At 69.5% G+C, this 56,789-nt stretch carries 49 protein-coding genes and 3 pseudogenes (1 of these 52 running past the window's edge); 28 read left to right on the top strand and 24 right to left on the bottom strand.

Annotated features, from left to right (window positions below):
• From ACFP3U_RS09165 to ACFP3U_RS09155, 3 genes are all read right to left on the bottom strand, one after another.
• Positions 1–1,918 carry the 5' portion of a LamG-like jellyroll fold domain-containing protein gene (locus tag ACFP3U_RS09165; protein WP_380224801.1) on the bottom strand. 419 nt of this gene lie to the left of the window's left edge, so 1,918 of the gene's 2,337 nt are visible here — the first part of the coding sequence; it begins with the start codon at positions 1,916–1,918; the stop codon falls past the left edge of the window.
• A gap of 118 nt (positions 1,919–2,036) precedes the next feature.
• On the bottom strand, positions 2,037–2,438 hold the full coding sequence (locus ACFP3U_RS09160; protein ID WP_380224800.1) for an SSI family serine proteinase inhibitor: 402 nt from the start codon (positions 2,436–2,438) through the stop codon (positions 2,037–2,039).
• 112 nt (positions 2,439–2,550) lie between these two features.
• A complete protein-coding gene (locus ACFP3U_RS09155; protein ID WP_380224799.1) occupies positions 2,551–3,495 on the bottom strand; it encodes a helix-turn-helix transcriptional regulator in 945 nt (314 codons plus the stop codon).
• A 64-nt stretch (positions 3,496–3,559) separates the two neighbouring features.
• Here ACFP3U_RS09155 and ACFP3U_RS09150 point away from each other — a divergent pair, with 64 nt between their 5' ends.
• Complete coding sequence (locus tag ACFP3U_RS09150; protein ID WP_380224798.1) at positions 3,560–4,117, top strand: NIPSNAP family protein; 558 nt, start codon at positions 3,560–3,562, stop codon at positions 4,115–4,117.
• Positions 4,118–4,174: 57 nt separating this feature from the next.
• Here ACFP3U_RS09150 and ACFP3U_RS09145 read toward each other — a convergent pair whose 3' ends face one another.
• From ACFP3U_RS09145 to ACFP3U_RS09135, 3 genes are all read right to left on the bottom strand, one after another.
• The gene (locus tag ACFP3U_RS09145; protein WP_380224797.1) at positions 4,175–4,408 is read right to left on the bottom strand and encodes a DUF397 domain-containing protein; all 234 of its coding nucleotides are present in this window, start codon (positions 4,406–4,408) and stop codon (positions 4,175–4,177) included.
• 72 nt (positions 4,409–4,480) lie between these two features.
• A complete protein-coding gene (locus ACFP3U_RS09140; protein ID WP_380224796.1) occupies positions 4,481–4,714 on the bottom strand; it encodes a DUF397 domain-containing protein in 234 nt (77 codons plus the stop codon).
• The gene (locus ACFP3U_RS09135; protein WP_380224795.1) at positions 4,711–5,571 is read right to left on the bottom strand and encodes a helix-turn-helix domain-containing protein; all 861 of its coding nucleotides are present in this window, start codon (positions 5,569–5,571) and stop codon (positions 4,711–4,713) included. The genes ACFP3U_RS09140 and ACFP3U_RS09135 overlap by 4 nt, the downstream gene beginning before the upstream one ends.
• A gap of 170 nt (positions 5,572–5,741) precedes the next feature.
• Between ACFP3U_RS09135 and ACFP3U_RS09130 the strand changes: the two genes are divergently transcribed.
• The 4 genes and pseudogenes from ACFP3U_RS09130 (at position 5,742) to ACFP3U_RS37130 (ending at position 8,961) form a co-directional block, all read left to right on the top strand.
• Positions 5,742–6,188 carry an ATP-binding protein gene (locus ACFP3U_RS09130; RefSeq protein WP_380224794.1) on the top strand — a complete coding sequence of 149 codons (447 nt, stop codon included), beginning with the start codon at positions 5,742–5,744 and terminating at the stop codon, positions 6,186–6,188.
• 300 nt (positions 6,189–6,488) lie between these two features.
• Positions 6,489–6,671 (top strand): hypothetical protein, encoded by a 183-nt coding sequence (locus ACFP3U_RS09125; protein WP_380224793.1) that lies wholly within the window; start codon positions 6,489–6,491, stop codon positions 6,669–6,671.
• 93 nt (positions 6,672–6,764) lie between these two features.
• Positions 6,765–7,574: an alpha/beta fold hydrolase gene (locus tag ACFP3U_RS09120; RefSeq protein WP_380224792.1), complete on the top strand. Its 810-nt coding sequence runs from the start codon at positions 6,765–6,767 to the stop codon at positions 7,572–7,574.
• A 324-nt stretch (positions 7,575–7,898) separates the two neighbouring features.
• A pseudogene (locus tag ACFP3U_RS37130) lies at positions 7,899–8,961 on the top strand (IS630 family transposase).
• Between the two features lie 6 nt (positions 8,962–8,967).
• On the opposite strand, the gene ACFP3U_RS09105 reads toward ACFP3U_RS37130, so the two are convergent.
• The 4 genes from ACFP3U_RS09105 to ACFP3U_RS09090 all read right to left on the bottom strand — a co-directional run bounded on the left by ACFP3U_RS09105 (position 8,968) and on the right by ACFP3U_RS09090 (position 12,209).
• Positions 8,968–9,324 carry a hypothetical protein gene (locus tag ACFP3U_RS09105; RefSeq protein WP_380224790.1) on the bottom strand — a complete coding sequence of 119 codons (357 nt, stop codon included), beginning with the start codon at positions 9,322–9,324 and terminating at the stop codon, positions 8,968–8,970.
• Between the two features lie 711 nt (positions 9,325–10,035).
• A complete protein-coding gene (locus ACFP3U_RS09100) occupies positions 10,036–10,428 on the bottom strand; it encodes a DUF5959 family protein (RefSeq protein ID WP_380224789.1) in 393 nt (130 codons plus the stop codon).
• A gap of 12 nt (positions 10,429–10,440) precedes the next feature.
• Positions 10,441–10,881, bottom strand: coding sequence for a DNA/RNA non-specific endonuclease (locus tag ACFP3U_RS09095; protein ID WP_380224788.1), 441 nt, complete (start codon positions 10,879–10,881; stop codon positions 10,441–10,443).
• A 515-nt stretch (positions 10,882–11,396) separates the two neighbouring features.
• Positions 11,397–12,209, bottom strand: a complete 813-nt coding sequence (locus ACFP3U_RS09090; protein WP_465261957.1) for a protein phosphatase 2C domain-containing protein — start codon at positions 12,207–12,209, stop codon at positions 11,397–11,399.
• On the opposite strand from ACFP3U_RS09090, the gene ACFP3U_RS09085 reads away from it, so the two are divergent.
• From ACFP3U_RS09085 to ACFP3U_RS09075, 3 genes and pseudogenes are all read left to right on the top strand, one after another.
• Positions 12,107–13,039, top strand: a complete 933-nt coding sequence (locus ACFP3U_RS09085) for a replication initiator (RefSeq protein WP_380224903.1) — start codon at positions 12,107–12,109, stop codon at positions 13,037–13,039. The genes ACFP3U_RS09090 and ACFP3U_RS09085 overlap by 103 nt on opposite strands.
• Positions 13,021–13,203, top strand: a complete 183-nt coding sequence (locus ACFP3U_RS09080) for a helix-turn-helix domain-containing protein (protein WP_380224786.1) — start codon at positions 13,021–13,023, stop codon at positions 13,201–13,203. The genes ACFP3U_RS09085 and ACFP3U_RS09080 overlap by 19 nt, the downstream gene beginning before the upstream one ends.
• Positions 13,203–14,503: pseudogene (locus ACFP3U_RS09075) on the top strand (tyrosine-type recombinase/integrase). The gene ACFP3U_RS09080 and the pseudogene ACFP3U_RS09075 overlap by 1 nt, the downstream one beginning before the upstream one ends.
• Positions 14,504–14,594: 91 nt before the next feature.
• On the opposite strand, the gene ACFP3U_RS09070 reads toward ACFP3U_RS09075, so the two are convergent.
• From ACFP3U_RS09070 to ACFP3U_RS09060, 3 genes are all read right to left on the bottom strand, one after another.
• The gene (locus ACFP3U_RS09070) at positions 14,595–15,812 is read right to left on the bottom strand and encodes an IS30 family transposase (protein ID WP_380224785.1); all 1,218 of its coding nucleotides are present in this window, start codon (positions 15,810–15,812) and stop codon (positions 14,595–14,597) included.
• Between the two features lie 102 nt (positions 15,813–15,914).
• Entirely contained in the window at positions 15,915–16,232 is a 318-nt protein-coding gene (locus ACFP3U_RS09065) for a hypothetical protein (RefSeq protein WP_380224784.1), read from the bottom strand.
• An 86-nt stretch (positions 16,233–16,318) separates the two neighbouring features.
• Entirely contained in the window at positions 16,319–16,723 is a 405-nt protein-coding gene (locus tag ACFP3U_RS09060) for a scabin-related ADP-ribosyltransferase (RefSeq protein WP_380224783.1), read from the bottom strand.
• 202 nt (positions 16,724–16,925) lie between these two features.
• On the opposite strand from ACFP3U_RS09060, the gene ACFP3U_RS09055 reads away from it, so the two are divergent.
• Both ACFP3U_RS09055 and ACFP3U_RS09050 read left to right on the top strand, forming a co-directional pair.
• Positions 16,926–17,399 (top strand): hypothetical protein, encoded by a 474-nt coding sequence (locus ACFP3U_RS09055; RefSeq protein ID WP_225446715.1) that lies wholly within the window; start codon positions 16,926–16,928, stop codon positions 17,397–17,399.
• Positions 17,396–17,749: a hypothetical protein gene (locus tag ACFP3U_RS09050; protein WP_110673530.1), complete on the top strand. Its 354-nt coding sequence runs from the start codon at positions 17,396–17,398 to the stop codon at positions 17,747–17,749. The genes ACFP3U_RS09055 and ACFP3U_RS09050 overlap by 4 nt, the downstream gene beginning before the upstream one ends.
• Positions 17,750–18,489: 740 nt before the next feature.
• On the opposite strand, the gene ACFP3U_RS09045 is transcribed toward ACFP3U_RS09050, so the two are convergent.
• Positions 18,490–18,864, bottom strand: coding sequence for a winged helix-turn-helix domain-containing protein (locus ACFP3U_RS09045; RefSeq protein ID WP_380224782.1), 375 nt, complete (start codon positions 18,862–18,864; stop codon positions 18,490–18,492).
• 469 nt (positions 18,865–19,333) lie between these two features.
• On the opposite strand from ACFP3U_RS09045, the gene ACFP3U_RS09040 reads away from it, so the two are divergent.
• From ACFP3U_RS09040 to ACFP3U_RS09030, 3 genes are read left to right on the top strand one after another with little or no spacing between them, the layout of a single operon-like run.
• Positions 19,334–20,938, top strand: coding sequence for a replication initiator (locus ACFP3U_RS09040; protein ID WP_380224902.1), 1,605 nt, complete (start codon positions 19,334–19,336; stop codon positions 20,936–20,938).
• Positions 20,935–21,120: a helix-turn-helix domain-containing protein gene (locus ACFP3U_RS09035; protein ID WP_380224781.1), complete on the top strand. Its 186-nt coding sequence runs from the start codon at positions 20,935–20,937 to the stop codon at positions 21,118–21,120. The genes ACFP3U_RS09040 and ACFP3U_RS09035 overlap by 4 nt, the downstream gene beginning before the upstream one ends.
• Positions 21,120–22,439, top strand: coding sequence for a tyrosine-type recombinase/integrase (locus tag ACFP3U_RS09030; RefSeq protein WP_380224780.1), 1,320 nt, complete (start codon positions 21,120–21,122; stop codon positions 22,437–22,439). The genes ACFP3U_RS09035 and ACFP3U_RS09030 overlap by 1 nt, the downstream gene beginning before the upstream one ends.
• Positions 22,440–22,944: 505 nt before the next feature.
• On the opposite strand, the gene ACFP3U_RS09025 is transcribed toward ACFP3U_RS09030, so the two are convergent.
• The 5 genes from ACFP3U_RS09025 to ACFP3U_RS09005 all read right to left on the bottom strand — a co-directional run bounded on the left by ACFP3U_RS09025 (position 22,945) and on the right by ACFP3U_RS09005 (position 26,880).
• The gene (locus ACFP3U_RS09025) at positions 22,945–23,154 is read right to left on the bottom strand and encodes a hypothetical protein (RefSeq protein WP_380224779.1); all 210 of its coding nucleotides are present in this window, start codon (positions 23,152–23,154) and stop codon (positions 22,945–22,947) included.
• A 343-nt stretch (positions 23,155–23,497) separates the two neighbouring features.
• On the bottom strand, positions 23,498–23,749 hold the full coding sequence (locus ACFP3U_RS09020) for a DUF7848 domain-containing protein (RefSeq protein WP_380224777.1): 252 nt from the start codon (positions 23,747–23,749) through the stop codon (positions 23,498–23,500).
• Positions 23,749–24,156: a hypothetical protein gene (locus tag ACFP3U_RS09015; RefSeq protein WP_380224901.1), complete on the bottom strand. Its 408-nt coding sequence runs from the start codon at positions 24,154–24,156 to the stop codon at positions 23,749–23,751. The genes ACFP3U_RS09020 and ACFP3U_RS09015 overlap by 1 nt, the downstream gene beginning before the upstream one ends.
• Positions 24,157–24,288: 132 nt before the next feature.
• Positions 24,289–25,536: a helix-turn-helix domain-containing protein gene (locus ACFP3U_RS09010; protein WP_380224776.1), complete on the bottom strand. Its 1,248-nt coding sequence runs from the start codon at positions 25,534–25,536 to the stop codon at positions 24,289–24,291.
• A 705-nt stretch (positions 25,537–26,241) separates the two neighbouring features.
• The gene (locus ACFP3U_RS09005; RefSeq protein ID WP_380224775.1) at positions 26,242–26,880 is read right to left on the bottom strand and encodes a GntR family transcriptional regulator; all 639 of its coding nucleotides are present in this window, start codon (positions 26,878–26,880) and stop codon (positions 26,242–26,244) included.
• 175 nt (positions 26,881–27,055) lie between these two features.
• Between ACFP3U_RS09005 and ACFP3U_RS09000 the strand changes: the two genes are divergently transcribed.
• The 6 genes from ACFP3U_RS09000 to ACFP3U_RS08975 all read left to right on the top strand — a co-directional run bounded on the left by ACFP3U_RS09000 (position 27,056) and on the right by ACFP3U_RS08975 (position 32,813).
• Positions 27,056–27,388, top strand: a complete 333-nt coding sequence (locus tag ACFP3U_RS09000) for an SCO3933 family regulatory protein (protein WP_380224773.1) — start codon at positions 27,056–27,058, stop codon at positions 27,386–27,388.
• 97 nt (positions 27,389–27,485) lie between these two features.
• Positions 27,486–28,895 (top strand): FtsK/SpoIIIE domain-containing protein, encoded by a 1,410-nt coding sequence (locus ACFP3U_RS08995; protein ID WP_380224772.1) that lies wholly within the window; start codon positions 27,486–27,488, stop codon positions 28,893–28,895.
• A gap of 41 nt (positions 28,896–28,936) precedes the next feature.
• Positions 28,937–29,689: a DUF2637 domain-containing protein gene (locus ACFP3U_RS08990; protein WP_380224771.1), complete on the top strand. Its 753-nt coding sequence runs from the start codon at positions 28,937–28,939 to the stop codon at positions 29,687–29,689.
• Positions 29,690–29,830: 141 nt separating this feature from the next.
• Positions 29,831–31,279, top strand: a complete 1,449-nt coding sequence (locus tag ACFP3U_RS08985; protein ID WP_380224770.1) for a replication initiator — start codon at positions 29,831–29,833, stop codon at positions 31,277–31,279.
• The gene (locus ACFP3U_RS08980) at positions 31,276–31,485 is read left to right on the top strand and encodes a helix-turn-helix domain-containing protein (RefSeq protein ID WP_380224769.1); all 210 of its coding nucleotides are present in this window, start codon (positions 31,276–31,278) and stop codon (positions 31,483–31,485) included. Before ACFP3U_RS08985 ends, ACFP3U_RS08980 begins: the two co-directional genes overlap by 4 nt.
• On the top strand, positions 31,485–32,813 hold the full coding sequence (locus ACFP3U_RS08975) for a tyrosine-type recombinase/integrase (protein WP_380224768.1): 1,329 nt from the start codon (positions 31,485–31,487) through the stop codon (positions 32,811–32,813). Before ACFP3U_RS08980 ends, ACFP3U_RS08975 begins: the two co-directional genes overlap by 1 nt.
• A gap of 636 nt (positions 32,814–33,449) precedes the next feature.
• Here ACFP3U_RS08975 and ACFP3U_RS08970 read toward each other — a convergent pair.
• Positions 33,450–40,868 (bottom strand): RHS repeat-associated core domain-containing protein, encoded by a 7,419-nt coding sequence (locus ACFP3U_RS08970; RefSeq protein WP_380224767.1) that lies wholly within the window; start codon positions 40,866–40,868, stop codon positions 33,450–33,452.
• Positions 40,869–41,315: 447 nt separating this feature from the next.
• Here ACFP3U_RS08970 and ACFP3U_RS08965 point away from each other — a divergent pair, with 447 nt between their 5' ends.
• Positions 41,316–45,617 (top strand): LamG-like jellyroll fold domain-containing protein, encoded by a 4,302-nt coding sequence (locus tag ACFP3U_RS08965; RefSeq protein WP_380224765.1) that lies wholly within the window; start codon positions 41,316–41,318, stop codon positions 45,615–45,617.
• A 106-nt stretch (positions 45,618–45,723) separates the two neighbouring features.
• Entirely contained in the window at positions 45,724–46,068 is a 345-nt protein-coding gene (locus ACFP3U_RS08960; RefSeq protein WP_380224764.1) for a hypothetical protein, read from the top strand.
• Between the two features lie 293 nt (positions 46,069–46,361).
• Here the strand turns inward: ACFP3U_RS08960 and ACFP3U_RS08955 are convergent, their stop codons facing one another.
• Complete coding sequence (locus ACFP3U_RS08955; protein WP_380224763.1) at positions 46,362–46,781, bottom strand: hypothetical protein; 420 nt, start codon at positions 46,779–46,781, stop codon at positions 46,362–46,364.
• Positions 46,782–46,940: 159 nt separating this feature from the next.
• Positions 46,941–48,104, bottom strand: coding sequence for a serine hydrolase domain-containing protein (locus ACFP3U_RS08950; protein ID WP_380224762.1), 1,164 nt, complete (start codon positions 48,102–48,104; stop codon positions 46,941–46,943).
• An 83-nt stretch (positions 48,105–48,187) separates the two neighbouring features.
• Between ACFP3U_RS08950 and ACFP3U_RS08945 the strand changes: the two genes are divergently transcribed.
• On the top strand, positions 48,188–48,352 hold the full coding sequence (locus ACFP3U_RS08945; protein WP_380224761.1) for a hypothetical protein: 165 nt from the start codon (positions 48,188–48,190) through the stop codon (positions 48,350–48,352).
• Between the two features lie 72 nt (positions 48,353–48,424).
• On the opposite strand, the gene ACFP3U_RS08940 is transcribed toward ACFP3U_RS08945, so the two are convergent.
• On the bottom strand, positions 48,425–48,823 hold the full coding sequence (locus tag ACFP3U_RS08940; protein ID WP_380224760.1) for a VOC family protein: 399 nt from the start codon (positions 48,821–48,823) through the stop codon (positions 48,425–48,427).
• 135 nt (positions 48,824–48,958) lie between these two features.
• On the opposite strand from ACFP3U_RS08940, the gene ACFP3U_RS08935 reads away from it, so the two are divergent.
• The 4 genes from ACFP3U_RS08935 to ACFP3U_RS08920 all read left to right on the top strand — a co-directional run bounded on the left by ACFP3U_RS08935 (position 48,959) and on the right by ACFP3U_RS08920 (position 54,574).
• Positions 48,959–50,008: a helix-turn-helix transcriptional regulator gene (locus tag ACFP3U_RS08935; RefSeq protein ID WP_380224758.1), complete on the top strand. Its 1,050-nt coding sequence runs from the start codon at positions 48,959–48,961 to the stop codon at positions 50,006–50,008.
• Positions 50,009–50,207: 199 nt separating this feature from the next.
• The gene (locus tag ACFP3U_RS08930; RefSeq protein ID WP_380224757.1) at positions 50,208–51,194 is read left to right on the top strand and encodes an aldo/keto reductase; all 987 of its coding nucleotides are present in this window, start codon (positions 50,208–50,210) and stop codon (positions 51,192–51,194) included.
• A gap of 318 nt (positions 51,195–51,512) precedes the next feature.
• On the top strand, positions 51,513–53,030 hold the full coding sequence (locus ACFP3U_RS08925) for an FAD-dependent monooxygenase (RefSeq protein WP_380224755.1): 1,518 nt from the start codon (positions 51,513–51,515) through the stop codon (positions 53,028–53,030).
• A 23-nt stretch (positions 53,031–53,053) separates the two neighbouring features.
• Positions 53,054–54,574, top strand: a complete 1,521-nt coding sequence (locus tag ACFP3U_RS08920) for a PE-PGRS family protein (RefSeq protein WP_380224754.1) — start codon at positions 53,054–53,056, stop codon at positions 54,572–54,574.
• A gap of 60 nt (positions 54,575–54,634) precedes the next feature.
• Here ACFP3U_RS08920 and ACFP3U_RS08915 read toward each other — a convergent pair whose 3' ends face one another.
• A complete protein-coding gene (locus ACFP3U_RS08915) occupies positions 54,635–55,495 on the bottom strand; it encodes an SCO6745 family protein (RefSeq protein ID WP_380224753.1) in 861 nt (286 codons plus the stop codon).
• Positions 55,496–55,732: 237 nt separating this feature from the next.
• Between ACFP3U_RS08915 and rpe the strand changes: the two genes are divergently transcribed.
• Together rpe and ACFP3U_RS08905 are read left to right on the top strand one after the other, a co-directional pair.
• A complete protein-coding gene (gene rpe, locus ACFP3U_RS08910; protein WP_380224752.1) occupies positions 55,733–56,416 on the top strand; it encodes a ribulose-phosphate 3-epimerase in 684 nt (227 codons plus the stop codon).
• A gap of 153 nt (positions 56,417–56,569) precedes the next feature.
• A pseudogene (locus ACFP3U_RS08905) lies at positions 56,570–56,789 on the top strand (pirin family protein); the annotation flags it as partial.

Raw genomic sequence — 56,789 nt, 5'->3', positions numbered from 1 at the left:
ACCAGCGGCTCTGCGCGGAGTCCCAGTCGGCGGGCAGCTTGCAGAACGCCTCGACGGTGAACCCGCGCTCGAAGGTCTCCCGGTTCAGCGGCGCGGTGGGCGAGGTCTGGAAGTAGCTGCCGTGCACCGGCGAGGGGGTGCCCTTGAACAGCAGGCTCCCGTGGCCCGGCTGGTCCGGGTGGTGGTCGGCGGACCAGGTGAGCGCGTCGTCGGGGGTGCCCGGGGCGCTCTGCCGGAACAGGTCGTTGCCCTGCCCCGTCAGGTCCTTGACGACCTGCTGCGGGGAGACCGGAGTGCCGTCGCTGCCACTGCCACCACCGCTGCCGTCGAAGCGCCAGTACGCCGCGGTGTCCCGGACCAGCAGCTCGGCCGCCCGGCGCGCCGGGCGCTGCGGGACGGGCGCGAAGCCCGCGAAGCGCCGGTCGAAGTCGATCGCGAGCGAGAAGCGGTCCACGTCCGAGGTCAGCTCGACCTCCTGCGCGGCCAGCGTGTTGCGGTCCTCGGCCGCGATCTCCTGGATCCACGGCGACAAAGTCGACACGTCGACCGTGTTCCGGTCGAGGTCGAAGCGGTACGTCCGGATCATCGCGGCCCCGCCGTAGTAGCGGTCCTGGTAGTTGGTGATGTGGACGTGCACGTCGTTCCCGGCCTTGTTCCGCAGCACGGTCCGGCCGGGCGGCCAGTAGTGCCCGTTGACGGTGAGGAAGATCTGGTCGTTGCCGCTGACCAGCCGGTCCCAGAGCCGCTTGCCGTAGTCGGACAGCTCGGCCCGGCCGCCGTCGTCGGCGAACGCCAGCTCGTGGGTGGTCAGGATCACCGGCACCTTCGGGTTGGCGGCGATCACCGCGTTGGCCCAGGCGAAGCCCGCGTCGGAGAGCCGCCAGTCCAGCGAGAGCACCATCCATGGCCGGCCGCCCGCGGTGAAGATGTGGCAGGTGTTGTACCCGTCCGGGCTGGAGCTGTGGTAGCCGGAGGTGCGGGCGGCGCGCTCCTTGCCGAAGGTCTCCAGGTACGGGGTGCTGCCGCGCCCGTCGTCGGTCGAGGAGCGGACGTCGTGGTTGCCGGCGAGCACGCCGTAGGCCGCGCCGGCGTCGTCCAGCAGGTCGAACACCTTGGTGACGGCGGCGAACTCGCCGGGCAGCCCGTTCTCGGTGAGGTCGCCGAGGTGGGCCAGGAAGACGATGTTGTCGTCCGTCCCGTCCTCCCGGTTGACCCCGCCGTCGAGCACGTAGCGGATCGACGCCTCCACCGGCGCCGGGTGGATCCGGTCCTGGTCGAAGAGGTACTGGGTGTCGGGCATAACGACGACGGTGAACTGTCGGGCGTCCGGGTCCGGCTCCCAGCGTCCCTGGTCCTTCGCCTTATTCTTCTTTGCCTTACCCGCCGCTGTGCCGGGCTTGTCGGACGGCCCGGAACCGGCCGCCCACGCGGGCGCCGAACCGAGCAGGCCGAGCCCCGCCGTCCCGACCCCGGCGCCCAACAGGCCCGCCCCGCGCAGGAACCGGCGCCGCCCGGCCGCGGCCGGACCGGCCCCGTCCAGGTCGGCGGTCCGCGGGCACGCGCAGGCGTGCCCGGAGTCGTGGATCTCGTGCATCTTCGCTCCCGGAAGTGGTGTGGGCAGCGACGGTACGTACCGGTTCTGGTCGGAGTCCGTCGGCCGAGCCACGGGCCGCTGAACAGCGGCGGAACCCGGGTGCCGCCCGGTTGCGCCCGCTGGACCACTGCGGCGGAGCGAGCGGAGGCCGACGCCGACCGCGCCGCGCACCCGGTTGCCCGTGATGTCGGCGCACTCGTCGGCGTGCCGCGAACGCGCGGTGGCGTCGAAGAACACCGGTGAGTCGCAGTGCACCGTCGTGCCGTTGCGGTACTCGTGCGAGGCCGGGACGAAGGCCAGCCCGACCGCTGGGCACGCCGCCACTCCCAATCGCCCCGTTCGTCCCGCTGCCGCAGGAACTCCCTGATCTCCATGCCGACCCCCCGGTTCCGATGTGCAGCTCGTGACCCCGCGGCCTTCGCCGGGGCCGGTCACAGCACTGTCAGAAGTCGAAGAACGCGCCGGTGGTGCGGAGCAGGACGCAGTGGTTGCCGTAGGTCTGCTGGAAGGAGAGCGGACGCCCCCGGTAGGTGCCGGAGGCGGTCACCGTGTACGGGTCGTACTCCTGGGTGCATACCCCCGGGTCGACGTCGAGCCGGGCGAGGTCGCCGTTGACGGAGTCGAGCAGCCGGCAGGCCGCGACCGGGTCGGGGTGGGTGGTGGCGCCACCGGGCGGGCAGTGGAGGGCGGCGACGTGCGGCGTACCGGCGGTGGGGGTCGCGCCGTGGGCCACGGTGAGCCGCACGCCGGTCCCGGCCGCGACGGCGGCAGTGCTGGCAGTACTCGCGAGGCCGCTGGTGAACAGGGCGGTCGCGAGGAGGGCGAGGGCACGGGTCGTCTTCACGCCCGGCGCAACGACCCGCCGCTACCCGCGTCACGGCCGACGGTGCGACCGGAGTGGGAAGTCGGCGGGTCCGACTTCCTAGGGGGCGTCGGGCGTCGGGCGCCCTCGTCCGTCAGGTGGCGGGAGGCGCGCCGTAGCGCGCGGCCAGGGCGCGGACGGTAGCGGCGATGCGGTCGCGGAGCTCCGCCGGGGCCAGCACCTCGATCTCGGCGCCCAGGCGGAGGAACTCCCCGTGCGCGTGGTCGACCGACTCGATCGGCACCCGGGCTTCCGTGATTTCACCCGAAGGTGTGAGGCCGAGGCGCCGTGCACCCTCCGCCGTCACCCGGACGAGTGCCTCGCCGGTGTGCAGCCGGGAGTGGAAGTCGGCGACGTGGGCGCGCCAGTGGGCGGCCAGGTCGAAGCCGGCGGGCGCGTCCGCCCGCTCGTCCAGGAGCCGGAGGCCGAGGATCTGATCGACCCGGTACGTCCGCAGGCCGGACGCCCCGCCCGCGACCAGGTACCAGCGCCCTGCCTTCAGCACCAGCCCGTACGGTTCGACCCGCCGTTCGATCTCCTCCGGCGCCCGCCACCGCCGGTAGTGCAGGACCACCGCCCGCCGCTCCCACACGGCGGTGGCGACGGCCGCGAGGTGGGGGTGCGGCGCGCGGTCGGCATCGCCGTACCAGCCGGGCGCGTCGAGCAGGAAGCGCTGCTGGATCCGCCCGGCGTGCTCGCGGAGCGCCGTGGGGAGGGCCGCGTCCAGCTTGAGCCGGGCGGTCGCGAGCGCCTCCCCGAGGCCGAGCTGGGCGGCGGCCTCGGGCAGCGCGGCGAGGAAGGCCGCCTGCGCCTCGTCCCCGGTGAGCCCGGTCAGCCTGGTCCGGTAGCCGTCGACCAGCCGGTAGCCGCCCGCGTGCCCGGCCTCGCCGTACAGCGGGATCCCGGCGGCGGCGAGTGCCTCGACGTCCCGGTAGACGGTGCGGACGGAGACCTCCAACTCGTCGGCGAGCTGCTGGGCGGTCATCCGGCCCCGGTTCTGGAGCAGGAGGAGCAGGGTGACGAGTCGGCTCGCGCGCATGGCGTCGAGTATCCGGGACTCCACTGACAGTGGATGTCAGTGGAGTGCCCCTAGCCTACGGCGCATGAACGAGAGCATGTCGTCGATCGTCGAACTCCGGCAGTACACCCTGCACCCGGGCGCGCGGGACACCCTGATCGAGCTGTTCGAGCGCGAGTTCGTGACCGGGCAGGAGGCGGCCGGGATCGCGGTGGGCGGCCGCTTCCGCGACCTGGACGACCCGGACCGCTTCGTGTGGCTCCGGGCCTTCCCGGACATGGCGAGCCGCCGGCGCTCCCTGGAGGCGTTCTACGGCGGCCCGGTGTGGCGGCGACACCGCGAGGCGGCGAACGCGACGATGGTCGACAGTGACAACGTGCTGCTGCTCCGGGGCCCGGGCTTCACGGCGCGAGGGGCGGTGCTCGCCACCGTCACCATCTGCCACCCGCCGGACGCGGCGACGTTCGAGCAGTACGCCGCCCGTCACCTGGACCCGTGCCACGCCCTTCACCGCACCGAGCACGCGGCGAACGACTTCCCGGCCCTGCCGGTCCGGGAGGGCGAGGACGTCCGCGTCTGGTTCGGCACCCCGGCCGGGCCGCCCCCGTGGCCGACTCAGCAGCTGCGCCTGACGCACGTATGACACGACGGAGCGGGAAGTCGGCGGATCCGACTTCCCACTCCGTCGTGTGTCGACTCGTCAGGCCGTGAAGTTGGGAGCCTGCGTCTCGATGGCCTTGACGAAGGCGGTCCACTCGGCCTGGTCGAAGGCGAGGTGGGGCCGGTCGGGGTTCTTGTCGTCGCCGAGCCAGACGTCCCCGTTGGAGAAGCGGGCGACGATCACACAGTCGCCGTTGCCGTCGCCGGAGAACGGGGACTTCACCCAGGTCGCGTCGGCGGGGTTGTGGTCGTAGGGGTCGTGCTTGGGGCTCACGTCAGCTCCTCCAACTTGCGTTCAAGGGGCGATGATGGTGTCACCCTTCCCACTCCGTTGTGTGTCGATTCGTCAGACTGTGAAGTTGGGAGCCTGAGCCTCGATGGCCTTGACGAAGGCGGCCCATTCGGCCTGGTCGAAGGCGAGGTGGGGCCGGTCGGGGTGCTTGTCGTCGCCGAGCCAGACGTCCCCGTTGGAGAAGCGGGCGACGATCACACAGTCGCCGTTGCCCTCGGCGGAGAACGGGGACTTCACCCAGGTCGCGTCGGCGGGGCTGTGGTCGTAGGGGTCGTGCTTCTGGTTCACGTCAGCTCTTCCAGCTTGCGTTCGAGGGCGGCGATGGTGTCTTCCGGCGACAACGCGAACTGCTCGACGCGCACGAAGGTCCTCTCGGCTCGCTTGACGTCGCGTCCCGTTCTCCTGGGGAGCATACCGCCGATGGCTTCGACGAAGACGAACCCATCGGAATGGTCGTCAGGGAAGTGCATGAGCGTGATTCCTGAGGCCAGGATGCCGGGCCGACCGGCGCTGAGCGGAACCATGCGCAACGCCACGTTCGGGTAGCGGGCGACCTTGATCGCGTGCCTGATCTGTCCGGCCAGCACCGCCTGGTCGCCTGCGACGAGCAGCGCGACCTCTCCGAAGAGGGCCTTGAAGTCGAGCTTCGGGTGCTCGGTCAGCCTGCGTTGCCGGAGTATCCGGACCTCCGCCCCGGCCTCGACAAGCTCGTCGTTGGGCGCATCGACGCCCGCTGCGATCATCTCGCGGGCGTAGTCCTCGGTCTGAAGGAGGCCGGGAAACGCGGACGGGAAGTAGTTCAGTATGTGTGACGCGTCGGCTTCCAGTGCCAGGTACTCGGCGAACGCCGGCGTGATCGTCTCGGCGTAGTCCAGGTCGCGCCACCACTGCCTGGGCGGGCCGTCGCCGAGGAGGTTCTCCAGATCCTCGCGGTCCTGGCCCGTGACACCGGCGTGGTCGAGAAGCTTGACGAGGTCGGCGCGGCTGATCTGCTGTTGAGCCCGCTCGATTCTGCTCAGTCGACCAGGGCTCCATCCCTTCAGCCCGGCTGTCATGTCGACGAGCGTCCTGTTGTTCTCCAACCGCCAGGCGCGCAGCTCGTCGCCAAGGCGGATCTGCCTGATCGCCGCCAATTGCTTGCTCAAGTAGCGCTCCTCCCTTCGAGTATGGGGGTCCAGTCTCACCAGATCGCAGGCGCGGACTCAAGTCCGAGTCAAGATCAATTAATTTCTTCGAGCAATGCTGTTGCAGTTTCGATTTGGGATGGCTCACACTCAACGTGACCGAACGGACACGCTCCTGAAGGGGCCCCGCCATGTCCACTCTGGGCACGCCCGCCTTCCGTACCTGGGAGGCCTCCCTCACCGATCACTGCACCTCGGTGCGGACCGCCCGTCGCCAGCTCCGTGACCTCCTGACCTCCTGGGGGTGGTCAGGCGAACGGGTCGACGACCTCGTCCTCATCGCCTCCGAGCTGGTCACCAACGCCGTCGTCCACGCCTGCCGGGGGAGTGGCGAAGTCCGCCTCTACCTCCAGGAGTTCGACGGCGACTGCCGGTTCGAGGTCTGGGACCCCCGCCACGACCTCCCGCTCCACGACCGCCACCCGCGCCGCTTCAGCGAATGCGGCCGCGGCATCGACCTCGTCCGCCAACTCGCCTTCGACTTCGGCGTCGTCACCCGCAAGGGCGCCGGAAAGCGGGTCTGGGTCCGGATGTTGCTCGACCCGTCCGCCACGCCGCCCCCGCCACTGGCCAGTTGAACCCCCAAGGACCTCCCCCATGCATCCCGCCGCCATCGCCTTCCAGGACCCCGCCCGCTTGCAAGCGCGCTGCGAGATCGGGGGCGTCCGCCGCCGCACCCTCCAGCCGGGGTGCGAGACCAGCGTCGTCGTCCCGGACGGGGGCTGGGCACCGCTCCCGGACGGCTCCCCGGAACGGTTCGCGCCGAGCGTCTTCACCCGGGACAGCGGGCTCGTCGAACCGACACCGACATCAAATCCATCTGCCGCACCGTCCACGACAACTACGCGACCCGGACGCCGGTCACGGCCGACCTGCGGATGTACGTCACTCTCCGCTGCCCCGTCCCCGTCCTCCGGATCCGCGTCGACCCGGGCGAGGGCTGGCTCGCGCCGACCGCCGTCCTCCCGTACGACGAATCCACGGCCGGCCAATCACTGCCCTCCGTGACCGCCTCCTGGCTCGGTCACTGGACCCGCGGCCTCTTCGCCCCCCTGATCTGACCCTCTCCTCCTGCCCTTCCTCCCTCTCCACCCTCCTCCCCTCCCCTTCTGTGTCAGGCTGGAGGGTGCACGACCGAGGTCGGGAGGCTCGCGATGGCCGAGATCAGGGTGAACGGGGTGTCGCTGTACTACGAGACCCGGGGCGCCGGGCCGGGACTGGTGCTGGTGCACGGGTCCTGGACGGACGCCGACAGCTGGGCGCGGGTCCTGCCGGGGCTCGCCGAGGAGGCGACCGTCGTCGCGTACGACCGGCGCGGACACAGCCGCAGTGAGGATCTGCTCACCCAGGGTTCCGTCTACGAGGACGCCGCCGACCTCGCCGGCCTGATCGTCGGACTCGGCCTCGCGCCCGCCTACGTCTGCGGCGACGCCTACGGAGGGCTGGTCGCCCTCCGCCTCGCCGCCGCCCGCCCGGACCTGCTGCGCGGCGTCACCGCCCACGAACCGCCCGCGACCGGCACCCTCCTCGCCGACCCGGAACTCCGCCCCCTCGGCGTCGCCTTCGCCGAACGCATCTCCGCGGTCCGCGAACTCCTCGAACAGGCCGAATCAGCGGCCGCGGCCGAACTGTACGTCGACACCATCGCCTTCGGCCCGGGCGCCTGGGAACAACTGCCGGCGCCCATCCGCCACACCTACATCCGCAACGCGCCGACCTACCTCGACGAACTCCGCGACCCCGACGCCCTCGACCTCGACCTCCCCGCCCTCAGCCGCTTCACCGAACGCGTCCTCCTCACCCAGAGCGACGACAGCGCCCCCATGTACGGCGAAATCCTCGACCTCATCGACCTCTCCCTCCCCAAACCCGAACGCCACGTCTACCCCCACGCCGGCCACACCCCCCACCTCTCCGAACCCGAACACTGGACCCGCACCACCCTCCCCCACGCCCTGGGGTGAACCACCTGGAACCTTCCCCGTCCTCCGAGGGGCTTCCGGAGACTTCCATGTGAACCGTGGAGGCTCCCGCGTGATCATCCGCAGCGCCTCGTCGAGCTTCCTCGGCGGGACCGCTGTGACGCCGAGACGCCATGCAGTCCTCCCTGGAGCGATTCCTGGGAGAACTGCATGCGTGTTCTGGGGTTGGTGAAGCGGCTGCGCCCTGAAGGTCCTACGGGTAGTGAGACCTCGACAGATTCTCTTGCTCCGGCTACTGAACTTGATTGAGTGATGTCGGAGCCATTCGCCTGACAGTGGTGGGTGGGATCCGGTAGCTCTGGATTCGTGAGGTATGCGCAGGGCGGCGGGCTGACCGATGCCGGGAGGGGCCGCGCGGGAGCGGATCCGGCTGCAGGCCGTGGAACGCTTCGAGGGCGGAGAGGAGCCGGGAGATCGCTGTCGCACTGCGTGTGAGCGAGCGGTCGGTGGAGCGCTGGCGCCGGGCTTGGCGCGAGCGTGGAGAGGTTGGCGTCCAGTCGAAGGGATCACCGGGCCGGCCAAGGCTCGGTCCAGCCCAGATCGCCAGGCTGGAAAGGGAGTTGGAGCACGGACCGCTCGCCCACGGCTGGGCGGACCAGCGGTGGACGCTCGCCCGGATCAAGACGCTGATCGGCCGGCTGTTCCACGTCTCCTACACGGTCGAGGGCACGTGGCAGCTGCTCACGCGGCACGGCTGGTCGTGGCAGCAGCCGGCCCGCCGGGCTGTCGAGCGCGACGACGCGGCGGTCGAGGTGTGGAAGAAGGAGACCTGGCCGCGGGTAAGAGCGCCGCGGCGGCCCTCGGGGCCCGGATCGTCTTCGAGGACGAAGCCGGGCAGTCGATGACGCCGCCGCGTGCCAGGACCTGGGGCCGGATCGGTCGGACCCCCGTCGTCAGGGTACGCGGCAGGGGCTCCGGCCGGGTGTCGATGGCGGGCATGACCTGCTACAGGCCCGGCGAACGGTCCCGGCTGATCTACCGCATCCGCGAGTACCGGGGCCGTAAGGACGAGCCGAAAGGCTTCGGCCGGCGCGATTTCCGGGACCTGATCGTCCGCGCCCGGATCCAGCTCGGCGGCCCGATCGTGCTGGTCTGGGACAACGTCCGCCTCCACCTGGCCAAGCCGCTACGGGAGTTCATCACCGCGAACGCCGACTGGCTCACCGTCTTCCAGCTGCCCACCTACGCGCCGGACCTCAACCCGCAGGAGGGCCTCTGGTCGCTGGTCAAACGCGACATCGGCAACCTCGCCGCCGCCGACCTCAGCCAGATCACCCGAGCCGTGAAGCACCGGCTCAAACAGATCCAGCACCACCCCGACCTCGCCGACCGCTGCCTCACCGGCACCGGCCTGCTCGTGGACGGCTAACCGACATCACGCATTAAAGTTCAGTAGCGAAGCAAGCACAGAATCGGAAGATTCATTCAAAAGAATGATCATTCTCCATCCGCCACCTTGCACGGATAATAGCCCAACCAGCTCTTTGGTCTCACCTAGCGCATTGAAGAACCCGCGCCATCCGAAATTCCCCTCGCGAAACTCCTTGATTGACTCATGTCGGTGACGATATGTGGGCATGAGTTTGGTAGCTGGCCCCATTCCGACGGAAATGATATGATCAAGGCTATCGATCATCGCGTCAACGGCCTCGCGAGGAACCTTCGTCACTGCCTCGCAGTTGGATTCCCGAATAGCCGCTTCAATCTTCGCCCGTGCAACTTCGCGCATCATTCGCATACTCCTGTCTGACCATGCCTGAAACCGGGCACACCCCCGTGCGATGACGTTGCCGTCGACTACTTCCGGCGGGCATGGCGACAGACCCCACCGGATTCGCTCGTGGGGACTGTCGCCAATGCGTCAGCGTATCGTTGAGCCGCTTAGGGTAACTGATCAGACTCCGTTTGACACGACGGATTGCGCGACTCTGCGATATCGAAGCGCCCCTTTTCCCGCTGCATTCCGCAGTATTGTGGCGTCTTGTTGATGTGCTGCGGAAACTGATTTCTCCTGGCAGGCGAGCTCGAATTTTGCTTCGAAGCGAGTCCAGGCAGCTGAATATCCGACAATCCAGCATTTCGATCAGCAGAGACCCTGCCATTGCCCTAAATTCGAGCCTGGCCCACAGCTTCACCGCCCGGAAGAACCGTTTTCGCATTCCATGTACCCCACGGATGCGCCGTGCCCGCATCAGCGTTATCAATTACAGTTCCATCGGAGCCGGCAGTGAACCTCGGGTCGCAATTTGAGTCGTGGACCAAGACTGGCGTAGCCCCGGCAAGTACATAGTACGTGTAGATCTGGGCATGGAGAGATTTTCAAAATCTTGGTGACTATTGAGTCTGAAGATCCCGACGATACGAGTAGTGTAGATGGGGCTGGCGGTGGACACGACGAAGCTCTGCCCGATATCACGGGCAGAGCTTCGCCATCACGTATTGGTCAGAGCTGTTCGATGAACTGATTCACGCGTGCCTGATGATCGGCGATCCATCCTTCCTCCAAGGCGATGGGGATACGGACCGTCACCATGGAGATCGATTCGTCCTCCACAACAATCTCTGGGCAGTCCCGCTCGCCGTCCAATTGGATACTTACAGTTGGACCACGATCGGTATGCATCCAGATGATGTCGTGACCCAGCTTCAGTGAATCTAGCGCTTGCTGCCAAGATTCGAGCTTGGCCCGAGAAAGCATGAGTAGAGTACTTCCCTTGACGAATAGGCTCGTCACTGCGATCTCAGCCTCCCAGAAGGAGGCGCCATCCGGTGAGTGTACGGTAATCCTGATCTCGTTCTCGGAGTCGGTAAGCCGCACTAGCTCGAACGGGAACATCTTTTTAACCTCTCACCCGACCAGGAATTGAGCTGCAGTGGACCAGCCATTGTCATCAAATGCGCCGCTGTCTACCCGGAATGGAACGTTGGACCCTGGCAGGTATTGCGGTACCGCCTGAAATAGAACGGTATTGCCATTTCCCACATGTGTCGCGATTGAGTTGCCGAATGTCGACATCGCACCGTTGTCGACCTTTGATGCAGTCCTGACGATATTCGCCTCAATCTTGCCATCTCCACCCAGGGATTGAGGTAGGAGATGCCCTCGGGTGTTGCCGATCACATTCTTTATGAAACCAGGCGGTATGATCCGACGGCTCGCCTTAGTTCCAGTTCCAATATCCGCCGGCGTGACAATGGCTGTTACTCCTGTTCGCCTCCCGTCGGGGAGAACCTGACCGTAATCGATATCACAGTTGTGGACCAGGACCGGCGTGGTGCCTGCCAGCACGTAGTACGTGTGGCAGGAGGCCCCTTTCGGCCTGCTTTTTCGCAGGTGGGCGGGAATCTACCCGTGTGCGGAGGTGCGTGGAAGTGCGTTGTTGTGCGGGCCTGTTGCCGTCAGCGTTGCTGTCAGTGGGCTACACCACGACGGGCCGTCAGGTGCGATCGCCGGCGGTGGAGCGGTTTTGGCCGGTGTCCTGTCCGGTCCGGGGTCGGGCATGATCGGGGGGCCGTAAGCTGCTGCGACTCGGTCAGGGCTTCTGGGCCTGACCGCAGTGTGGCCGAGTGGCCCCCGGTCTTGCTCGACGCGGGTCCCTGGCCGGGAAGGTGGGTAAAACCGCGGAGCCGCCGGCCCCAGCCACCCTGCTGCCCTGTTCGGGCGGTCGCGCCGGGACCGGGCGCCAGCCCGCACGCCCGGCGTCGGCCGCCCGGGGTGGGGCAGCGGCGCGCGCAGGGCGCGCGTCCTTGACCTTGTGGAGCGGAATTCGGCAGTGACTTCGGTTGGGCTTTGGGACTCGCGGTCTACAGCGTGACGGTGGCGACGGCGGTGTCGTCGTGGGCCTTGGCGCGGGGCCAGCGTTTGCCGTCGGCGTCGGCGAGTTCGGCAGTGCGGACTGCGCGGATGAGGGCGGCCGGGCCTTGGTCGTGGATGAGCTTCAGGGCCTCGCTCCGGTCGGCGAGGTGGAAGCGGTCGACCGGGCGGGAGGCGCCGTCGCTGACCATGGTGAAGCCGGTGACCTCGGTGCGCGGGACGGTGCCGGTGAGGGCGGCGTGGGCGGCGGTGGGGTCGGCGGCGGCGATCCAGAAGCCGTCGGGCTGGTTGCGGTGGGCGCGCATGGCCTCGACGTAGCGGCGGAGGGCGTCGCCGTGTTCGGCAGTGCCGGTAGGGACGGCGTCCATGGAGCCGCGGAGGGCCGCACCGACCAGGGCCTCGCGGTCGTCGGTGATGGCGACGGGTCCGGTGGCGGGGTCGGCGTGTTCGACGATCAGGGTGGAGTCGGCGAGGACCAGGTACTGGAGGTCCTGGTCGGTGAGGCGGACCGCGATGACGGTGGCCGACGGGGTGCCGGGGTGGGTGAAGTCGCACTCGGGGTGCAGTGCGGCGGTGGTGGTGATGGCGTCCGCGAGGCAGTCGGTCAGGGCGCGGTCGGGCTGGTTGGTGACGCCGGCGAGCAGGTTGACGCCGAGCCGGGTGACGAACCACGCCACGCCGTGGGAGCAGTCGCAGTCGGATCCGGGCGGGGTGCCGGCGCCGTCGGGCAGGACGACGGCGCTCGGGCTGGCCGCGACGAAGTCCTCGTTGGGGTGGTCCTGGCGGGCGGGTTCGGTGGCGATCTCCTCAGCGCCGGCTCGCCCCGCACCTGCACCTCGCCCTGCGGGGCACTGTCTCCCGCGCCGAACTGCGCCAGGTCGTCGCCGCCACCTACCACCAGGTCTGGTGGCCGCCCGCTGACCACCCGGTCCACACTCCCGACGCGCCGCCGCACTGGTCACCCGAACACGGCGCTTTCCTCGACCCGACCACCCGAGAGCCGCTGCCCACTTGGGACGACGCCCTCGATCGCCTTGACGACGAACCCGAAGCCCGGCCCGCGCACGTGCTCCGCTTCGGCCCCCAGCTCGACGCCCAAGGGGTGCTCGTCGGCTCCCCGCAGGCCGTGCGCTGCGTCCGCTACCTGACCAAGTACCTCACCAAGTCCGTCGCCGAGTGCCACACCCCGACGACCGCGGCCGAGAGCGACCACATCGACCGCCTCACCGCCGAACTCCGCCACGAACCCTGCTCGCCCACCTGCGCCAACTGGCTCCTCCACGGCATCCAGCCCAAGAACGCACACCCCGCCCTGCGCCCCGGCGCCTGCCGCTCCCGCGCCCCCAAACGCGAACACCTCGGCTACGGCGGCCGCCGGGTCCTGGTCTCCCGCAAATGGTCCGGCAAGACCCTCACCGACCACCGCACCTGGGTCCTCGACGTCCTCGGCGACACCGCCGCCCGCACCGAGCCCAACCGCTACCTCTGGGAGCCCGTGCGCCCCGGCGACCCCGACATGTCGCCCCTCGTCACCCGCCTCCTGCGGGCCGTCGCCGAACGCGTCCGCTGGCGCGCCGCCCTCGACCAGGCCCTCGAACGAGCAGGAGGCGAGCCGTGTCCGACGACGACCTGATGACCGTTCCCGAGGTTATGACCCGGCTGCGGCTCGGCCGCTCGGTGGTCTACGACCTGATCCGCACCAACCGGCTGCGTTCGATCACCATCGGCCGGGCCCGCCGCATCCCGTACGGCTCGTACCGCTCGTTCGTGGCCTCCCGACTGGAGGAAGCCGCCTGATGGCAGCCCAGAAGAAGAACCGCGCCAACGGCGAAGGAACCCTGTTTCAGCGCAAGGACGGACGCTGGGAGGCTGCGGCCTACGTCCTCGCCGCCAACGGGAACCGCCAGCGCCTCCACGCCTACGGCAGGCCCCGCCAACAGGCGATGGACAAACTCACCGACGCCAAAGCCGCCAGCAACCGGGGTGTCCCGGTCGTCCACTCGCAAGGCACCGTCGCCACCTGGATCACCTATTGGCTCAACACCGTCGCGGTGCACCGCGTGCGCGAGACCACGCACACCCGCTACACGGCCGTCGCCCGCCTGTACATCATCCCCGGCCTCGGAACCAAGAAGCTCTCCAAGCTCACCGCCAGGGACATCCGCACCTGGCTCGACGGCCTACGAACCCGCTGCCAGTGCTGCGCCCGCCGCACCGACCACCGGCGAACGCCGGCCAAGCAGCGCTGCTGCGCCGTGGGCGACTGCTGCCGACGGGTGTTGAGTGCACTCACGCTCACCTACATCCACACCGTGCTCAAGACCGCCCTTGAGCATGCCGTCCACGAGGAAGAAGAGATCCCGCGCAACGTCGCCCGCAACGTCCGCCTCGGCACACCCCGCCCCCGACGGTTCGAGCCTCTCACTGTTGAGGAGGCCCGGCAGCTGATCGAGGCCACCCGCGACCACCCGCTCCACCCGGTGGTGCACCTCGCCTTCACACCGGCCTGAGAAGGGGTGAACTCCTCGGCCTCACCTGGGAGGACATCGACCTCGACGCTGGCACAGCCGTGATCCGACGCTCACTCCAACGCACCAGCGACAACGGCCTCGTGCTGTTCCCCACCAAGACCAAAGCCTCCGAACGACGCATTGCCCTGCCCGCCGCCTGCATCCAGGACCTGCATGCGCACCGGGCGCGCCAGCAGGCCGAGCAAGAGGCCGCAGGACTGCGTTGGAACCCCCGCGGCTACATCTTCACGGCACCCAGCACCGCGCTCCCGGTCGAACCCAGCACCCTCAACCGACGCTTCACCACGCTGCTCAACCAAGCCGGCCTCCGCCGGATCCGCTTCCACGACCTCCGCCACACCACCGCAACCCTCCTCCTCGACCAAGGCGTCGAACTCGTCGTCATCAAAGAACTCCTCGGCCACGCCCACATCGGCGTCACCGCCACCGTCTACGCCCACGTCCGACTCCGCCTCCAGCGCGACGCCATAGACCTCCTTGGCCGCGTCCTCCACAACCCCTCGGAGGTCACCGCCGAGCCCGACGACAGCGACGATCCACCGCTCTGTGCAGCACCCGTCCGCTGATGTTGCCGTCAACTACTGCCGTCAAGAGCCAGTGAAGCCCCGCCAGAATAGGGCGGTTTCTGGGGATCGTTGCAACACGTGGTCGGTTTGATCAGGCCGCGAGCAGTTTATGCAGGCGCTCGGCTGGGGTTTCCCAGCCGAGCGTCTTGCGTGGGCGGCCGTTGAGCTCGGCGGCGACGGCGGCCAGGTGCTCGGAGGTGTGGGCAGTCAGGTCGGTGCCCTTGGGGAAGTACTGCCGCAGCAGGCCGTTGGTGTTCTCGTTCGAGCCGCGCTGCCAGGGACTGGCCGGGTCGCAGAAGTAGACCGGGATGTCGGTGGCGAGGGTGAACGAGCCGTGGGCGGCCATCTCGGCACCCTGGTCCCAGGTCAGCGAGCGGACCAGGTGGGTGGGCAGGGTCTGGACGGTGGTCACCAGGGCGTCGCGCACGTGTTCGGCGGTGCGGCCTTCGGGCAGGTGCAGGAGCATCACGTAGCGGGTGGCCCGCTCGACCAGGGTGCCGATGGCGGAGGCGCCGTCCTTGCCGATGATCAGGTCGCCCTCCCAGCGGCCGGGAACGGCCCGGTCGTCCGCCTCGGCGGGGCGTTCGCTGATCATGACCATCGGGATGGCGAACCGCGGCTGTTGGCAGGCCGCCTGGCGTCGTGGCTTGCGGCGGGCACGTCCGGTGCGCAGGGCCGCTACGAGCTCGCGGCGCAGTTCTCCGCGTCCTTGGACGTAGAGGGCCTGGTAGACCGTCTCGTGGACCACGTGCATCTCCGGCCGCTCGGGAAAGGTGTCCCGCAGAGCCTGGCAGATCTGTTCCGGGCTCCACTTCCTGTCCAGGCGGTCCTGGATGAAGTCCCGCAGCTCCAGGTTCGAGGCGATCTTCCCTGTCTTGGGCCGGGGCCGGCGGGCATCGGCCCGGGCCTGTGCGGCATGGGGCCGGTAACGGCCGTTCTCCGGATGGCGGTTGCGCCGGATCTCCCGGCTGACCGTGGACGGGCTGCGGCCCAGCTCGGCCGCGATCGCGCGCACGGTGGCCTTCTCATGCAGCCGGTCGGCGATGTGGATGCGCTCGTCCTCACGCAGGTACCGGGACCCGCCGGACGCGCAGGAGGGCGCCCGCTCGGGTCGAGCGGGCGCCCTGAACCTCTTCGGGTCCGTCCGGCCGTTGCGCCACTCACGTCCCGTACGCGGGTGAACGCCCACCAGCCGGGACGCCTCTTTGCTGCTGTAGCCCTGTTGCACGAGCCGGAAGTATTCCTCCCGCTCGGCACGGAGCTTCCTGGGCCCCTGCGGCTGCCGGTCCTCGCGGATCTCGAAGGTCATTGCACTCCCCAACTGGGGCGTTGCAACGATCCCTAGAAATGAAGTAGTTTCTCGCGGGGCTTCACGTATTTATCAGTGGCGGCTCAGATGATCGATATCAGTCTAAACTCCACCCGATCCCAACCATTGCGAATGCCAAGCAATCTGCTCATCGACGGTACAGACTTCCTGCACCTCTGCGGGTTCGAAAATATCAACAACGGGTGGCCGATCTGCGGTCCGGGGAATCTTCAGAACGTACGCTCGACGCCCTGCTGTCGCCTGGCGCAGCATAGGCGATGGAAAGACGTTTCGGCACGCACCATTGCACACCACCAGCAAACCAGAAGGATCAAGCAGCCTGCGCGCAGCCGACAGGGCTTCGAAAAGGTCGGATCCATCTCCGGAAACAATCTCGCCCGATCCGAGCACCACTTCCACGAAGCAGGTGCCACCCACAGCAAACCGTACTAGGGCTGGTTGGACCTCGCCCCCGTCGACTACCGACAGTCCAACCTCAGTCCAAATCATCGTCGAAATCCCGGATTGGCAGTCCATTCCCCAAGATGATTCCAGACGCCTTCGATATCGTGCGGATGGATTTTTCCAGCCACCGCGATCTCCTCTTCCCAGGGGTAGGGCGAGTCGGCGCCAAAGTGAGCATTCACGTCGATTCCGCTGCCTCGAACCTTGTAGATGTGGGTTTCATCGCCCATGTAAGTGTCGTCAGCAAATCCCTCGGCCGCCTCTTTTGTCTTAGACGTTGAGACGAAGCCACTGTCTGGCCTATTTTCGTGGACATGCTGATTGATGTCCACGTTGTCGCCCTTCGGCTCGAACCCATTGGCGAAGATCTCGTCATGCCCGCGCGTATCGGCTCGATATACCGAATTGCAATTGTGCACCAGGATCGGCGTGGCCCCCGCCAGCACATAGTACGTGTGGCACGCGGTCGCTCGCTACCTGCATTTTCGCTGGTCAGGGGCTATATAACGGTCCGTCGAGGTGTGCCGATGTGCGTCGGTGTGCGTGATTGTTGCCGTCACTACTGCCGTCAGAGGTCTAGTCCATTGGGGAAGAGTCAACCGCCGCGCCGTCTATCCATCGATTGACATCCGAGCTACTGTGGATGTCATGACTGCGGCCTACGAGGACATGCCCTTCAGTGAGCTTCTCCACCATCCCGCCGCGACTACGCGTCGGCTCGACGCCGTCCGCGCGCTGCGGCTGCGCAGACGCGACGCGGAGGACCTGGCCCTGATGCGCGTCGACCAAATGGAGCGCGACACCACCGTCGTGGACTTCACCTCCCGCCTGCTCGCCGGGCTGGTCCGGACCGAGAACATCGGCGCCCTGCGCCAGGCGTTGCCCGAAGCCCTCCCCTGGAGCACCTTCCTGCCCGCCGAGGACATCGACACCCTGCTCGCCGAGCTGGTCGACACGGCGCGCGGCGCGGTGGCCCTGGACAACCTCTCACCGATCGCACTGCTGCTCGCCCAGTGGAGGCACAGCGCCGAGATCTATGCGGACCCTGCCTTGCACGCACTGCTCACCCGTGAACCCGAGGGCGACCTCGGTCCCGTCCCCGCGCCCGGGGCAGCGGAGTGAGCCCGAAGCGCGGAGACCGGGCCGCGCCACCCCCGACCGGCGACGAGTACGACCTCCGGTTCGCCAACACCGAGGCCGCCGACGGCTGGGAACACCTGAGCCGCCAGGCACCGGGCAACCTGCGCCGCGCCTTCGAGCGGATCCGCGCCACTCCCCGCGCCGCCGACATCCCCGACCGCCAGCACCGACTCAAGGGCAAACTCGGTACCACCACCTACAAGGGGCAAACCCTGGAACGCTGGCAGTACGAAGTCACTGGTGGAGGACGTATCTGGTACCTGCTCGACGATGCCAACCGCACCGCCTGGATCACCTACGCCGGCACCGGCCACCCCAAGGCCACGGACTGACGTGCTCACGGGCGACTGTCCGGCAGAGCACGCACGACCCGCCCCCGGGTCAGCCCCTCTTCCCGTTGGATAGCCCGTTGGGATATCCAACGGGACAACTTGCTCTGCCAGGAGCCCGGTTCCGGTCAGCCCGTCGTGCTGGCCGGTTGTCGCTTCCGCTGCCCCACCGTCTCGTCGGCTCGGCTTGTCGCTGAACTGCTCGCGTCCTGACCGTCCCGATCGCGCGTGGGGGCGAGTTCGGACTGCTGCTGGTCGGCGTCTCGGCGCGCGGCACGGCGCGTGCGTGGGCTGGTCGCTCGGCGCGGGTACGGTCGGCGGGTCGGCGGGGAGCTTCGCTCCGTGCCGGAGGCGACGTCGGTCACCGCCCTCGGCGAGCCCGGCGATAGAAGCGGGTCGGACCCCTGGCCGACCCTGTTGCCCGCGATCCGGCCGTAGGACGGTCGCAGGCGACAACTTGCTCCGCGTTGCGGGCAAGGAGTCCATAGCCCACAACTTGCTCCGACCCTGGGCGGTGCTGGGGTAAGCAGCGCTTACCCCACAACTTGCTCCCCGCGAACACCCGGCCGGGCAGTGTTCCGGACGTCGGCTTGCTCGCTCCACCGGCACTCCATGCGGGCAGCGGCTGAACACCCGACAACGGGTCGGTCGGCGGCGTTCGGCCAGCTCAGACGGGCGGGGCACCGCCTTGAACCTCGTAGAGAAAATCTGGACGCGCCCCTGGCCGTCCAGCGGCCGACGGGTCAGCAACCTCGCTCGGTGGCGCCCGCTTCAAGGGCCTTGACGCGGGCACGCAGAGCGGTGAGCTGATCAAGCGTCTCGGCCAGTGCCAGCTCCAGCGCCTCGACGCGCGCCGCCGTCCCGCTGACGGGCGTGTTCCCCGCCTCCCCGTCACCTGAGTCAGTGTCGGGGGAGGCGACGAAGGCGCCCTTGCCGGGGCGGGAGATCGCGTAGCCGTCCTGCTTCAGCAGGGCCATGGCCTTCTGCACGGACAGGCTGGAGGCCCCGTACTCCGCCATCAAAACGGCCTGCGTCGGCAACGCGTCCCCAGGATTCAGCTCTCCGGAGCGGATCCGCTCCCGCAGGGCCTCAGCGATGACCTCGAACGTCAGCAACACCGTGCCGCCCGCCGGTCTACGTCCCCGCCGCCCCACCGTCACCGCAGGTCACCCCGCTTTCTCTGCGCCTCTACCACCGAAATCCGGCCCATCCAAAACGGAAGACCGGGGCCACAGTACTCGCGTCCCCACCGGCCACCGAAATAGATGAGGAGGGATGCACTTGAATGCGCGCTTGAAGCGATGCTACCTTCACGCACCGCTGGTGAACACCACCGCTGACCAGGCCAGACGTCCCCGGCCCACCATCCGCGCCCGCCGTCACGCGCACCGTGCCCACGTGCGCCGATCACCCGGGTCGCCCCTCAATCGCCTTTCCTCTTCTCCCGACTCCTGCCGGAGGTCTGTCCCCATGCCCGCGCAGCTCCAACTCCCCACCCCCGCAACCACCTCCACTCCCGCCAGCGCGGCGTTCGCCGCACCGGCGCTCACCACCAGCCCCGACACGTCCGCGAACAGGAACTCGGCGCTGGAACGCCGGGCGCGGCTGACCGCCAGGCTGGCCAAGCTCGCCGCCGCCGGATACCTCGCACCCCTGGCCCGACAGATCGGCTCACTGGGCGGCTGCGCCCGCCCGATCCGCCTGACCGGACACCGCACCCGCCTGGACACCGCCACCGGCCAGATCCTCGACCACCTCGACACCCGCCACCTGCCCGCCGGCGAACTCCTCGTGCGCTGCGGCAACCGCCGCGCCACCCGCTGCCCCGCCTGCTCCACCCTCTATCGCTACGACACCTACCAGCTCATCGCCGCCGGACTACGCGGCGGCAAGACCATCCCCACAACCGTCGCCACCCACCCACGCGTCTTCGCCACCCTCACCGCCCCCGGCTTCGGCCCCGTCCACAACCAACCCGGCACCGCCCCCTGCACCTGCGGCACCCGGCACCCCGACGACGACCCCCTCCTCGGCACACCGCTGAACCCGCAGCGGTACGACTACACCGGCGCGGTCCTGTGGAACGCCCACGCCCCCGCCCTGTGGGCCCGCTTCACCACCCACCTGCGCCGCGAGATCGCCAACGCCGCCGGACTCACCCAGCGCACCCTGCGCCACCACGCCACGCTCTCCTACGCCAAGGTCGCCGAATACCAAAAGCGCGGCCAGATCCACTTCCACACCGTCATCCGCATCGACGGACCCACCGGCCCCACCAGCACCCCACCCACCTGGGCCACCACCGAACTCCTCGACCACGCCGTCCGCACCGCCGCTCAGCGCACCCGCGTCCCGCACCAACGCCTCTCCGGGGCCGGGGGAGCCGACCGGGGACAGCTGCTGGAACCCCCGGTGTTCCGGTTTGGGCGGCAGATCGACGTCCGCGTCATCCGCAGCACCGACTTCACCGGCGACGCCCCCGTCACCGACCGGCACGTCGCCGCCTACATCGCCAAGTACGCCACCAAGGGCGCCGAAACCACCACCGGCACCCTCGACCGCCGACTCCGCTTCCTCGCCGAACTCGCCCAGCACGACATTACCGACCACGCCCGCCGCATGATCCACACCGCATGGCACCTCGGCACCCGGCCCGAGCACGCCCACCTCCGCCTACGCCAGTGGGCCCACATGCTCGGCTTCCGAGGCCACTTCTCCACCCGCACCCGCCACTACTCCACTACCCTCACCCACCTCCGCGCCGAACGCACCGCCTGGCGCACCCGCAAACCCGAAACCGCTGCGACGCCGACCGACCCGGCAATGGTCGACCGACACGCCGACCTGCCGATCGGTGGGGGCCAGTCGGTCACTGACCAGCACGGTGACCGCGAGGACCGCGCTGACCTGACCGCCGGTCACACCGACCTCGGCCCCGGTCACCGCGCAGGTCACCGCGCGAAGAACGGGCGATCCGGCGGCGCGGACACGACTCTGGTGATCTCGCACTGGCAGTACGCCGGAACCGGCCTCCTGCCCGAACTCGCCCACCTCGCCGACCTCCTGGCCACCACACCGCGCCCCCGGACCGAGCAACCGAGCCGCCCCCGGCACGCACAGCGCTCCCGTGACCGGGCCGGTCACTCCACCGACCCGCTGACCACCGCCGTCCAGACCGGGGCGATCGCGTGACCGCCGAGTCCGAACTCCTCACCGTTCCCGAGGTCATGGCACGCCTGAAGATCAGCCGCTCCACCGTCTACGACCTCATCCGCACCCGGCAGCTCGCCTCGATCACCCTCGGCCGAGCCCGCCGCATCCCCGCCCACGCCCTGACCGCCCTCGTCCACCACCAACTCGAAGAGGCAGCCTGATGACCACCCCCGACACCAACCCCACTCCCGGTACCGGCTCGCGCAGGGTCCGTGCCAACGGCGACGGCACCGTCTACCAGCGCAAGGACGGCCGCTGGGAAGCCGCCGGCTACGTCCTCGCCCCCGGCGACACCCGCAAGCGCGTCCGCGTCTACGGCATCACCCGCAAGGAAGCCCTCGCCAAGCTCACCGAGAAGATCGCCACCAGCAACCGCGGCGTCCCCGTACCCACCGCACAGGGCAGCGTCGCCGCCTACCTGACGTACTGGCTGGAGAACGTCGCCGTCCACCAACTCCGCGAGACCACCCACACCCGCTACACCGCCTGCACGAGCCGCTACCTCATCCCCGGCCTCGGTAAGAAGAAGCTCGCCAAGCTCGCCGCCAAGGATGTGCGCACCTGGCTGAACGGGCTACGGACCGTCTGCCAGTGCTGCACTCGTGGCCTCGATGCCGCCCGGACCCGGCCCCGCTGCTGCGCGGTCGGCACGTGCTGCGGCAAACGGCTCTCCCCGCTGACCCTCGCCTACATCCACTCCGTGCTCAAGTCCGCCTTGGAGCATGCCGTCCGGGAGGAGGAGATCCCGCGCAACGTCGCCCGTAACGTCCGTACCGGCACGCCCCGTCCTCGCCGGTTCGAACCCCTCACCGCCGACGAGGCCCGTACCTTCCTCACTGCCGCCCAGGGCCACCGCCTCCACGCGCTGTTTGAACTCGCCCTCCGCACCGGACTGCGCAAGGGCGAACTCCTCGGACTGCGCTGGGAAGACCTCGACCTCGACACCGGCACCGCCAGCATCCGCCGTACCCTCCAACGCACCACCACCGGCGGCCTGACCACCCTCCCCACCAAGACAGTCAGCTCCGAACGCCGCATCGCCCTCCCGGCCCCCTGCCTGCTCTCACTCCGCGCCCACCGCAAGCAGCAGGCCCAGGAGAAGGAGAAGGCCGGCGCACGCTGGGTGGACAGCGGCCACGTCTTCACCCGGCCCGACGGCCACCCCATCGAACCCGCCACCCTCAGCCGACACTTCAACGCGCTCCTCCGCCGCGCCCGCCTCCGCCAGATCCGCTTCCACGACCTGCGGCACTCGACCGCGACCCTCCTCCTGGAACAGGGCGTCGAACTCGTCGTCATCAAGGAACTCCTCGGCCACGCCCACATCGGCGTCACCGCCACCGTCTACGCACACGTCCGCCTCCGCCTCCAGCGCGACGCCATCGACCTCCTCGGCCGCACCCTCGGCAAGCCCTTCGAGGCCGGCACCGACCCCGGCGACAGCGACGACCCACCGCTTTGTGCAGCGCCCGTCCGCTGACGTTGCCGTCAACTACTGCCGTCAAACGCCCAGAAGGCCCCACCGGAACCCTCCAGTGGGGCCTTCTCCTATCCGAAGCCTGTCGCATTACCTGTGGTCAATCAAATTTCCGACGAAGGAAATTCAAGAGCCGCAAAGGTCTCGCGACACATCCGCCGTCGGAAATGTGTCAGCCTCTTCCTGTCGAAAGAAAAATGCTGGCACAGATATCAGGAAGCCGGAATTTCAGACGAACGAAGTGTCAGAGTGGGCTGTCGGCCCGGGTCCGCCGCCAATACGACAGCCCTCCTAACTTCGCCGATATACTTCGCCGTTTCATCGATCGTGAAACGGCCATCCGTGACGCGAGGAGGATTGACGTGACCATAGACGCCCTGCGCAGTCAGTTCCACACCCACGCCGAAGGCATGGACGCACATGATCCGAACCTCTACGACACATCCGACCAGGTCAGCATCCATCTTCCCCCACTGCGACGGCGGGAGATCATGGATGTCTCGACCTTCTACCACGGCGCCCACAGCTTCTCCTTGTTCAGTGTCAGACGATTGAAGAGGTCAATCTTGCCATGTGGAATCTCCCATTCCAAGCCAGGGCCGCCTTCATAGGGAAGCCCAGTGCCGAAATGCTGCTCGAACTCTGAACGGTTGAATGTGAACTTGGTGTAGTAATCCTCGTGCGTGCCGACTGAATAATCAGCGTACTTCTGCGCCACGTCTTCGGTCCCGACGTAGGCACGACCATTTCCACCCACATGCCGACCTTGGTTGAGCCCGTTAGCAAGTTCGTCCGGCCCGTTTCCCTTCTGTGCAGCACGATAGACATGAATTAGGTCATCAGGATCACCGCACGAATTGTGCACAAGTACCGGCGTCGAGCCAGCGAGTACATAGTACGTGTGCTACGCGACCCCTCTCTACCTGCTTTTTCGCAGGTCAACGGTGGTTTGACGGTCCGTCGGTGTCCGTGGATGTGCGCTGAAGTCCGTGGTTGTTGCCGTCTCTACTGCCGTCGGATGTGTAGACCAATCGCCCTCGCCGACGGCGGCGCGCGTGATCCTACTGCCAAGCTCCGGGCTCGGCGCGGAGGACGGTACGGGTGGTTTGCTCGTACGTCTGGTGGCCGGTCTGCGCGCAGTGTCCGGCGATCCAGCGTGTCAGCTCCTCGGGGGTGTGCAGCTCGCCGGATGCGGCAGCGCAGTCCCGTTCTTCGCCGGTGACGCAGACCGCCTCGAAGGTCGGCAGCGCCATGGGGTCGGTCACGGTGGTCACGTGGTACTCGCGGAAGCGGTAGCGGGTGGCCTTGCCCATCAGCCTTCCCCCCGCCCGACGAGGGGGCCGACGTTCGCGGGTTCACCCTCCTCGGCCGCCTCTTCCTGCGGTGCCGGGATGCGCTCTCCGCGCGACTGGGCGACCCTGAGCGCGTCCGACAGGGCTTCGGTCAGCCGGCAGGCGAGCCAGCGGTACTCGATGGCCGACTGCGCCTTGGCTCCGGGGGCCAGGATGCCCCGGGCGTACTCCAGCAGCTCCTGGCCCATGCCGAGTTGCACGGTTTCGATGCCGTCGGCGAGCGTTGAGATGTAGCCCTTGCCGTCGGTGCTCAGGTAGCAGGGGCGTCCGTCCTCGGTGGTCCATGGCAGCAGGCGGGGTCCCGCCATGCCCGACGCCGCTTCGTGCAACTCCCTGCGACGCAGACGGTCCGCGTCGCTCCTCGGCATGCTCACAGTGACTCCCGGCCTTGGTCGCTGGATGGGACCCGGCGACCGTAACCGCCTGACTGTAAGTCACTCCATGGATGCAGCAGGGCAGATCGCAACCCTGGGTCGCCGAACTGCCACGCTGCGTGGTGCCTATCCGACGACGCCCAGGTAGGCGGCCATCTCGCGCATCTCGGTCGTAAGGGTGCGCTTGCGCTTCTTCAAGATCTCTTGCATGGTCTCGGCGGCCATGCGCTGGTGCCTCAGCCACTCCGGGGAGGCTCGCCGAACGCCGGTCAGCTCGTCCATCGCTGCTGAAAGGTCCCCCGTCCGTGCGTGGGCGCGCGCCACGTCCAGCCGGTGACGGTTCCAGTTGTCGTCGCTGGGCCGCCCGGCGCTCTTCCACGCCTTCGGCGACATCGCGTCCTCGCCGGCCCTGCGAACGACGGTGCGCGCGTCTCCAAGGACCATTGCGTCCTCTACGCCCTTCATGCCGACGGTCAGGGGGCCGAAGGTGGTCCAGTGCCGGAAGAACGATCCGGTGTGCTCCCGGCCAACGGCGGATGCCGCCGTGTTCGCCACCCTGTGGTAGTGCCGCGCCTCCTGGGGGCGGTTGTTGCGACCGGCGGCGGCAGCCGCGCGCAGGGCCAGCCACCCCCACGCCGCACATTCATCAGGCGTCGCCCGTGACAACCTCGGCTCGATCACATCGGCTGTCCGGGAGGCGAGTTGTTCTGCCTCGTCCAACCGCCCCTGCCGCAGCAGCAGCCAGCACATCCCGATCACACCGGATGCTCCGGTGAGCTGGTCGCCGACGGCGCGCGCGTCCGTGATCGCCCCGGCCAGCGCGGTATAGGCGAGATCGTACTGACGTACCTGTGTCAGGTACCGCCCGGCCAACTGCAACGTCTCGGCGCGGGCCAGCAGGGCTTGACGGTGCTCCTCGCCCCCGTCGAAGTAGGCGACCGCGCTGTTGGCGTCCCTCAGCAGCCCCGGCAGTTGGGCCGCGACGCTCTTGTAGCTGTCCGAGTGGTACAGCAGGGCGCCGTCCTGGACCGCTCGGCGGAAGCGGCGCAGGCTGGGCTCATCCTCGGCGATCTCGCTGTCCGGGTCGGCAAGCCCCACCGGAGGCGTGAGGGCGGCGCGGAGCTGGATGAGGTTGAGCCGGTTCGGCTCCTCCGCCCGGCCCACCGGTTCTGGGGCGTCCGGTGCCAGCAGGGTCGCCGTGGTCACGCCCAGGGCGCGGGCGAGCGCGTGCAGCGTCTCCATGCGGACCGTTCCGCCCTGCTCGACCTTGCGCACCGTGGCCGGCGACACGCCTGCGGTGTGAGCCAGTTCCTCCTGGCTCAGCCCGGTCCGGCGCCGGTACTTCCGAACGTTGTCCGCGAGTTCCATCGTCATCTGCACCACCTCCAGCGCCACGGTACGCCGGGCGGGCGAACTGACCGGGGCTAACCGGCAGATACCCACCCCAGGCAGTGACCCACCACCGCGCGGGGTGGTGGGCACGCGGTTGACTGAAGCGACGTGGCGCCGCTGCCTGCGGCAGGTTGCGGGCCTGAGCGGGACGGGTCCCTCGTCGGTCGGGCAGCTTCGCCGGACCAGGGTTCTCCGGGGGCCGCCAAGGCTCACCAGGTGACGCTTGCGCTCGGCCTTGGCGGCCCCCGGGGGTTCCTGGTACGCCTCCGGGGACCGGCCGGCGAGGGGCACGACCCGCGACCCGCGACCTCTCACCACGACGGTGGCGCGCCACTGCTCGGCCCCCTGGTCCCTCGGAGGGAGGGCAAGGGGTTACGGTAGAGCTTTGCGGACTGCGCTGCTCTCGCTGGTGTTGCGCGCCCGGACGGGCGGGGCCGTCGCTGAGCGGGGCGGAGACAGGAGCGGGCGGCGGCCCCGCCGGGCCGGGCGCGCGCGGCCCGCGACAGCGGGCCGCCTTGATCCAGTAAAGAAACTCTGAACAGCTCCGGCTCTACCGGCTCTGCCAGTCTTCCTCGCCACCGCGGATACGCCTGGAGCTGCTGCGCGCGGCTGGCACCTTCTCGGAATCCAGTGCCCCCAGTCGTCCGGTGGAGGTGGAGCTGAGGTCCTGGCGGGCGGTGGGAGCCCTCACTGAGGCGTGTGCGGCTCTTCGGTCTGGTGCTCCCGAGCCTCCCGCCGATGGAACAGCTCCTCTGCGAGCAGGCGGGCCGTGTCCTGGGCCTTCTGGTAGATCTCCTCAAGGCGTTGGAGTTCGCCGATCAAGGCAACAGCCTGCTGGGTCAGCTCGTCCTCGGTCAGTTCCTTGATCCGCTCGGCGGTCGTCTGGTCGGGGGCCGTCTTGTCCTCGACGGCCTCCGCGGGGCTCTCGGAGGTCGGGCCAGGCTGCCCCTGGACGAGGTAGGCGGGCTCCGGGCGCCCGGCGTGAATGAACTCCTGGCTGAATCCCAAGGTGTGCATGAGCTCGTCCATGGCTTCGGTCATGAACGATGTTCTCTTGAGAACTTCCTTGCCGGGCTTGGCCTTTGAACCTGAGCGCTGCCGGACGTAGCTGCCCCGGCTCTGGACGGAGTAGATCAGCCCTTCGTTCTTGAGTACCCGAAGGGCGCTCTGGATGGTCGAGCTGGCGAGTCCGTACTTCTCTTGAAGCTCGCGCGCCGTCGGGAGCTTGTCCCCAGGGGCCAGCCGGCCTTCGAGGATCTCCTGGCGCAGGGCAGCGGCGGCCTGCATATACGGGGGCCGGGAGTCCTCTTCAAACGGCAGCGTCATGCCTCTGAGGGTAGCGGGGCCTAGCACAGATGACACACGAGCAGGGGCCTCGTCTCGGCTGTAGCGCTACCAACGCTTGTTCCATGTGTATCGCTTGTTGCGCTTGTTTCAGTTGTGCGGCTAGGGTTCTGGCGGGTCGAACAAGCGACCCCCAAACAAGGGAACTGCCATGGCTATGACCAGGATTCGCGTCGGCCTGCTGCCCTCTGCCATCTGCATGACGGGCACCGATGCGACGCCGAAGATCAAGGACCCGCAGACCGGGGAGATCGCCACCGACCGCGAGACGGGCGAGCACCTGTTCACCGTGACGGTGATGCTCATGGAGGAGGGGCGCGCGGAGGTCATGAAGCTCACCGTCCCGCAGTCCGGCCTTCCCGACGGGCTCAAGCCGGGCGTCATGGTGCGCCCGGTGGACCTGTTCGCCACCCCGTGGGCGCGGATCTTCAACGGCCAGCTCTCGGAGGGCATCGCCTACCGAGCAGGGCGCCTTGAGGCGGTCAAGTGAGCTGCGCTGTAAGGGCATTGGCTTTCCGGCTGCCCGTGTCAACCGGTGCCGGCAGCCGGTTCGCCCTCGGGCTCATCTACAACGTGGAAGGCGTGAAGTGAAGGACGTGAACGAGATCGCCCCGGTCCTGATCGGGGCGGTGCTCGCCCTGGCGGCCCTGTGGGCCGTGGTCGGCTTGGTCCGGTACCTGCGGGTCGATCGTGAGACGCGGGCGAGCATCCGGCAGGGGATGCGCATCCGGTTCGGGTGGGAGCGGCTGGCCAAGATGGCGGGTCTGTCGGTGACGGACAAGACGCCGACGTTCCTGGCCGAGCTGGTCAGCCGTGAGGGGGAGGTGCCCAAGCCCCGGGTCCTGGTCCCGCGTATCAAGGTGAAGCCGGACCGGTTCGGGGTGGTGGTGCGGGCCAAGTGCCTGCCCAGGGTGGGGCTGGAGGAGTTCCAGCGCTCGGCGCGCTTCCTCGCCGACGCCTGGCGCTGCACGCGGGTGTCCGTTCTGCCGGACGGTCCCGGGCAGGTGGTGATCCGGGCCGTGCGCCTGGACCCGCTCATCACTCCGACCGAGCACGTCCCCACGGGAACGGTGCCGGGGAGCCTGGACACGTGGGGGCTCGGGCTGGACGAGTACGCCGACGACGTGAGCCTGCCGCTGGCGAACGTTCCCGGGGTGACCGTGGCCGGCCTGCCCGGCTTCGGGAAGACGTCACTGATCAACAAGCTCATCTGCGACCTGGCCCCCTCCGACGCGGTGCAGTTCGCCGTGGCGGACGGGAAGGTCTCCACCGCCCACGAAGGGGACTACGCCGATCTGACACCCCGCCTGTTCGCCTTCGCGGGTGACGATCTGGCGGAGGCCAGCGCGCTGTTCAAGCGCATGGTGAAGCTGCGGCGGGGCCGGTCCTCGTCCATCCGCGCCGTGCTGGGCGTGAAGAACATGTGGCACGTCGGGCCGTCCCGCAACTGGCCGCTGACCATCCTGATCATCGACGAAGCACACACCTACTTCCGCGAGTACAAGGGCAACGACGCCGAGACGAAGAAGCTGGCGGCCCTGTCGGCGGAGAACGCCCGGCTGGTCGAGGACCTGGTGAAGAAGGGCCGCAGCGTCGGAATCATGGTCATCCTGGCCACCCAGAAGGCCACCGGCGACGCGATCCCCACGTTCATCCGGGACGTGTGCCCGCTGGGACTGTCCTTCGCGCAGAAGACGGCGGAAGCCTCCGTGGCCGCGCTCGGGGACGACATCCGCAACTGGCCGGACGCGAACCCGGTCAACCTCCAGGACCCGGCCTACGTCGGGGTGGCCTCGATGGGAGTGCAGGGCCGTCCGGGCTTCACCCGCGTGCGCACCCCGTATGTGTCCGACGCCGACGCGGCCCGGGTCGCCGTCGACACCGCCCACCTGACCGAAGACCCGGCCGCGTACCTCGACGTCTACCCGGGCCCGGTCGACTGGAAGCCCACCTTCATGGACGATGACGCCGACACCCTGATGACCGAAGCAGCCTGACGACTCATGTAACTCGCCATCAAGAAAGGATAGTTGGCCTGATGGCCGAGGATCGCCTCACACAGCGCACCGTGACCGTGGTCATGGCGGTCATCGCCGTGCTGGCGTTCGTCTTCTCCTTCGGCAACGTCTGGGCACTGGCCCTGCGCCTGGGGGTGCCCCACCCGGTCGCACCGCTGATCGCCCCCATGGTTGACCTGTCCGTGATCGGGCTCCTCGTCGGTCTGCGCCTGCTGTCCCTGCGCGGCGTCCCGCAGGGGGAGCTGACGGCCGCGACGCGGTTGATGCACCTGTGCGGCCTGCTGACCCTGGCCCTGAACGTCGCCGAACCCCTGGCGGCCGGACACTACGGCCGTGCCGCCGTCGATGCGGTCGCCCCGCTGCTACTGCTCGGCTGGGGCCAGGTCGGCCCCCAGTTCCTCCGCCACTTCCACACCCTGAGCACCCCGAACCCGGCGCAGGCCCCCGCCCCGGTTCCGGCCGTTGAACACCTGCCGGACCCGCTCGCAACACTCGGCCCCGCACCGGAACCCGCCCTCGTACCGCACTCCAAGCCGGCACCTGCCCCGGTCGTGGTCGTCGCCGCTGAGCCCGAGCCTGCTCCCGTGCCGGCCAGGACGACCGCGCCCGCCCGTCTCCCGGCCGTCCCTGAGGCCCTGCTGATCGCTGCCCGGCGCATCGCCGAGACGCATCACGCCGAACAGGGCGAGCACATCACGCCCGGTCAGCTGAAGGCCCGCCTGGGCGTCACGCTGCCGCTGGCCACCGCCGCACACGCTCAGCTCTCCGCCTGAGCCCGCCGGCCCCTTCCGCACCTGACCGACCCCGCCCGACCGGGCTCGGCTTCCCATGCCCCGAGCAGCACCAACACGCCTTCCTGCCTAGCTGGTTGCTGCTCGGGGCCACACCACCCGACAGAAGGGACACGCCCTGACATGGTCGCCCTGGACCTGCGCCACGTGGCAAGCCCCGCCGTGCGGGACCTGATCCACCTGGTCAACCTGCACGACTTCGACCGCGCACACCAGCAGATCGACCGCCTCGGCGGCTGCACCGAACCCGTGCGCCTGCTCGGCCAGACCACCACCATCGACACGGCAACCGGGGAGATACTGCGCTCCTACACCACCGCCGACGAGCCCACAGGCAGCCTGCTGACGGCCTGCGGCAACCGCCGCGCCTCGCGTTGCCCGGCCTGCTCCCGCGTCTACGCCGCCGACACGTTCCAACTGATCCGGGCGGGCCTGACCGGCGGCAAGAACGTGCCGGACACCGTCCGCACCCACCCCCGCGTGTTCGCCACACTCACCGCCCCCTCCTTCGGCCCCGTCCACAACCGCCCCACCGACCCGGGCGGTGCCCTCCGGCCCTGCCGCTGCGGCAAGCGCCACGAACCCGCAGACGCGCTGCTCGGCACACCGCTGGACCCGAAGACCTACGACTACCCGGGCGCGGTCCTGTTCAACGCCCACGCCTCCGCCCTGTGGGCACGCTTCACGATCTACCTGCGCCGTGAGATCGCCGCCCGGCTCGGCCTCACCCAGAAGGCGGCCCGCGCGGTGCTGCGCGTCTCCTTCGCCAAGGTCGCCGAGTACCAGAAGCGCGGCCTGGTCCACTTCCACGCCGTGATCCGCCTCGACGGACCGGACGGCAGCACCCAGCCCCCGCCCCCGTCCGCCACTGTGACCCTGCTCGCCGACGCCATCCGGGCCGCCGCCGCCCGCGTCTCGATCAGCGTCGTCTCGGATGCGGTCGGGGAACGCGAACTCGCCTGGGGCGAACAGCTCGACGTGCGCGAGGTCGCCGCCTTCGGAACCGACGCCGAGCTGACCGATCACGCGGTCGCCGCCTACGTGGCCAAGTACGCCACCAAGTCCGCCGACTCATCCGGCGCTCTCGACCGCGCCCTGTTCTGCCGCCCCTGCCAGGGACGCGGCATGACCCTGGCCGCACACGGCACCCCGATCACATGCACCGCCTGCGGCGGCACCGGACAGGCCCGGCCGCTGCCCCGCCTCGCCGTCGAACGCCACGTGCGGCAGATGATCCGCACCTGCTGGGAGCTGGGCAAGCGCCCGGAGTTCGCCGACCTCAAGCTCTGGAAGTGGGCGCACATGCTCGGCTTCCGTGGCCACTTCTCCACCAAGTCCCGCTGCTACTCAGTCACCCTCGGCCAACTGCGCGACGCCCGCCGCACCTGGCGCACCGAACAGGCCCGCACACACACCGGCCTTCCCGACCTCGACCCGAACACGACCCTCGTCATCGGCCACTGGACCTACCACGGCTCGGGCTACAGCCCCGGCGCCGAACTCCTCGCCGCCACCGTATGGCACCGCAGAGAAGCGGAACGACAGTTCACCGCAGAGGGCGGGCCTTCATGACCGCTCTGCTCCCCGGGCCGGGCACGACCGAGGGCCTGCTGACGGTCCCCCAGGTCATGGCCCGCCTCCAGCTCGGCCGCTCCGCCGTCTACGACCTGCTCCGCTCCCGGCAACTCGCCTCCATCACCCTCGGCCGCGCCCGCCGCATCCCCGCCTACGCCCTCACCGACTTCATCCGCACCCGACTCGAACAGGAAGCCGCCTGATGGCCACACCCCGCGAAACCCCCGCCTCCCGCCGCGTCCGCGCCAACGGCGACGGAACCGTCTACCAGCGCAAGGACGGCCGCTGGGAAGCCGCCGGCTACGTCCTCGCCCCCGGCGACACCCGCAAACGAGTCCGCGTCTACGGCACCACCCGCAAGGAAGCCCTCGCCAAGCTCACCGAGAAGACCGCCGCCAGCAACCGCGGCGTCCCGGTCGTCTCCGCCCAAGGGAGTCTGGCCGCCTATCTGATGTACTGGCTGGAAAACGTCGCCGTCCACCAGCTCCGCGAGACCACCCACACCCGCTACACCGCCTGCGTCAACCAGTACCTCATCCCCGGCCTGGGAAAGAAGAAGCTCGCCAAGCTCTCCGCCAAGGACATCCGGAGCTGGCTGAACGGGCTGCGGACCGTCTGCCAGTGCTGCGCGCGCGGCATCGACGCCCGGCGAAAGCCCAATGCTCAGGCCAGCCGCCGTCCGCGCTGCTGCGCCATCGGCAGGTGCTGCCGCAAGTACCTCTCACCGCTGACGCTCGCCTACATCCACTCCGTGCTGAAGTCCGCGTTGGAGCACGCGGTGCGCGAGGAGGAGATCCCGCGCAACGTCGCCCGCAACGTCCGCACCGGCACACCCCGCCCCCGCCGCTTCGAACCCCTCACCGCCGACGAAGCCCGCACCTTCCTCACCGCCGCTCACAGCCACCGCCTCCACGCCCTCTTCGAACTCGCCTTGCGCACCGGTCTCCGCAAGGGCGAACTCCTCGGCCTGCGCTGGGAGGACCTCGACCTCGACGCCGGCACCGCCAGCATCCGCCGCACCCTCCAGCGCACCCGCACCGGCGGCCTCACCACCCTGCCGACCAAGACCATCAGCTCGGAACGCCGCATCGCCCTCCCGGGCGTTTGCGTTGCCTCGCTCCGCTCACACCGTGACCGGCAGGCCCGGGAGAAGCAGCAGGCCGGCACACAGTGGGTGGACGATGGCCTCGTCTTCACGCGCCCGGACGGCCACCCCATCGAACCCGCCACCCTCACGCGGCACTTCAACGCGATGCTCCGCCGCTCCCGCCTCCGGGCGATCCGGTTCCACGATCTGAGGCACTCGACCGCGACCCTCCTCCTGGAACAGGGCGTCGAACTCGTCGTCATCAAGGAACTCCTCGGCCACGCCCACATCGGCGTCACCGCGACGGTGTACGCCCACGTGCGGCTCCGCCTCCAGCGCGACGCCATCGACCTGCTCGGCCACGCCCTCGGCAAGCCCTCGAAGTCCGTCAGCAAGCCCGACGGCAGTGACGACCCGCCGCTTTGTACAGCCCCCGTCCGCTGATGTTGCCGTCAACTACTGCCGTCATCCCTGAAGAGCCGGGCTAACTAAAGCCGAAATAGCGGGCCATCCAAATAGGCTCTCTTAAGGCGCTCCGGCCCAACTGGATCAGCTGACTGTCACATCTATCTCTAGCAGAGAAAGCGGGGCCCGCTGGAAAATCTCCAGCGGGCCCCGCTTTCACGCTAGGTCGAACACCTGAAGTACGTGAGGCTGCCACCTTGAAGCACATGCCGGACAGGATTCGACATAATCGTGAGCACGAAGCCGGGCCGCCATATCCACCAAGAGCGGATTCCCCGTGTCAGCCACGACGCCAGCGAATTTCCCTCCGCAATTACGGCACCGAAGAGACATGTCGGTACCCACCAGCGCGCCAGCAAAGAAGCTTTCACAAGGCTGGCCGCCGGCAACCCTCTCGTCGAGTTCCTCTAGATCTGTACCATCGCTCCAATGCAGGAACAGTCTGACGCTTCTTCCACCTGGCAGGGCCATAATGATGCGCCTCAAGCTGCCTGACCGAGAAACGGTCCGCTCCCACTCGGCGCCCTGGCCAGGCAGGATGTCCCCTGAGTCTAGCTCGCTTGCCCCAGTGTAGTAACGCACCGGGAGCATGCCGAGAACGATCTCCACGTACACCTATAGCCTCGCAACTGCCACCATGTGCGCGATAAGCACTTCAGCTTCTCCCGCACCGGGTAGCGTTTGCATAATTACTTGACTTCGAGGAACTGTTGCAGAATAGACCGTTCCGCCGAAACTTCGCGCCACCTTGATGTCTGTAGTGAATGACATCATTGACCGAGGGCCGATCTGGGAGATTTCCGTACCGAACGCCCCGTGCGCCTGGGCATATGTATCGGCAGATCCCCAAGCCGAAAGCGCATTCGAGTGAGCATGCTCGGATGCCTTCATCGCGGCCTCCATCGACCCAGTCCCCGCGTATGTACTCCGGGCAGCATCGCTCATCAGGTGACCCGATTCATCCGCGATTGCATTCTCCAGTCCGTGGTCAGTTCCTCGATATACCGTGATCAAATCATCTGAGGCATCACCGCAATTATGCACGAGGACTGGCGTGGTCCCCGCGAGCACATAGTACGTGTGGAGGTTGGAGACCGTGAGGTCTCGGGCTTCGGTGGGGGCGAGTTCGTAGTTGCGGGTGGACTGGATGGTGGCGGGGGTGCCGTCGGCGGTGCGGAGGGTGTCGCCGGGCTGGAGGTCGGCGGCGGGGGTCCAGCGGGCGGTGGTGATGTTCCAGTAGGGGTGGTGCTGGGTGGAGGTGAGGGTGCTGGGGGAGGTGGTGGCGGAGGTGAGGGTGAGGTCGGTGAAGAGGGTGTCGTCGGGGGTGACGATGGTGTTGACGACGGTTTCGGCGGAGGTGGTGTTGGTCTGGGGATCGGTGGCCAGGACCTGGTCGCCGGTGGTGATGTCGCCGATGGGCTTGGCGCTGCCGTCAGCCAGGAGAACGGGTGTCGTCGGCGGGAAGCTGTGCGGAGCCCCGATTGGACAGGCGGCGGCAGCGGCGTCTTCCGCTTCCTTGGCGGCCTTGGATTCCCGGCGCCAGGTCTTCAGGCCGTCGAAGAGTTCGCCGGCGAGGGTCTTGAGGGTCTTGGCGAGTTCGTAGGCCTTGTTCCAGCGGAACGCGTACTTGGCCAGGAGCTTGGTGAGCGGGCCTCCGCTGAACATGCTGCTCACGACGTTGAGCGCTGTCTCGCCGCAGGAGCCGAGGTCTCCGGTCGTGACGCAGTCGATGGCGGAGGTGATGCCCAGTTCGTCGGAGACGATCTTCGCCAGCTTCTTGCCGACGTCCATGACCTTGGCTTTGGCGTCCGAGGCCTTCTTGGCGCTCTGGTTCACCGGGGTGGAGGCAGGGGTGCCGCCTCCGTCAGTGCCAGACGTGCCGGCGTTGGCCGTGCCAGGCTCGGCCGGGCCTGGCATGGGCGCGGGTGTGACGCCCTTCTGGTACTTCGCGGTGGTCTCCGCCGCGTTGCTCATAGTGATGGTGCCGGCCGCGCCACATTCGTAGAGCGTGCCGCACTCCTCGGAGCGGAGGCCGCTCGGGTCGGACTTGTTGACCGGGTCGTTCTCGGAGTAGGCGTAGCCGTTCCACTGTTGGGGGTCGCCGGCGTCGAGGACGGGGTCGAGGCTGAGGAAGCGGCCTGTGGTGGGTTGGTACTGGCGGGCGCCGAGGTTGGTGAGGCCGGTGACATCGTCCTTGGTGCCGCCGACGAAGCCGTGGTCGCCGGCCCAGATGGAGGGCTGGTTGCCGCGGGGGTTGCCGAAGGGGTCGGTGGGTCGCCGGTTCTCGGCCAGGGTCTTGGCGTTGATGGCCAGGGAGTTGCTGCCGTGGTGGTCGGCGAACTGGTAGGTGAGGACGTTGCCGCCCTGGCGGACCAGGGTGATGCCGCCGGGGATGGAGTAGTAGCGCGAGGCGGTGAGCGACTTGGTGACGGTGTCGTAGACCAACTCGTCGCCGTTGGCCAGGTTGATGGTCGTCTTGCCGGGGTTGCGCCGGACGAGCTGGCTGCCGTCGGCGTCGTACACGTACGTGGTGGCGCCGCTGCCCGTCTTGGTGAGGGACTCCAGACGGTCCTCGCCGTTCCAGGTGAGGGTGGTGGTCCCGGCGGTGTCCGTGATCGCGGTGGTGTGGCCGGCCGCGTCGTACTGCGCGGTGCTGGTGGTCGGGTTGTCGCCGCCCACCCGGTTGGTGGAGGTGAGCAGGGCGTGCGGGCCGCCGGTTCCGCCGCCGGTCCCGGGGGCCGCGGTCGGGGTGTTGCGGGTGCCCGCGTTCGGGAAGGTCTGGGTGGTGGTGACGTCCCGGGAGGTGTCGCCGCCGGGATCGTGGGCGACCATGCCGGTGCGGTTGCCGGTCAGGTCGTACTGGTAGCTCTGCCAGTAGGGGGCGGAGCCGCCGACGGTGGTCCGGGCGGGAGCCTGGGCGCCGCTGGTCGGCGTGTCGTTGGTGCAGCGGCCCTGGCCGCCGACCACCGGGTTGGGCTCCTGGTAGAGGCGCCCGGTGTCGCTCCAGGCCGTGGTGAGGCGGCCGAGGTAGTCGTAGCTGAAGCACTGCAGGTCGGTCGCGGACGGGGTGTTGTCGGGGATGCTGCGAATCGCCGTGATCCGGCCGACCTGGTTGTAGGCGTAGGTGGTCTGCTGGACCGAGCCGGTGGTCGCGGTCTGCTTGTCGACGAACTGGCTGATCGGGCGCCCGGTGGACTCGTCGAAGGTGTTGGTCGTGACGATCTGGGTGCCGTACGGGTTCATCGTGGAGCGGATGTTGCGGCCGTAGGCGTCGTAGTCGGACTGGACGTCGTAGGCGATGCCGCCGAGTCCGCCGATGTCATGCAGGAGGCCGTAGGCCTCGTAGTTGTAGGTGACCGTCTCGTTGAACAGGTCGCCGACCGCGGGCAGGCTCTGCTTGGTGAGCGCGCCGGTGATGGGGTTGTAGACGGCCTGGTAGGTGAAGGTGAGCGGGTTGGCCTGCCCGACCTCGCTGCCGGGGATGGTGACGGTGGTCTTGGTGGGCCGGTAGGCGGTGTCCATCGCGGTCACCGCGGTGGTGTACGCCGCGCCGCTCTGGCCGCCGACGTAGCGGGTGGAGGTGGCGGGCTTGCCCTTGGCCACGGTGTCGTACGTGTGGCCGGTGAGCCGGTTGGCGGGGCTGACCGAGTCCTTGTAGGTGCCCGTCGGGCGCCCGAGGAGGTCGTAGGTGGAGACGACGCTCTGCCCGCGGGCGTCGGTGGAACCGGCCACCCGACCGGCGGTGTCGTACGTGACGGTGCTGGTGCCGGCGTCGGGGTCGCTGGTGCCGGTGCGGCGCCCGCGCTGGTCGTAGCTGTACGTCCAGGTGTTGCCGGCGGCGTCCGTGCGGGAGGCTTCGGTGCCGAGCTGGGAGTAGCTGTAGGAGGTGACGTCCGCGTCGGCGGGGTTGCCGGTCGGGGCCGGGGTCCGGTACTGCCACAGCTGCAGGGTGCGCCCGCGCGAGTCGCTGACCGTGGTGGTGGCCCGGCCGTCGGTCGGCGGGGTGACGTCTACGCGACCGGGCTCGGGGTACGAGGTGGTGGTGGTGTTCTGCGGCACGCCGTAGGCGAGGGACTGGCTGGTGACCACACGGCCCATGCCGTCGTACAAGGTCTTGGACTGGTCGGGGACTTTGGAGTTGTCGGGCTCGAAGCGGATGGTGCTGGGCGGGTTGAGGTTGTTGTAGTAGGTGTTGTTGGTCTCGGCGGGACGCCCGTGGGAGTCGTAGAAGGTGTCGGTGATCAGCCGGCCCGCGTAGGCGGAGATCGCCGGGTCGGTCTGCGTCTGCACGACGCGGGCGAGGCCGTCCAGGATCTGGATGGACTGCTGGTACCTCGAAGTGGCCCGAAGTGTCTGGGTCGTGATCGAGGACGGACCGTCGTTCCTGAGCTGGTAGGTGAACTTGTAGTCGGCGGGCGAGCTGGTGCCGCGGCCGGCCTGCCAGACGGCCGTCAGTCGGCCGAGGGAGTCATAGGTCTGGGTGACGGTACGGCCGTTGGCGTCCGTGGTGGTCAGGGGCAGGGACCGGGTGGGGTCGAGGGTGACGGTGGAGGTCCAGCCGGTGGCCGCCTCGGGGGTGCCGGCCGGGGCGGGCGCCACCACGGTGTTCTTGTTGGGCAGTTCGCCCGGTGCGGCGGAGCTGTAGACGGTGGTGGTGGTGGCACCGTTCGGGTGCGCGCTGTCGGTCGTGGTGGGGTCGGTGACGCTGGTGGGACGACCATAGGCGTCGTACGCGCTGGCGCCGGTGGTGGTCCACTGGGCGGTGCCGTTGGCGTCGTACTTCTCCAGTACCTGGAGGCCGGTGGCGGACGCGGTGGTGCCGACAACGCCGTAGGGCTGGTTGTCGTAGAGGGTGCGACCGCCGGCGACGGTGTTCGCCGCCGTGGGGGTCGCGTCGCAGGCGTTCTCACCGGAGACGGTGAGCGTCTGGGAGACGGCGTTGACGATGGGCGAGGCCGGGTTGGCCGCGTAGTCCGTGCGCACGCAGACGTCCGGGGTGCCGTCGGCCTTCTGCAGGACCTTCGAGGGACGGTAGGGCGCGTTCGCCTCGACGAACGTCGTGTCCGTGGTCGTGCGCCAGGTGTCGTCGGCCTTCCTGGCCCTGGCGGTCACGGTGCTCTGGGCAGGCGAGGCGTACCGGGCCTGGAGCGGGGGCAGGGAGTTCCCCCGGCTGTGGGTGGCGACCACCGCGGGCTCGGTGCTGGTGTTGACGCTGCTTGCGGCGGGGACTCTGTAGTCGGCGTTGCTGTCGGCGTACGTGTCCGATTCGAGGACCTGGCCGGCGAGCCAGTCGTGGTCGGTGGCGGGGCCGCTGGTCGGGCCCGCGAGCTTGACGTCGGTACGGGCGTTGCCGGCGGCGTCGTGGTCGCCGTCCATGCCTTGGTGGTAGTAGGTGGCGGTCTTGCTCTTCGGGCCGTCCTCGCCCGAGCCGCTCACGGTGGTGACGGAGGCGTAGCCGCGGAACTGGTCCCAGGTGCGGACGGCGCTGTCGATGCCCTCGGCGTCGTTGCGGTGCCAGGCGGCGTCACCGTAGGTGTAGCTGGTGGTCTGGGTGACGGAGCCCTTGATGAAGTCGGAGAGCGGGTTGACGGTCACGATGTGGACCGGGTAGCGCAGGAACCAGTCGTCGACGGGACTGTCGGTCGCTGTGGCGTTGGGCTCGTACCACTTGACGTTGAAGCAGGACTTCTGGTTGTTGTCCGGGGAGGGCGGCATGACGTTGTCATTGCGCGAGCACGACTGGCGGTAGTAGTCGATACCGATGGTGGCGCCGGTCTCGGTGGTGATGGCCTCCATCCGGTAGCGGAAGAAGTCCGACCTGACCGGGTTGAGTCCGTCGACGCGGTTGCGCAGCGCCATCCCCTTGAACGTGACGGGGTTCAGCGCGATGTCGTTCTGGCCGTTGCTGTGGCCCGTCCGCTGGACCGAGTCGAGCCAGGGGATCTGGGGGTCCGCCACGAGATTGGGACCCGGGTTGTTGCTGGTGTCGTGCGGATCCTTGAAGGAGTGCTTGAGTTCGTAGGTGTCGACCGTCCGGTATTCACCGTTGACACGAACCTTGGTGGTGATGGTGTTGAGCCATCGGCTGGTCCAGAAGCTGGGGCCCGCGTTGGCACAGGCTCCGTCGGCGGCGCACTGCTGGTCCACCGGGACGTCGGGCCAGTTGCCGGCGTTCTCAGGGGTGCGGTTCTCGGCCCGGCAGGGAGTGTCGCCGGCGAGGCAGCGCTCACCGCTTTCGAAGACGACCTGGGAGGCGGGCTGGTGGGCGCCGTTGCTGTTCAGCTGGTCGGAGAGGAGCTGACCGTAGCCGATGGTGTGAAGGGTGCCGGCGCGCGTGTACTCGGCGTTGGTTCCGTTGCCGTGGTTCTGGCCGGCGCCGAGCGCGTAGTGGTTCGTCTCGGGGTCGTAGGTGAAGGTGGTCAGGTTGCCGTGAGGGTCGACGATGTAGTCGAGGTTCCAGCGCCAGGCGCTCCGGCACCAGGACGCGTTGCCCTTGGCGGAGTCGTAGCAGGGGTCACCGGGCTTCGGGGAGAACACCGGGACGGTCCAGGCCGACTGGCTTGCGGGACCGGTGCTGGTCGGAGTGCCCTGAGCCGAGGGCAGGTGGTTGAGACCGAAGTAGTAGACGCTGCCGCTGGTGTCCGTGACCTTGAGGAAGGAACCGTTCCAGGTGCCGTTGTCGGCACCGGTGAGGAACTCGACCTTGGTGCCGTCGTCGGACTGCAGGCGCCAGGTGCACTTGGACAGCTCGAAGCGGGGGTCGGAGGTGTCGCAGGAGCCGTCGTGCGGGATGAGCTGGCCGGAGTGGCCCGCCAGGGAGAGCGTCAGGTTGGCACCGCCCCAGCACTGGTCGCCGGACCCGTCGATGCCGGTCTTCGAGCACGGCTGGTAGGAGCGCTCGACGAAGCCCGAGCCGAGGTCCCAGCCCTCGCCGATCCAGGACGCCTGGGAGTTGGTCGCGGAGGTCTTGCCGTCGACGGACGCCGAGTCGTAGGACAGGCCGATCTGCGGGACGCCGCCGCCGAGGCTGGGCGGCATCTGGACCGGGTAGTTGTACGTGAACGAGCCGGACGATCCACCGGCCGCCCAGCCCTGGCTGGGGTTCAGGCTGGTGGCGCTGTAGGTGCCGGAGCCGCCGCTCGGTGCTCCCTGCAGGGCGAGGACCATGGCAGGCGCCGCGGCCGGAGCACCGGCCGCGGCTACGGCCGAGGTCTTCGCGAACGGCGAGGCCGCGGGTGCGGCGGCCGGCAGGTCGACGTCGGCGACGAGCTTCTTCGTCTGCGGGTCGAGGTGCGAGGGGACGGGGGTGCGGGTCTGGCACTGCTGGGCGCCGGGGCTGGTGAGCGCGCAGGCGGGCAGGGTGACCAGGCTGGCGCGGTTCGCCCAGTCGCCGCCGTAGGCGGGCGCGAGCGCAATGGGGTCGAGGCTGACGCGGGCCTTGGTGGCGGTGTGCTGGTCCGCGAGGGAGAGCGAGACCAGCGCGCCGCTGACGCCTGCGGCCTTGGCCGTGGCGGTATCGGCGACCGTGACGCTGACCTTGGGGTTGGTCGCGGAGCCGGCTCCGTCGGTTCGACGGGCGGGTGAGGGGTTGCCCCCGCCGGCTATGGACGACACCCAGACCGGGAGGTCGCCGGCCTTCGCGGCGGCAGCCGCCGCGGGCTCCTGGACCGTGTTGCCACGGCTGTCGGAGAGGGCGGTGAGTGTGCCGACGGCGGGAGCCTCCGCCAATTCGACCGTCGCGGCGCCGGCGGGAGCGTTCTTCCCGCTCCTGTCCGGCGCGGGCTTGACGGGCTCGGTCTTCGCACGGGCCGTTGTCGGGCGGGGCGTGTCCTTGCCGGTGACCGAGGCCGTGCCGGGAAGAGGCGTTTGTGGCGGTGACCAGACGCGGTGGTAGTCCGGGGCCGCCGCGAAGGCGATTCCTCCGGCGGGCACCATCAGGGAGGCGACGACCGCCAGGGTGCTGACCAGGGCGGTCCGCGAGCGTCGCGAGTAGGGGGCCCGAGGGCGGGCCGAGCGAGCACGGTGAGAGAACACCGTCACCCCTCCGTTGGTGACCGTGTCCATGGGAACGGCCAGTTGATCAAAGGCCAGCCGACCTTATGGGTCGCTTACATCCCATGTCGAGGAGTCGACAAAGATGGCCTACGGTGATTCAAATCACCCGGGGTGCGAATGGTGCGAACCGGTGGCAAATCATGCGGTCCGCGTGGACGAACCATTGACGGGGCGTCGCGGGCGTGGGCAGGTTTCGTCTGTCCTGTGCGCAGTGCCGGATCCGGCCGCCGTCCGCACCACTCTCCTTGTCGGGAAGGCTTCGCCGTGCCCACGTCCCCCAGACCACGCCCCGCCCGGCGCCGAGCCAGGGCCCTGGCCCTGCGCGCGCCCGCGCTCGGACTCGGGCTCGCCCTGTGCGCCGGCCTCCCGGCACCGGCGGCGATGGCCGCGCCGCCGCAATCCGGAGCCAAGAGCCTTGCCCAGGTGATGGCGGAGGCTGACGCCGAGCACGCGAAGATGCGCCCGCCCGCGACGGAGGCGGAGAAGGCGATCGCCCAGGCCAAGGCCACGGGCGTGGCGGTGCCCGTCGCCTCACTGACCGACGACTACAGCGAGACCGTCGCCACCCCGCAGGGGCACCTGCAGAAGACCCAGCACGTGGAGCGGCAGCGGGTCAAGCAGAACGCCGCGTGGACGGCGCTCGACGCCACTCTGGTCGCCGACCCGAAGGGCGGCTTCCGCCCGAAGGCCTCCAGCGCGGACGTCCACCTGTCAGCCGGTGGCGCGGGCGCGCTCGCGACCCTCACCAGCGCGGACGGGAAGCAGCTCACGCTCCACTCGCCCTTCCCCCTGACTCAGGGTCACGTGGACGAGGACGGCGACGGCCTGCTCTACCCCGAGGTCGCTCCCGGCATCGACCTGAAGGCCACCGCCACCGCGTTCGGTGGCCTGAGCACCGTCCTCGTCGTGAAGACCGCCGAGGCTGCCGCCAACCCGGCGCTGAAGTCGGTCACCTTTCCCGTGACCACCGCGGGCGTGACAGTGAAGTCGGACGCCGACTACAGCCTCACGGCCGTCGCCGAGGACGGCACCGTACGCTGGCACGCCCCCGCTCCGCGGATGTGGGACAGCACCACCGCCACGGCCCCGGCCACGCAGCCCGCCCCTGCCGTCCGGACCGCGCTGAAGAGCGGTTTCGCCGCTCCTGGTGCGGATGCCGTCGAACCGGCCGCCGCCACCGGTGAGCCGGAGGGCCCGGCGACCAGCAGCGTCGACGGGCCGGGCAACAACGCCCGAGTGTCGGTCATGCCCACCAGTGCCGGTACGGGCGGCATCACCCTGAAGCCCGACCAGGACCTCCTGGCGCACGGCGAGGGACCGTGGTTCATCGATCCGGGGTGGATCTACGACGACCGCACCGGAAACGGTTGGGCCTGGACCCAGTCCGCCTACCCGGACCAGAACAACTTCCTGAGGACCGCGACCCCGAAGGAGCCGTACAACCGGCCCGGTGTCGGAGCTCAGGAGTACGTCCAGAAGACGGGAGTCGAGCGGTCCTTCTTCCAGATCGACTCCACAGGCTTCGCCGGCGCCATCATCAACAGGGCCGTGATGACGATGTGGCAGGCCAAGTCCTCCAACTGGGACTGCAAGAAGGCCTACCCCCTCAACCTCTTCGTCGTCAACAAGCCCATCGACTACAGCACGACGTGGCAAAACGCTCCCACTCACCTCGGCGGCCAGGTCGGCGACCCCGCATGGGTCGCCGGATCCGGAAACCCGGGCTGCACCAACGGCATCGACTTCCACTTCGACGTGACCTCGGCCTACCGGGACTGGGCGGGACAGACCTCGGCCATGACCTTCACCGTCGAGGGCAACGAGAGTGACAAGCTCGCCTTCAAGCGCCTCGACTACCGGCCGACCGTGGTCGTCGAGTACGACCGCGCCCCCAACACCCCCACGAACCCCTACACCTATCCCGCGCCGCGGACCGTCGCTCCCGACCAGAGCGTCTCGGGCTGCGAAGGCAGCGGCTGGGGCTGGCTGGGCGCCGGGGCCGACCTGAACGGCGTCACGCTCAACGCGACCGTCAGCAGCCCCGTCCAGCAGACCTTGTACTCGTGGAGCCACATCTGGGACTACACGCTGCCCGGTGCCCCTGACGTCGCCTCGGACTACGTCGGCCCCGTGACCAACGGCAGCAACGCCGCGTACCAGGTACCCGACGGCGTCATCCAGGACGGCCACGTCTACGGCTACGGCATCATGGCCAGTGACCAGCTGGTCGGCATGTCGGCATCCACCCCCGCCTGCCACTTCGGCGTCGACCGGACCCCGCCCACCGTGCAGGTCCCGTCGCTCTACGACCAGCTGTCCGACGACGCGCTCGCCACCCAGTTCCCGCCGTCGGGCAACGGGCAGGGCAGCAGGCTGCGCTCCGGCGAGTGGGGCAATGTTCCGTATACCCCCGTCGACCCGAACCCCTCGGGTGGCCAGACCTCCGGCGTCGTCTGCGCTCGCTGGAGCTTCGACCCGCAGTTCGAGGGAGCTTCCTGGCAGTGCGGCGGCGCGATGCCCGCCGGTGCCCTCCCCGTCTTTCCCACCGCCTGGGGTACCAACATCCTCTACATCCAGGTCGAGGACAACGCGGGCAACGTCTCGCCCGTCACCCAGTACGCCTTCTACGTGCCCTGGAACCCGGACGGCCCGCAGCCGGTGTTCGGCGACGTGACCGGAGACGGCGCGGCCGACATCCTCACCGCGGACCACGCCGGCAACCTGCGCGCCTACAGCATCCCGGGCAACACCGTGGCCAAGAGCCCGACCGCCGCGCTCGCCGCCGTCCCCGCCGACACCCCGAACCGTGGGACCTGGGACACCGATGCGATCCAGTACAGCCACCGCGGCGCCCTCACCGGCGGCAAGCACGTCGACGACCTGTTCGTGCATGTCAAGGACGACCCCAACCTCTATGTCTACGGCAACCCCGGCAACAGCCGTTCAGTAGGCCGCTACAACAGCAAGGTGTCGCTCAGCCGGCCGGTCTGTGTGACACCGCCCAACGACTCCGCCTACTGCGCCGGCTACTCGGCCGACTGGTCGCACACCCTGCGGGTGGCAGCCCTCGGGGACCCGGCCCACACCGACCTCGACATCAAGTTGGAGTTCAAGAACAAGACCGGCCTGATCACGGTGGAGGCCAACGACGACGGTAGTGACGCCGGACTGTGGTTCTTCCCCGCCACGACCACCAACCAGTTCGGCCAGCCTGTCCGGATCGCCTCCGGCGGCTGGAAGGACATGGAGCTCATCACCCCGGGCGACTGGGCCGGTCAGGGGCACCCCGGCCTCTGGGCGCGCAACATGCGCCCGGCGGGCGCGGATTCGACCTCCGGACAGCTCACCGCCTACACCCTCACCGTCGGAACCCTCAACGTCGTCGACCCCGACTTCGGGGACCCGGTCCTCGACGAGAACGGCAGCCCGCTGGTCGTCCCGACCGTGACCGGAATCTCCGAGCCCGTCTACATCCAGACCGTCCCCGTCGCGACCTGGCCCGTCCTTGGCTCCGACGGAGACCTCCTCGGCAACGGCGCCCCCGGACTGTGGGGTCGCAACGCCGACACCGACGAAATCCAGATCTGGTGGGGCCACCGCTCCGGTGACTCCGCCAACCCCGGTATGGCCTGGGACGTCGGCCCGGAGACGGTCGCCAACCGCTCGGTCACCCCGGACTGGTACGCCCTCGACCGCCAGAACACGGTCCACCCCGACCCCACGGTGCCCGTGGTCGACAGCAACGCGACCAACGCGCTCGGTCCCTCTGGTGGCAACCCCGGCTTCACCGCGGACCGCAATGGCACCGGTGACAGTGCTTCCACCTTCGACGGCCGCAGCTACTACCGCAGCTCCCAGGCCCCCGGCATCGACACCCGCCGCAGCTACAGCGTCGCCGCCTGGGTGAAGCTCGACGCCTCCGACGGCTACGGCACGGTGCTCTCGCTGAACGGGAACGACCGCAGCCCGTTCTACCTCCAGTACTCGGCCGCCGCCGGTACCTGGGCCTTCGTCGCCCCGTACGAGGACTGGCGCTTCACCACCACCTACTACCTGGCGGGTGGCTCGGAGCAGGCCCGCCCGCAGGTCGGCCAGTGGACCCACCTGGTGGGCACCTACAACGCCGATACCGCCACCATGACGCTCTACGTCAATGGACGGGCCGTCGGCTTCGCCAGGAACCCCCACCCCTGGTCCAGCGGGGGAACGCTCGCCATCGGCGCCGCCACCACGGTCTACTACGGGGTGGAGGACCAGTTCCGCGGCGCCATCGGGGACGTCCGCGCGTACCCCTACGCGCTCACCGACCCCCAGGTCAGCAACCTCGCCATCAGCGGCACCAGTATCTCGGTGCGCAGCGCGCTCGACAGCGGCAAGTGTCTGGACAACATCGGTGGCGGAATGGACATCGGCATCTGGAACTGCTGGAGCGGCCCCAACCAGCAGTTCAAGTTCAACACCGACAACCACGCCCTCATCATCCAGGGCAAGTGCATGACCGTGCAGGACGAGGGCACCGGCAACGGCACGCCGGTCGTCCTTGCCGACTGCGACAACCTCAAGGGCGGCCAGAAGTGGCTGCGCCGGGCCGACAACAGCCTCTACAACCCCCACTCCGGCCGCTGCCTCGAACTGCCGGGCTGGTCCACCGAGAACGGCACGCGCCTGGACATCTGGGACTGCCACGCCGGTGCCAACCAGCGCTGGCTCCTCGACCCGGCCACCTGACCCGTCGACCGACACCACCTACCCGGCCCCCGTCGCAGTCCTGCGACGGGGGCCTTCCCCTGTCCGCCCGATTTGCCGCTCTCGTGGGGTGAGTTGGGTTCGGCGGGTGTGGAACGCGCTCGATGCGGTAGACGGCTCGGTCCTGACCTGGGACGTCGAGGGCAAGCTCGCCTCGCTCACCCAGGGCTCGGCGACCACGACCTACGTCCACGACGCCGACGGCAACCAGCTCGTGCGCCGCGGCCCAGGCAAGGTGACGGTCAACCTCGGCGGCGGTGACGAACTCACCTACGACACCCCAACGCCGGCGTCGGCACGGGCACCCGCTACTGCAGCATCCCGGGCGGCACCACGCTCGTCCGCCAGGGACCGACCGGGCTTTAGCTCCGAAAGACGGAATGGCCTCCGAAAGCGGGATGCATTCTGCGTCACTTTGGCCCGGGGCTACTGATGCGATTTGGATGGACGGTAAGGGCATAGTCGGTTGCCGAGAGAAGTCGAGTCGAGACTTCTTTCGAATCTTGAAGATCGGGCAAGTGGTCGGATATCTTTCCTTGTGGATCACTTCGGAGTTTCCGTGCCGTGACTCCGAGGGCTTCAGGCACGCCCTGTTTGCGAGCCGATCCCTCCCTGCTGGGCGGGTTGGCCAGGTGCTGAGAGGGATGAAGATGTCTGCGATGAGGTTTTTGATATGGGGCGGTGAGACCTGTGGTGGGAGAATGGTTGATTCTGCGGTTCGAAGATTCAGCTTTGGTTTCCGGTGCAGATGTTTTCGCGGACGGCCGAAACGATGTGTGCGCCTTGATCGTTCGTGAGGGAGAAGCTTCCGCCGCCGCTGAAAATCTCCAAGGCGTGAGAAGTGACTCGTTCATCGCTATCTCCGTGCTTAATATCGCGGCATATGAGCATTGCCTTGAGCTCGGGGCTCCCGTAGCGAAGCTCGGGATTGATTTCCCCGAGAGCGGCGATCAGGCCGGCGACTGCCGTGGGGGCAGGAGAGGGCCATGTGGTGTCCGCTGGATTTTTGGTTTGCGTTGAGCCGTCCTGGCCGTCCTGCCTGTTGCGGTCAAGACCGTCGTAGAACTGGCCGGCCAGGGCAATAGTGGCGGCAGCGGCAACCGTGAGAACCGCAGCTACCGCTGCTTGACGCGCACGAGATGACATGGCGCCATGTTTCCAGCTGTGTCAGAGGAAGGGTGTGAGGGAGGGGATCTTCTGCGGAAGTCGACCGCGAAGTGAACTGAGCTCGCACGACGACGGGGGTTCTTCCGGGGTGGTGACCGGAAGAACCCCCGTTGTGTGCGCGGGTGATCTGGTGGGTGATCAGCCCAGGGCCGCGATGAGGTTGTTGGCGCGGGGGTCGGCGTGGCCGATCATGCGGTTGGTGGTGTAGGCGAAGGTGAGGGAGGTGGTGGGGTCGGCGAAGGTGAATTGGCCGCCGGCGCCGTCGTTGCCGAAGCTGGTGGGGGAGAGCATGGGGCGGAAGGTGGGGGAGGGGAGGAGGAAGCCGGAGGACCAGCGGGCGCCCATGTCGAAGCCTAGGAAGCCGGGGCCGGAGGTGAGTTCGCGGGTGGCGTCGGCGATGGTGGTTGGGGTGAGCAGGGGCGGGGCGTCGCCGAGGCCGGTGACGGCGGCGGCGAGGGTGGCGGAGAGGCCGGTGGCGGAGGCGACGGCGCCCGCGCCGGGGAGTTCGATGGCGTGGAGGTCGGGGTCGTTCCAGCCGTGCGGTTCGTCGAGGCCGGGGAAGACCAGGGCGCCGTTCATGGTGACGATGCGGGTGAGCAGGTGCTCGGGGCCGGGCATCGGGCGGCGGCCCTCGGCCTCGGCGAGGCGGGCCAGGCGGGGGAGTTCGGTGGTGGGGAGGCCCAGGTGGGCGTCCAGGCCGAGCGGTTCGGCGAGGGTGGAGCGGAAGAAGGCGCCCGGGGTGCGGCCGGTGATGCGGCGGATCACCTCGCCGATCGCGAAGCCGAAGACGTGGCCGTGGTACTCGTGGGTGGTGCCGGGTTCCCACAGGGGTGACTGTTCCTCGATGGCGCGGACGACCGGGGTCCAGGCGGCGATCTCGGCGAAGGACGGGGAGGCGTCGAGGACGGGGATGCCGGCGCGGTGGGAGAGCACCATGCGGGTGGTGATCGCCTCTTTGCCGTGGCGCGCGAACTCGGGCCAGTAGGTGGCGATCGGCGCGTCCAGGTCGAGGCGGCCCTGCTGGGCGAGCAGATGGGCGGAGAGGGAGACCAGGGCCTTGGCGCAGGAGAAGACCGGGACCAGGGTGTCGGACTGCCAGGGCCGGCCGGTGCGTTCGTCGGCGATGCCGCCCCACAGTTCGACCACCTTCCGGCCGGCCACGTGGACGGTGACGGCCGAGCCGAGCTCGGGGAAGTCGGCGTAGTTGCGGGCGAAGGCGTCGGCGACCGCGCCGTAGCCCTCGTCGGCCCAGCCGTGGTGGTCGGGGCGCTGTGGCTGTGGTTGTGGTTGTCGCTGTCGCATGGTGGGGTCGTCTCCTGGGTGCAAGATCGTTCGCCGGCCAACCGTAAGCGGTGGTCGGGGGGCGGGGGAAACGATTTGATGATGTGACAGTTATGCCGGGTGGGCGGGCCGCCAGGGTCCGTCTTCAAGCCCCCGTCGTCTACCCGGAGATCGTGGACCAGCCCTGGCAGATCGCCGTCAACATGCTGCTGCTCGGCACGGGTGCCTGGCTGCTGTGGCTGGTCGTCCCCGGCAGCCGTCGGCGGTAGGGCGGGACGGCCGCGGGGAAAATCGGGAGCCCCGGGATCGCAGGGCTCCCGTACGAGCGGCTGCGCGCCGCGTCAGCGCGCGAACTTCTCGACCGCCGCCGGGGTGACGGGGGTGAAGAAGTTGACGAGGTTGCCGTCGGGGTCGCGGAACAGCAGTGACCGGTTGCCCCAGGGCATCGTGGTGGGCTCGGTGACGAAGTCGGTCACGAAGCCGGTCAGGTTCTGGTGGACGCGGTCCACGTCGTCGACGAGGAACTCGGTGATCACGCTGTGGTTGTCCGCCGGGCGGGCGGAGCCCGGAGCGAACAGCGGTACCGTGCGGGTGCCGGCGATCGCGAGGGTGGCGCCCGCGGTCCTGAGTTCGGCGAAGTCCTCGGTGGCCCAGGTCGCCCGTGCCCCGGTGGCTCGCTCGTAGAAGTCGACGAGGCGCGCCACGTCGCTGGTGATGATGCGGATCGAGACGAAGTCCATGGGAATCTCCTTGGCCGTGCTGGAGGCGTGCGAGCGTGCGGGTGTGCAGGCGTTCAGGCGTGCACGTCGCAGGCTAGGAGAAATAGTGGACAGAACCGGTCCAGTATTCGCCGGTACTCGCCTTAGACTGCGGACATGCCCCGAGCCACCGGCCGCGTACTGACACTCCTGGAGCTGCTGCAGTCGGGCGGCACCCGGACGATGGCCGAACTCGCCGACCGGCTCGGCGTCGAAGGGCGCACCGTGCGCCGGTACGTCGACCAGCTGATCGACCTCGACGTACCCGTGGAATCGGTGCGCGGCCGCTACGGCGGGTACCGGCTCGCCCCCGGGTACCGCCTGCCTCCGCTCATGCTCAGCGACGACGAGGCGCTGGCCGTCCTGCTCGGCCTGGTCGCCCGCCGCCGCGCGGGGCTGACGGAGACGGGGCAGACGGCGGCGGAACAGACGGCGGCGGAGCGCACGGCGAACGAGACGGCCACGGCGAAGATCCGGCGGGTGCTGCCGCAGCACATCGCCCACCGGCTCGACTCACTCCTCGAAGCCCTCGACTTCACGGACCAGCCCGGCGAGTTGGACACCCCGGACGCCGGGGTCCTGCTCACGATCGCCGATGCGGTCCGCCACCACCGTCCGGTCTCGATCCGCTACACCGACCGCGACGGACGGCTCAGCGACCGCACGCTGCACGCGTACGGGATCGTCGCCCACGCGGGCCGGTGGTACGTCACGGGCGAGGATGCCCGGATCGGCGAGGAGCGTACCTTCCGGCTCGATCGCATCGCGGACGCGAGGGCCCTGCCCGGCTCGTTCGAGACGCCCGCGGGGCCCGGGCCGGCGCAGCGCGTGTCGGCGGGCTTCGCCACGGCCGAGTACCGGCATGAGGTGACCCTGCGGATCCACGGGACGGTTGAGCAGATCCGCGCCCACCTTCCCGCCAGCGTCGCGAAGCTGGAGGAGCACGAGCCCGCGGTCGGCGAGGACCGTGCGACCGAGCGCTGGCGGCGCGTCGAGCTGCGGGCGGAGCGGCTCGACTGGTTGCCTCCCGTACTCGCCGCACTCGACCGGCCGTTCGTCATCGAGCGGCCCGCTGAACTCCGCGACCTCGTCATCGCACTCGCCGACCGCCTCACGTCCTACGCCGCCGGGCCCGACCGCGAGGAGCCGAGGACAGCGACGCCCTAAGGCTGTCCGGCCGGGGCCAGGGTCGAGCGAGCGGTCGAAGGCGGCGTCGGGATCGCGGCCCGGCGGCCCGGCGGTGGCGAACGCGGTGGTGGCGAACGCGGCGCCCAGGTACGGGAATCCGCCGCGGACCTGCGGAACCCGTGTCCGGCGGGGTGGAATGTGCTGGACAGTGCGACCGGTGCGGCGGAGGGTGGGGTGCATGGAGTTCACCCACCTCGGCCGTACCGGCCTGACCGTCTCCCGACTCTGCCTGGGCACCATGAACTTCGGCCCGCACACCGAGGAGCCCGACGCCCACCTGATCATGGACAGTGCCCACGAGCGGGGCATCAACTTCTTCGACACCTCCAACAGTTACGGCCGTGACGCCGAGGGCAAACAGAAGGGGCGCACCGAGGAGATCATCGGCCGCTGGTTCGCCAAGGGCGGCGGCCGGCGCGAGCGCACCGTGCTCGCCACCAAGGCCTACGCCCCGATGGGCGACTGGCCGAACGAGGGCCGGCTCTCCGCCCTGGCGATCCGCCGCGCCGTCGAGGGCAGCCTGCGTCGGCTCGGTACCGACCACATCGACCTGTACCAGATGCACCACATCGACCGGGACACGCCCTGGGAGGAGATCTGGCAGGCGATGGAGGTCCTGGTCGCCCAGGGCAAGATCATCTACGTCGGCTCCAGCAACTTCGCCGGCTGGCACATCGCCCAGGCCCAGGGGGCCGCCAAGGCCCGGCAGTTCCTCGGACTGGTGAGCGAGCAGTCCCTCTACAACCTGCTGGACCGGACGATCGAACTGGAGGTGATCCCCGCCGTCGAGCACTACGGGCTCGGCCTGCTGCCGTGGTCCCCGCTGCGCAGCGGCGTCCTCAGCGGCGCCCTGCGCAAGGAGCGCGAGGGCACCCTGGTCCGGGGCGCGCTCACCCACGCCGGCGAGATCCTGGAGGCCAACCGGTCCCGCATCCAGGCCTACGAGGACCTCGCCGCCGAACTCGGCGAGCACCCGGCCGACCTCGCCCTCGCCTGGCTGCTCTCCCGCCCCGCCGTGACCGCCCCGATCGTCGGCCCGCGCACCCTCGGCCACCTGGACGCCGCCGTCCACGCGCTCGACATCAAGCTCGACGACGAGGTCCTCGCCCGCCTCGATGTCCTCTTCCCGGGCCGCAAGCCCGCCCCGGAGGACTACGCCTGGTAGGGCGGTGAACAGGTGGTGTGTCCGAGCCCGTGCCCGCCGAGAAGGCGGGTACGGGCTCTGGCGTCCTTGGTGTGGGTACGCGACGCTCCCGGAAACAGCGAAGGCAACGAGGAATGCGCACTCGTTGCCACTCTCAACTTATAGCGAACGAGGGGCCTTGCGGCAAGGGGGTGGGAGTGGCGCAGAATGACCGACCTGGACCGGGTGAGGGTGAAAACAGCTGATTCACGGAGTTTGTACGTTTTCATTCCTTCCCGGCATGGGTGACGGAACTGCGGGACGGGGCGTTCGGTGATGGATGTGCGTTCGGTGACGGAAATGACGGATGCGACGGATGTGATCGTGGTCGGCGGCGGGCCGACCGGGTTGATGCTGGCGTGCGAGTTGCGGTTGCACGGGGTCGGCGTCGTGGTGCTGGAACGGCTGGCGGAGCGGAGCGGCGAGTCGCGCGGGCGTGGGCTGCACGCGCGCAGTGTGGAGATCATGGACCAGCGGGGGCTGCTCGGGCGGTTCCTGGAGGTGAGCAAGAAGTTCCAGGTGGGCGGCCTGTTCGGCGGCGTCATGGCGGCCTGGCCGGACAGCCTGGACACCGCCCACCCGTACGGGCTGGCCACCCCGCAGGAGGTCACCGAGCGGCTGCTGGAGGAGCGCGCCGGCGAGCTCGGCGCCGAGATCCGGCGCGGGCGCGAGGTCACCGGCCTGGGCCAGGACGCGGACGGCGTGGACGTCGACCTCGCGGACGGCACGCGGCTGCGCTCGCGCTACCTCGTCGGGTGCGACGGCGGGCGCAGCACGGTCCGCAAGGCGCTCGGTGTGGGCTTCCCGGGCGAGCCCGCCAAGGTCGAGACGTTGATCGGCGACATGGAGCTGACCGAGGACCCGGCGAAGGTCGCCGAGGTGGTGGCGCGGGTGCGCCGGACCGAGCTGCGGTTCGGCGTGGCGCCCGACGTGGACGGCCGGGCGGGGGTCGCCCGGGTGATCGTGCCGGCGGACGGCGTCGCCGAGGACCGGGCGACGCCGCCGACGCTGGAGGAGTTCAGGGCGCGGCTGCGGGCCGTCGCGGGCACCGACTTCGGCGTGCACTCGCCGCACTGGCTCTCCCGCTTCGGCGACGCCACCCGGCAGGCCGAGCGCTACCGGGTCGGCCGGGTGCTGCTGGCCGGCGACGCCGCGCACATCCACCCGCCGACCGGCGGGCAGGGGCTCAACCTCGGGGTGCAGGACGCGTTCAACCTGGGCTGGAAGCTCGCCGCCGAGGTCGCCGGGTGGGCGCCGGAGGGACTGCTGGACACCTACCACGCGGAGCGTCACCCGGTCGGCGCCCGCGTGCTGACGAACACCCGCGCGCAGATGACGCTGCTCGGCGCCGAGCCGGGGCCGACCGCGCTGCGCGAACTGCTCACCCGGCTGATGGAGTTCGAGGACGTCAACCGCTACATCACCGGCATGATCACCGCGGTCGACATCCGCTACGACCTCGGCGCCGACCTCCCGGGCGGCCAGGTTAGCCAGGGCAGCCGGGGCGGCGGCGACCACGAGCTGCTCGGCCTGCGGATGCGGGACGTGCCGCTCTCCGACGGCCGCCGCCTGTACGACCTGATGCACACCGGCCGCGGCCTGCTGCTCGACCGCACCGGCGGCCGGCTCACGGTGAACGGCTGGGCGGACCGCGTCGATCACGTTGTCGACGGTGAAGGCGCGGAGCCGGACGCGCCCGCCCTGCTGCTGCGGCCGGACGGCCATGTGGCCTGGGCCGGCGACGACCAGCGGGAGCTGGAGGCCGCGTTGTCCAGCTGGTGGGGCGCTCCGGCCGCCGGATCGGCGCACGGCCGGTGACCGGAGCGACCGAGGTGGCTGGGGTGACGGAGGCGCCGGCGGACTGGGCACCTGTGCTGGAACTGACGTGCGCCACACCGGAGTTGCGGGACCTGTGGCGGACGGGGGTGCTGCTGAACGATGCGGCGCCGCTGGAACTGCGCACGCGCGTGATCGAGGAGTGCGGCCACGGGGACCCACTGCTGAACGGGCTGACCTACATGGCGCTGCCCGAGGCGGTGGTGGACGCGTGGATCGCGCATCCGGTGGCGCGGGTGCGGGCACGCGCGGCGGAGCGGGTCGGGCTGACCGTCGCGCAGCAGAAGCGGCTGCTGCGCGACGAGAGCGCCGGGGTGCGGGGGGTGGTCCTGCTCGTCGGTGGGCCTGACCTCGCGCTGGACGAGGCGGAGTTCGACCGGCTGCTGGCCGATGCGAGCCCCATCGTGCGGGAGCAGCTCGCCTGTCAACAGCAGCTTTCGGTAAGGCAGTTGACGCTGCTGCTCGGCGACCCGTTCGGGAGCGTCCGAGCGGCGGTGGTCGGGCGCGTGTGGCCGTACCTCGACGAGGCGACGCGCGCCGCGCTGTCGGCGGACCGGCACTCCGGCGTCCGGGCTGCCGCGGTGCTCGCCCGGTACGCGGATGAGCCGCTGCCGGCAGGGGAGTTCGCGGCGCTGACGGACGGGTGCGAGGAAGCGGACCGGCGGAGGATCGTCGGGCAGTGCGCGCTGGCCCCGGAGCTGGCCGGGGAGTTGGCGCACGGAGACGTTGACGTCCGGCGGGCACTGGCCGGCAACCCCCGCCTCGACGCCGATCTGGTCGCGCTGCTGGCGCGGGACGAGGACCCGGCCGTCCGGCTCACGGTGTCCCTGCGGCCGGAGTTGACCGAGGCCGAGCGTGCCCGGATCCCCGTCGACATCGACCCCGGGTCGCACCATGCCGCGCTGCCGTGGGTGCTGGAGCGGCAGGGGGACGCGGCGGAGATGCGCCGCTGTGCCGCGTCCGCGCACGTGCTGGTACGGCGCAGCGTGGCGCACGTCCGGGACCTACCGGCGGACGTCGTCGAACTGCTCGCCCGCGACGAGGACTTCGCCGTCCGGCTGCTGCTCGCCGAGCACTGCGCGCAGGCGGCGGCCGGGCTGTTGCTGGAGATGTGGGTGAGCTGGAACGGCTACTCGCAGCCGCGGCTGCGGGAGCACCCGAACTTCCCGCGCGCGGGCTCGCTGCGCTTCGCGGCGGACCCGAATCCGCTGCTGCGGCGGCTCGCGCTGGACGATCCGGCGGCGCCGGAGGACCTGGTGGAGCTGGTGGAGCGGTTCGGCCGCGACAAGGACGCCGGGGTGCGGCTGCGGGCGCTGGAGGATCCCCGGCTGTCGGCGGCCTCGGTGGAGCGGCTGGTGGGCGACGAGGACTGGCTGGTCCGATGCCGGGCGCTGCGGGACCCGCGGCTGCCGGAGGCCGCGCTCGTCGGGCTGATCGCGGACGTGCGGACGGCGCAGGGCGCGGCCTCCCACCCGGCGGTACCGGCGGAGGTGCTGCGGCACCTGCTGGAGCTGCCGGTGGTGTGACAGCACCGCCCACACGACAGGCGGCGGCCCCCGCGAGAAACCCGCAGGGGCCGCCGGGGCTCAGGCCGTGGTGGTGGCCGGGAGGCCGATCGGGTTGATCGGTGGCAGTGCGCCGCGACAGAGTGCCGAGATCGGCTTGAGCGCGGCGGCGAGCCGGTCGAGCTCGGCCCGCGGGTGGTGCTCCCAGACGCGGGCGGCCGCCAGGTCGGTGGCGGCCTCCAGTGACTGGTGGCGGATCCGGCCGCACTCGGTGATGGTGCCGCGTTCGGTGATCCAGCCCCGCTCGACCAGCCGGGCCGAGGCCGCGTCCCACTCCTCGTCCGTCCAGCCGCGGAACGGCTGGAGCGCCTCGCGTCGGACGTCCAGGGCGCAGCGCACCACCAGGGCCTCGCAGCCGTCCAGCCCGGCGGCGACCAGGGCGGCCACATGGCCGTCGCCCCGGTGCTCGCGCATCACGGTGGCCGCCTGCCAGAGGCGTCCGTACGGGTCGGACGGGCGGGGGAGGGCGGCGTTGGCGGCGGCCAGCACCCGGCCCGCGCAGTCCAGCCGCTCCACGGCGCCCTCCAGCAGGTCCGCCGCCAGCTCGATCTGCGTCCGGTCCACGTGCTCCAGGAGGCGCGCCAGGGCCGCCGAGGCACCCGAGATCCGGGCGGCGAGCGCGGCCTCGGGGGCGGCGAGCTTCCAGATCGCCGGGAGGGCGCGCTCGATCGGGGCGGGCGCGAAGTTGAAGAACGCGGCGATCACCGGCGGCGCGTCCACGGCGCCGAGCGGGGCCGCCCGGCCGCCGAAGTAGCTGCGCGCGACCCCGCCCAGGCCCACCTCCTCGAACGCGGCGAGACCCTCGGGGGTGAAGTAGGTGACGGCGTGCACGGGTTCGAAGAGCCACCACAGGGCGCGGGCGGGGTGGACCAGATCGGCCAACGGAGGACCTTCCTCGAAGGAGCGCGGGAAGCGCGAGGGAGAGGGGGAGAGGGGTGTAGTCGTACAGGGCTGATGACCACGGCGGCGGTCACGGTAACCCCGCCCGGCGTGTGATGACGGTCACGGGGAGGTCTCACCGGTGACGCGCCCCCGGCGGTGCGAGGGATGATGGGCGCAGGTGCGCCCGGCGCGCGCCCCGGACCCTCGACACGAAGGCAAGAAGAGGTAACAGGCCCCATGGCGCAGATCAATCCCAGCATCCTGTCCGCGGACTTCGCCCGGCTCGCCCAGGAGGCCGAGGCCGTGCGGGGCTCGGACTGGCTGCACGTCGACGTCATGGACAACCACTTCGTGCCGAACCTCACCCTCGGCGTCCCGATCGTCGAGTCGCTCGCCCGGGCCACCGACATCCCGCTCGACTGCCACCTGATGATCGAGGACCCGGACCGCTGGGCCCCCCAGTACGTCGAGGCGGGCGCCGGCTCGGTCACCTTCCACGTCGAGGCCGCCGCCGCGCCCGTCCGGCTCGCCCGCGAGATCCGCGCCAAGGGCGCCCGCGCCTCGATGGCGCTGAAGCCGGCCACGCCGATCGAGCCCTACGAGGACCTGCTGCCCGAGCTGGACATGCTGCTGATCATGACCGTCGAGCCGGGCTTCGGCGGCCAGGCGTTCCTGGACATCATGCTGCCGAAGATCCGCCGGACCCGGGAGCTGATCGCCAAGCACGGCCTTGAGCTGTGGCTCCAGGTCGACGGCGGCGTCTCGGCGAGCACCATCGAGCGCTGCGCCGAGGCCGGCGCGGACGTCTTCGTCGCCGGTTCGGCGGTCTACGGGGCGCAGGACCCGGCCGACGCGGTCGCCAAGCTGCGCACCCTCGCCGAGGGCGCCACCGCCGACGCCTGGTGGGCCTGCGCGCACTGAGCGCCTGCGGCAGGGTGCTCCCGGGTGGAGGATCGCCGCACCCTGGTGGAGGATCGTTGCGACGACCCCTCCGGCCGGGGACGGCGGCCCCCCGGACCGCACCACACCGGACCGCACCGGCCCCGGCCCGACGCGTACGGCGGTGACCACGCCATGAGCAACCTCGACACCCGGCCGGCCCCGACCACCTGCGGCGGCCAGCCCGGCCCCGGACCGGTCCGCGACCTGCTGACCGCCCGCCTGGTCCCCCTCGGCGAGAGCACGGTCGTCCGCCGCCTCCTCCCCAACCTGGGCCGCCGGATGGTCGGGGCCTGGGCGTTCGTGGACCACTACGGTCCGGACGACATCGCGGACGAGCCGGGCATGCAGGTGC

It is taken from the genome of Kitasatospora misakiensis, from assembly GCF_042656005.1.
Lineage (GTDB): Bacteria > Actinomycetota > Actinomycetes > Streptomycetales > Streptomycetaceae > Kitasatospora > Kitasatospora misakiensis.
Note: the sequence above shows the minus strand (reverse complement) of the source record. Positions and strands in the feature narration are given on the sequence as shown.

What these genes read in the sequence shown, in the direction of transcription:
- ACFP3U_RS09015 (WP_380224901.1), bottom strand. Translation starts at nt 24,156, where the DNA reads ATGCCGAGGAGCGACGCGGACCGTCTGCGTCGCAGGGAGTTGCACGAA.
- ACFP3U_RS09010 (WP_380224776.1), bottom strand. Translation starts at nt 25,536, where the DNA reads ATGACGATGGAACTCGCGGACAACGTTCGGAAGTACCGGCGCCGGACC.
- ACFP3U_RS09070 (WP_380224785.1), bottom strand. Translation starts at nt 15,812, where the DNA reads ATGACCTTCGAGATCCGCGAGGACCGGCAGCCGCAGGGGCCCAGGAAG.
- ACFP3U_RS08950 (WP_380224762.1), bottom strand. Translation starts at nt 48,104, where the DNA reads ATGCGACAGCGACAACCACAACCACAGCCACAGCGCCCCGACCACCAC.
- ACFP3U_RS09000 (WP_380224773.1), top strand. Translation starts at nt 27,056, where the DNA reads ATGACCAGGATTCGCGTCGGCCTGCTGCCCTCTGCCATCTGCATGACG.
- ACFP3U_RS08965 (WP_380224765.1), top strand. Translation starts at nt 41,316, where the DNA reads ATGGCGGAGGCTGACGCCGAGCACGCGAAGATGCGCCCGCCCGCGACG.
- ACFP3U_RS09130 (WP_380224794.1), top strand. Translation starts at nt 5,742, where the DNA reads ATGTCCACTCTGGGCACGCCCGCCTTCCGTACCTGGGAGGCCTCCCTC.
- ACFP3U_RS08980 (WP_380224769.1), top strand. Translation starts at nt 31,276, where the DNA reads ATGACCGCTCTGCTCCCCGGGCCGGGCACGACCGAGGGCCTGCTGACG.
- ACFP3U_RS09100 (WP_380224789.1), bottom strand. Translation starts at nt 10,428, where the DNA reads ATGTTCCCGTTCGAGCTAGTGCGGCTTACCGACTCCGAGAACGAGATC.
- ACFP3U_RS09055 (WP_225446715.1), top strand. Translation starts at nt 16,926, where the DNA reads ATGACTGCGGCCTACGAGGACATGCCCTTCAGTGAGCTTCTCCACCAT.
- ACFP3U_RS08985 (WP_380224770.1), top strand. Translation starts at nt 29,831, where the DNA reads ATGGTCGCCCTGGACCTGCGCCACGTGGCAAGCCCCGCCGTGCGGGAC.
- ACFP3U_RS09020 (WP_380224777.1), bottom strand. Translation starts at nt 23,749, where the DNA reads ATGGGCAAGGCCACCCGCTACCGCTTCCGCGAGTACCACGTGACCACC.
- ACFP3U_RS09030 (WP_380224780.1), top strand. Translation starts at nt 21,120, where the DNA reads ATGACCACCCCCGACACCAACCCCACTCCCGGTACCGGCTCGCGCAGG.
- ACFP3U_RS08930 (WP_380224757.1), top strand. Translation starts at nt 50,208, where the DNA reads ATGGAGTTCACCCACCTCGGCCGTACCGGCCTGACCGTCTCCCGACTC.
- ACFP3U_RS08940 (WP_380224760.1), bottom strand. Translation starts at nt 48,823, where the DNA reads ATGGACTTCGTCTCGATCCGCATCATCACCAGCGACGTGGCGCGCCTC.
- ACFP3U_RS09105 (WP_380224790.1), bottom strand. Translation starts at nt 9,324, where the DNA reads ATGATGCGCGAAGTTGCACGGGCGAAGATTGAAGCGGCTATTCGGGAA.
- ACFP3U_RS08990 (WP_380224771.1), top strand. Translation starts at nt 28,937, where the DNA reads ATGGCCGAGGATCGCCTCACACAGCGCACCGTGACCGTGGTCATGGCG.
- ACFP3U_RS08935 (WP_380224758.1), top strand. Translation starts at nt 48,959, where the DNA reads ATGCCCCGAGCCACCGGCCGCGTACTGACACTCCTGGAGCTGCTGCAG.
- ACFP3U_RS09155 (WP_380224799.1), bottom strand. Translation starts at nt 3,495, where the DNA reads ATGCGCGCGAGCCGACTCGTCACCCTGCTCCTCCTGCTCCAGAACCGG.
- ACFP3U_RS09125 (WP_380224793.1), top strand. Translation starts at nt 6,489, where the DNA reads ATGTACGTCACTCTCCGCTGCCCCGTCCCCGTCCTCCGGATCCGCGTC.
- ACFP3U_RS09150 (WP_380224798.1), top strand. Translation starts at nt 3,560, where the DNA reads ATGAACGAGAGCATGTCGTCGATCGTCGAACTCCGGCAGTACACCCTG.
- ACFP3U_RS09120 (WP_380224792.1), top strand. Translation starts at nt 6,765, where the DNA reads ATGGCCGAGATCAGGGTGAACGGGGTGTCGCTGTACTACGAGACCCGG.
- ACFP3U_RS08975 (WP_380224768.1), top strand. Translation starts at nt 31,485, where the DNA reads ATGGCCACACCCCGCGAAACCCCCGCCTCCCGCCGCGTCCGCGCCAAC.
- ACFP3U_RS09005 (WP_380224775.1), bottom strand. Translation starts at nt 26,880, where the DNA reads ATGACGCTGCCGTTTGAAGAGGACTCCCGGCCCCCGTATATGCAGGCC.
- ACFP3U_RS08925 (WP_380224755.1), top strand. Translation starts at nt 51,513, where the DNA reads ATGACGGATGCGACGGATGTGATCGTGGTCGGCGGCGGGCCGACCGGG.
- ACFP3U_RS08955 (WP_380224763.1), bottom strand. Translation starts at nt 46,781, where the DNA reads ATGTCATCTCGTGCGCGTCAAGCAGCGGTAGCTGCGGTTCTCACGGTT.
- rpe (WP_380224752.1), top strand. Translation starts at nt 55,733, where the DNA reads ATGGCGCAGATCAATCCCAGCATCCTGTCCGCGGACTTCGCCCGGCTC.